Raw genomic sequence first — 57,671 nt, 5'->3', positions numbered from 1 at the left:
AAAAGGTTTTATATAAAGAAACTCATCCTTAATTTTATGAAACACCTTTTGATTTTCTTTCACTTTTACAAAACCTATATCGCTTGGTCTTTTATCATTACTCTTTTACTTGGTTTTGTTGATTCGCATTATATTCCTGCTGTTTTAACTAAATTATTTCTAACTGTTTTTGCCTGGTATCTTACTAACGAAACTGCAAGTAAACGCAAATTAACTTTCTATAAAAATTTAGGATTCTCAATACAATCGCTCTTTATTTCTATGTTTGTTTTAGACAGCCTGCTTACGGTATTCATTCTTTTTTTATTTAAGCTACTTTAATTACAGAATATGATACTTGAAGTAGACAACATAGAATTGAATTTTAAAAACAAGCGCATCTTAAGCGGTATTTACCTAAAGGCCGAAACAGGTAAAGTAATAGCTATATTAGGCAGTAATGGATGTGGTAAAAGTAGCTTACTAGACATTATTTTTGGCAATTTAAAACCTAAGTATAAATTAATTAGAATAGACAATAAACCTATTCTAAAACCACTGTACAAAACCGGATTTATAAAATACCTGCCGCAATATCATTTTATTCCAAATGGTATGGTTGTTAAATCTGCTTTTAACATGTTTGGTGTAAGTTGGGATGAATTTGCATCAAGCTTTAATGCTTTTAAAACTTACAAATCCTATAGCATGGGTAAGCTTTCTGGAGGCGAACGTCGTGTTATAGAAACTTATTTGGCACTAAAATCTAAAAGCCTAATCACTATTTTAGATGAACCTTTTTCGCATTTGGCACCAATACATATTGAAGCTATTAAAACTTTAATTGAAGAAGAAAAAAGAAATAAAATAGTTATTGTATCTGACCATATGTACCAACACATTATTGATAGTGCAGACAAGATCTATTTGCTAAAAAATGCAACTACAAAAGAAATTAAAAATTTAAAGGAATTAGAAAGTTACAGGTATCTCAATGAAAATGTACTGAAATAAAAGTAGAATGATTAACTACCAGCAATTATACTCTCTAAATCTACCACAACACCAACACCAAGTAACTGTTTCCATTGAATTTTTGGACCTTCTACGACTATTTCTTCGTTAGTAACTTCATTGGTCTCTATCTCAGACTTAATATCATGATCATATCTTAAATGAGATCCTAATGTAGCTTGAACAAATTTATTAACCTTCATATCTAAGTTAACTTCCCAATCTACGTCGACATTACCAAAGTTTACCAGATAGTCTGTATATAGTCTTAAGCGTGAATTTAGTTTTATATTATCAAAAACCTCATCTTCAAACTGTCCTGTAAGTAAGACACCAAACTCCTGACGCGTGTTTTCACCTTTTTTTATAATATTACCTTCCATATCGTATATCGCAGGATCTACACCAAAAGCACCTTGATTAGCCAACTCTTCATCTAGTACAAAAGTTGTTTTTAAAGTTAATGGTGATGCATATACAGAAAACCGCTCTATATGTCTACCATACTCCATACCTGCTCCTAAAAACACATAACCTGGCGCCATGAATCTTGAAATAGGGTTTTCATCATCTGGACTACTGTATCCGTTTGCAAACTGAGTATTAAAACTAAACCTTGCTGAGTAAAACCAATTACTCTCCAAACTTTTTTCTAATCCAAAATTAGAAACAACTTCTATAACGTCTTCTGTTTTAAACAGTGATTGCTTTTCTTGCTTATTTAAACCGTAGCGCAGATTAAGTGAAGAATTCCAAAAGTAAGTTTCTTCTTTGTATTTAGCCGAAGCTTTCCCGCTTATAATAGCAGATATAGAGTTTGTACCGCCTGCATTCCAATTAGAAAAAGAAACCTGATTAAGAAAAAAACCCACTTCCTTTTCAGTATTCCAACCTAAACTTAACTTTGATTGTGGCTTTCTTAAAAACAAAGAATCTGGTTGTGCTGAAACACATAAACTAAATAAAAACGTAAAACCTAAAACATACTTTTTTATATTCTGCATATGGCTGATGGCTTAATAATTAAAGGTTCCGTATTCACTTTTTATAGTTAACTTCTTTTCTTCAGAAGCTTCTACTCTTCCTATAATTTGAGCATTAACATTAAACGATTTTGAAATTGCTATAATATCTTCTGCAATCTCTGGCTTAACGTACAACTCCATACGATGACCACAATTAAAAACTTGATACATCTCTTTCCAATCTGTATTAGATTGCTCTTGTATTAGCTTGAATAACGGAGGAATTTTGAACATATTATCTTTTACAATATGTAGCTTATCTACAAAGTGGAGGATTTTGGTTTGTGCTCCTCCACTGCAATGCACCATACCGTGAACAGTATCACTATTATATTTGTTAAGAATACTCTTAATGATTGGTGCGTAAGTTCTGGTTGGTGACAACACCAATTTACCTGCATCTATTGGCGAATCTTCAACAGGATCTGTAAGCTTAGTATCACCAGAATACACTAAATCTTCTGGTACTGAAGAATCAAAACTTTCAGGATATTTTTCTGCTAAATATTTTGAAAAAACATCATGTCTTGCTGATGTTAACCCATTACTACCCATTCCTCCATTATACTCAGTCTCGTAAGTGGACTGACCAAAAGATTCTAAACCAACAATAACATCTCCTTCAGAAATATTAGCATTGTCTATTACGTCAGAACGCTTCATACGAGCAGTTACAGTAGAGTCTACTATGATTGTTCTTACCAAGTCACCTACATCAGCCGTTTCACCACCTGTTGAATGTATTGTAACTCCAAAGCTTTTAAGATCTTCAATTAACTCTTCTGTACCATTGATAATTGCAGAAATTACTTCTCCGGGAATTAGATTCTTGTTTCTTCCTATGGTAGAAGACAGCATAATATTGTCAGTTGCACCTACACAAAGTAGGTCATCTATATTCATAATCAATGCGTCTTGGGCAATACCTTTCCAAACAGATATGTCTCCTGTTTCTTTCCAGTACATGTAAGCTAAAGAAGATTTTGTACCAGCACCATCTGCATGCATAATTAAGCAGTACTCTTCATCATTTGTTAAATAATCTGGAACTATTTTACAAAAGGCTTTAGGAAAAAGCCCTTTATCTATATTTTTTATAGCATTGTGTACATCTTCTTTTGAGGCAGAAACACCTCTTTGGGCATATCTTTTACTGACAGAATTACTCATTGAAACTGTTAATGATTCTTAGTACTGCAAAAGTAAGAATAGAAATTAATTATTTGATTAAATTAGAATTTATTACCGTTTCTATATTCTCTAATATTTCCTTTTTTCTTTTTTTGCCACCAAAATATAAGTTTACACCCAGACCAACTCTTAGGAAAGACTCATCTTTATCTGGCATAACTAAACCCTCTAACTCATTAGAAAGCACAAAATTGTAATCTCCATATAGCTTTACGCCCAATCCATCCATAACTAAATACTCTAACCCTAAACCGCATTGAACTTTGGTGTGGGATTCTTCAAAAGAGTTTGACGCATTATAGCCGTAACCTCCAAATATGAATGGAGAAAATTCGTTATATGGGCTTACTAAATATTCAAGATTGAAATCAAAAGACATAAAACCTTCATTTACCGTGTCGCTAAGGGCGATATTATATTTATTAAATGATAAGTTGATATTAAGATTACTAATAACAAAATATCTGTAACCTAATCTAAAATAAACATCAAGTTCTGAATCTGGATAATCACCAAGAATCATGGTAGTACCTACAGCCGCATCTACAGCATGAGTACCTCTTAATTCTAGAAAATCTAATTCTTTATAAAGTTCTTTGTTACTTATTTCTGTTTTCTCTTCTTGATCAACCTCTTCTTGAGCGGCTACAACATATAGGTTTAGAAAAATAAAAATGAATGTTAGGATTTGATTTTTATTTGCAATAATCATAAAGGCTTAATTAATAAATAAACTTAAGACACATAAGTATCTGAGGCTGCACAATATAGAAAAATATTTCACATACAGTCAAAAAATAAAAGACCAAGTGTAATAAAAAAGGATAAAACCATAAATATGGTTTTATCCTTTATAAATTTTAATGGCTTACAAGCCTTGTTATTGTTTTAATTTTAAGATTCTGTCAGTAGCGTTGGCTGTATGTTAACAACCTCATCATTTACAACATCTTTGATATCTTCAGAGTTGTCTTGAGTAAGAATTAAGGTCGCACCCACTAGAATAGCTACACTTAATAGTAACTTCTTCATTTTTACAAATATTGATTAATAGCACTACAAACATACTAAATAAACACATTGTAAAAATGGTGAAAACTAGTTTTTTTACAACAATTCATAGGGTTTTCGACAATGCGACATTTGTTATCGACAAACGACACAAAATGTATTTTTTACACCTAGTTTTATACGTATAAATACGTACAAAAAAATTTTGAAACTACTATTTTGTGAATAATAACTCTCTATACTTTGTTAGTGGCCACAGCTCATCATCTATCATTAACTCTAACTTATCACAGTGATATCTAATATCATCAAAAAGTGGTTTTACTTTATTGCAATACCCTTGAGCTTTCTTTTCAATATTGCTTTGAGAATTTACACTTTTACGTTCATCAATCATCTTAGTTACCAATGAGTTTATAGCTTCTATGTGCTTAGATATCTGCTCTATAATATTTAATTGTTCTGTGGCAAAATCTTTAAACCCATCACCATAAATAACTTTAAGTCCTTTTACATTCTCTATAAGTATGTTTTGGTATCTTACGGCAGTTGGCACTACATGGTTACGAGCAATATCGCCTAGAACTCTACTCTCAATCTGAACGTGTAGAATATACTCTTCCATTTCAATTTCGTAACGTGCTTTGGACTCTACTTCATTCATAACACCAAGGTTTTCAAATAACGCTACAGTTGATTTCGACACCTTAACTTTAAGTGCTTCCGGTGTTGTTTTGTTATTACTTAGACCGCGCTTTTTAGCTTCCTTTTCCCAAGCTTCACTATAACCATTACCTTCAAAAAGAATAGCCTTTGATGTCTTAATATATTCTCTTAGAACATTAAAAATAGCATCATCCTTTTTCATTGATTTTTTATCAATTAAAACATCTACCTCTTCCTTAAAATCAATTAATTGCTTGGCAACAATGGTATTTAAAACCGTCATTGGGTTTGCACAATTAGCCTTAGAACCTACTGCTCTAAATTCAAATTTATTACCTGTAAAGGCAAAAGGAGAAGTTCTATTTCTATCTGTATTGTCTAAAAGTATTTCAGGAATTTTACCAACAACATTAAGCTTTAAGTCTGTTTTCTCTTGAGGAGACAACTTTCCTTTTGTTACAGTTTCTAGTTCTTCTAAAACTTTAGTTAACTGAGCTCCAATAAAAACAGAAATTATTGCAGGCGGAGCTTCATTAGCACCCAAACGATGATCGTTACTCGCAGATGCAATAGCTGCTCTTAATAATTCTTCGTGAGTTTGAACAGCCTTTATTGTATTTATAAAAAAAGTTAAAAATTGTAGGTTACTCATTGGAGTTTTACCAGGCGATAAAAGATTAATACCTGTATCAGTACTAAGACTCCAATTATTATGCTTTCCTGACCCATTAACTCCTGCAAATGGTTTTTCGTGCATAAGTACAGTAAAATTGTGACGTTTAGCAACTTTTTGCATAACATCCATTAATAAGGAGTTGTGATCTACTGCAAGATTAGCTTCTTCAAAAATTGGAGCTAACTCAAATTGATTTGGAGCCACTTCATTATGTCTTGTCTTCACAGGAATACCCAGTAACATACTTTCATTCTCTAAATCTCGCATGTAGGCCATCGCTCTCGACGGAATAGTCCCAAAGTAATGATCGTCTAATTGTTGTCCTTTAGCAGGCGAATGTCCTAATAAGGTCCTTCCTGTAAGTACAATATCTGGTCTTGATGTTGCTAATGCATTATCAATTAAAAAGTATTCTTGCTCCCAACCCAATGAAGCACTTACTTTCTTTACATTTTTATCAAAATACTTACAAACCGCTACTGCCGCCTTATCAACAGCGTGCAATGCTCTTAATAATGGAGTTTTATAATCTAAAGCTTCACCTGTGTAAGACACAAAAACTGTAGGTATACACAAAGTAGTGCCATAAACAAAGGCTGGTGATGTAGGATCCCAAGCTGTGTAGCCTCTGGCTTCAAAAGTGTTTCTTATGCCTCCATTAGGAAAACTAGAGGCATCTGGCTCTTGTTGCACTAATTGACTACCTCCAAATCTTTCAATAGCAATTCCATCTCCTATTGTTTCAAAGAAAGCATCATGCTTCTCTGCCGTCGCACCTGTTAATGGCTGAAACCAATGTGTATAATGTGTAGCTCCTTTAGATATTGCCCATTCTTTCATTCCTGTAGAAATGTGGTCTGCTAAAACTCTATCTATTTTGGTACCTTTAGATGCAGCCTCCATAATACTTGATAAGGCTTCTTTAGTTAAATATTGACGCATAGCAACCTCGTTAAAAACATTAGCGCCAAATACTTCTGAGCGTCGTTTTGACTCTTCAATTTTTAAAGGTTTTCTTTTTAATGATTCTTTTACAGCAAAAAATCTCAATGTTGACATATTAGTAAAATTTTGGCTCAAAAATACGAAATTATCAAAATTACCAATCCACACCCCTTAAAATTTAGGGCTTATTAACAACTATTAATAACATTTTACCTAAAACACCCTATTTTTTTTGATAGCATTGAAAAAAATAATAATATTTGTAGCATCAAATAATAAATCTTAAACTGATGAGTAAATCTAAATTAGAGTACATATGGCTAGATGGTTATAAGCCTACTCAAAACATGAGAAGTAAAACTAAAGTTGAAGACGATTTTAGTGGAAAATTAGAAGACTGCCCTATCTGGTCTTTTGACGGCTCGTCTACAAGACAAGCTTCAGGAGGTGATTCTGACTGTTTATTAAAGCCAGTTGCTATTTATCCAGACCCTACAAGAAAAAACGGGTACTTAGTAATGACTGAAGTTTTGAATGCTGATGGTACTCCTCATGAATCTAATGGTAGAGCAACGATTGATGATGATGATAATGATTTTTGGTTTGGTTTTGAGCAAGAATACTTTATCATGGATAAGAAAACTCAATTACCTTTAGGCTTCCCTGTTGGTGGTTATCCTGCGCCTCAAGGTCTTTACTACTGTTCTGTAGGTGGAAGAAATACTCACGGAAGAGCTTTCGTGGAAGAGCATGCTGATTTATGTATTGCTGCGGGATTAAATTTTGAAGGTATTAACCAAGAGGTTGCTTCTGGTCAGTGGGAATTTCAATTGTTTGCTAAAGGTGCAAAAAAGGCTGGTGACGAAATTTGGGTAGCACGATATCTATTAGATAGATTAACTGAAAAATACGGTTACTATATAGATTATCACCCTAAGCCATTAGGCAAAGACATGGACTGGAATGGTTCTGGTATGCACGCTAACTTCTCTAACGAAATATTAAGAACTTGTGGTGATAAAGCGACTTACGAAAAAATCTGTGAAGCATTTAGACCTGTTGTTAAAGAACATATAGAAGTATATGGAGAGTTTAACGATCAACGTTTAACTGGTGACCATGAAACACAATCTATCGACGAGTTTAGCTATGGAGTCTCTGACAGAGGTGCTTCTATTCGTATTCCTATTATTACTGTAGAAAAAGGTTGGAAAGGCTGGTTAGAAGATCGTCGTCCGGCTTCTAATGCAGATCCTTACAAAGTTGCAGGTAGAATTGTAAAGACAGTAAAAAGTGCTGAAGTTTAATCAACAGCATTAATTTATAAATAAAAAAAAGCTCATAATAATTATGAGCTTTTTTTGTGTCTTATTTTAAAGCCAAAAAGATAAAAATCATATAAGCACCAAATAACAACATACCTTTATAGCGTCCAATAATAAATCGTTTTGGAATAAGCATTAGTGGCACTAATATTGCCGCAAACGCTATCATCCAAAAAATATTGGTCGATAATATCTCTGGTGTTTCAGGATTTACTGCAATAGGTTTTATTATAGATGTTAAACCCAATACAGAAGCAATATTAAAAATATTAGAACCAATTAAATTTCCTAAAGAAATAGCCTTTTCTCGTTTTAAAGCCGCTATAACAGATGCTGCCAATTCTGGCACACTAGTACCAATTGCAATAACCGTTACAGAAATTGCATAATCACTTATACCAACCGCTTTTGCAAGATCTTTTGCGCCTTCTACAAGCCACTCTGACCCAAAATATAAGCCTGCAGCACCAATAATCAACCAAGCTACAATCTTAAAATTAGACACCTCAGCTAAAGCGTCATCAACCTCATCTAAATTTGCTTTTATCGTTTTTCTAGAGCTCCTAATGAGTATAACCAAAAATACAATTAAGGCTATAAAAAGAATTGCTCCTTCTAAAGCAGAGAGCAATTCATCATTCTTCAAAAAATAATATAACGCAAAGGATACCAACATCATCATTGGCCAATTGAGCCGGTAAAAATCTCGATCTACAGCTAGCGGAGAAATAATTGCTGTTATCCCTAAAACCAAACCTATGTTAGCAATATTAGATCCTATAACGTTACCCAATGCAATATCTGTAATACCGTCAAATGCTGCTTGTAAGCTCACTAAAAGCTCTGGTGCTGATGTTGCAAAAGACACCACTGTCATACCTATAACAAGCTTAGATATTTTTAGCTTAAAGGACAAACCTACAGAAGCTCTAACCAAAAAATCACCACCAACAACCAACAAAGCTAAGCCAGCTATAACAAGAAATACACTCATCTACAACCCAAATATTTAATTCATATTTTTTAAGAATTGCGAAGATAGTATTTCATTTTCAAAGCAAACAAAAACTAAATTTTTCGTTAAATAACTATTTTTATAGTTGATTAACTATAAAAATAGTTATATTTGATTTTTAGAATAATGATTTAATATTTCCAAAATGCAAAAACTCACTAACAAAGAAGAAGAAATAATGCACATATTGTGGAAGCTAGAAAAAGCTTTTGTAAAAGATGTATTAGCAGAAATAGAAACAGACAAACCACACTACAACACTTTATCTACCATAATTAGAAACCTGGAAGAAAAAGGGTACGTGAGTTATAATGCCTACGGAAAAACACATCAATACTACCCTATTGTTTCTAAGGAAGATTACAAAAAACGTTTTATGAATACCGCTATTGAAAACTACTTTAACAGTTCTTATAAAAACGTGGTGTCCTTTTTTGCTAAAGAAGAAAAAATTAGTGTTGACGAGCTAAAGGAGATTATTGCAATCATAGAAAACAAAAAGTAACCATGGAATATCTATTAAAAGCATCAGCTGTAATTTGTGTATTCTATATATGCTATCAGCTGTTATTAAAACGAGAAACTTTTTTTAACCATAACCGTTGGTTTTTAATTATTGGTTTGATAATAGCATTAGTGTTTCCTCTTGTTGTCATTCCTATTTATATTCCTGTAGAAACAGTAGCTTCACCAGAAACTACGTTTCAAACAAATAATGTAGCTATCACCTCACTAAGCAATATTATTACAAAAAAGCAATTTGAATGGTCATCATTGTTACCAATTATTTATGCCATAGGTTTTGGCATTTTATTTCTCCAGTTTTTATTTCAGTTTGGGTCTTTAATATGGTTACTAATCAAAAATCCCAAAAACAAAGAAGGTATATATACCTATGTAACCGTTAATCATAAAATATCACCATTCTCATTCTTCAAATGGATTGTTTTTAACCCTAAAGACTTTAACAACGAAGAATTAGAACTCATATTAATGCACGAAAAAGTACACGTTAACCAAATGCATTCTTTAGACGTTCTTTTTTCTCAACTAGCATGCGTAATCTTTTGGTTCAACCCACTTATATGGTTCTACAAAAAAGAAGTGCATCAAAATCTGGAATATATCGCAGATTGTGAAACGCAAGCTACTACAAAGAATGAAAAAGCTTATCAGCATTTACTACTAAAAACCAGTATACACAACACTAATATTTCATTATCAAATAATTTCTATAATTCACAAATCAAAAAACGAATCATTATGTTACACACATCTAAATCTCACCGTAAAAAACAATGGAGGTACTTATTAATTCTTCCACTTTTGGCAGGTTTATTAATGAGTATGAACACTGAAAAAGTGTATATAAACAATACCACCACAACTGAAAGCACAAATGAAACGCTCGAATTTTTAGTCACTAAAAACACAACAGACACAGAATTAAAAGCCATGTCTAAAGCGATTGAAGACAAAGGAGGAACACTTGTATTTAGCCAAATAAAACGAAACTCTAATGATGAGCTTATTGATATTTTTGTAAAATTCTACAATCGTAGCTATGGAGGGGGAAATACAGAAACTCCAATTGAAGATTTTATTATTTACAAAGAGTTTTTTGATGACTATGCTGGCTATGTAGGCAGTCCTCAAAATGCTACTTTTCATTTTGATATTGACAAAAAACAAAATGAATCTGACTATAGAGCACTACAAAAAAGAGCTATTTCTAAAATGAAATCTCTTGGTATGCAACATGAAGAACTTTCAACTAAAAAAGAAGAAAAACAAAAATCTGCAAAGTCTGAAAAACAAAAAGTAAAACAAGAGTCAATTGCTTCAGAAAAAGAGTTTATCATAACAACAATAAATAAATCCACCACAGATACTGAACTAGAAAGCATAAAAGAAAAGCTCAAACAAGAAGGTGTTACCTTAAAAATAAAAGGGATTAAACGCAACAAAAAAGGCGAAATTAGAGCTATAAAAATTGAAGCTAAATCCAACAACTCAAGCACTAAATATCAAATAAGCTCTGATGACGAAGCCATAGAACCAATACACATTGCTTTAGACAAAGAGCACAACACTATTACTATTGGCAACGAAGATCGCAAAACAAAAAAGCATTCTTACATCATAAAAACTGAAGATGGAGGTAAGCACAAAATTCAAAAAACAGGAAGCAGTAATAATGTGTTTGTAATTAGCGAAGAGAAAGTTAACCAAGTTAAAGCAGATACCATGTATGTTGTGGTAGATAAAAACAAAAGTGCAAAAACTATAGAAGTCATTTCTGAAGATGATGACGAAGTTGAGGTTATTTTAGAAGAAAAAAGAGGAAACAATGTATGGATAAGTAATGACGACATAAAAAAAGAAGAGGATATAATTATTATTCAACATGCATATGATGATGAAAATATGTCTATTTCAACATCTAGTGGAAAAGACCCTTTATACATTATAGACGACAAGGAAGTCTCCAAAGATAAACTTGCGACCATAAAACCAAACAACATTGAATCTGTAATGGTTCTTAAAGATGAGTCTGCTATTAAAAAATATGGTGAAAAGGCCAAAAATGGTGTAATTATTATAAAAACCAAAAAGGATTAAAGTTTCATCAATCAATCAAAACGGAAAAAGCCAAACATTAATATTGAGTTTGGCTTTTTTATTTTGTCCTTAATCAAAAAATCCTCCATAGTCTTCACCATCATCTTCATATGGGTTATCATGTGTAAATGTATCAGGAAAAAAATGGGGTAATCTAAATATTAAAAACCCTATAATGACTACTATTATTAATATTACTATCTTGAACATGTAAATTCTAAAAGGTATTAAGTCTGTGCCTCCTTAATAGATATTATCATTTAACTAAAACACCTATTATTTTATAATTATCTTTTTGGTTAAAGAGCCTTCGCTGTTAGTTAGCTTTACCAAATACAAACCAGAAGCTAAATCTATATCTACATAACTATCTACAGCGTTATATTGTTTTAATCGTTTTCCTTCCACAGAGTACACCTCAACATTTACTGCATTGCTTGCATTCATGTACAATCTTCCAGATGTTGGATTTGGATACAGCGAAACACCTTGTAATTTATTTTCATCTAAACTAAGCGACTGATCCCAAATATCTCCAACGTTATTTCCCCAAATATACTCCACCAACTCAGGTTGATCTATAAACGGATTTCTATTAAACTGCCATGTATAAACTACGTTGTTTCTGTTCATTTCAAAATCGTCTGGCGGATCATTTCTGTGCCAATCTAATAAGGTGGCTAAATCACCTAATTGTCCCGTTACTGTTGGAAATCCATTTACTACTTCAAGTCCATTATATCTAATTTCCATATACAATACACTTCGTGCCACATCACCTCTAAAACTACCTAATGTTCCGCTTGGCCCAATATATTGTCCATAATGTTGATTACCACGTGTACTATTCTCAACAGCGTCAGCTGCGCGCAATGCATGAGCGTCAGAATTTCCGTGACGCAAAGAGTCTGCCTCTGTTGTCCAAAACACGTCTACTCCATCAGCAATTTCATCTTCTTCTATATCATCAAAACCACCTCTTGAACGTGGAAAAGTATGCTCTCTATTCCATTTACCTGCATTACTACTACCTGTTTGTATATCTAATTTAGCTCTACCTTGTTCGGTATAAAGCAACCACACCTGATTGCTATTTGCAGGATTTTGATCCGCTTCCATTAAAATATCAATAACATCTGCATAGGTTTGTGCTCTTACCACATTCGGGTCAGCAATAATATCTTGTAACGCTTGTCTCAGAGCCGTATCGGCCAAACCATCTAAACTATCATAGTAACCATCTGGTTGTGTACTTTGAACAATTCCTGTGGTAGGGTTAATAGGTGTTCCCCAAGCTGCAACCGTAAAGTCATTATCCACTACTCTAACTTCTACAAAGTTATTACCAGGAACTATTGGCTCTTCTAAATCTGAAAACTGAATTCTTAAAACCTCATCACCTTCATCATCAGAATCGTCTGTTAGCGTTATGGTTGTAGATATTGAATTGGTTCCGCTTAAAATTGTAAGGTTTATATTCCCAGTATAATCTGAAGTATTAAACCCATAATTAGTAAGACTAATCGTAAAGTTTAAATCTGAAGTAACATTGGTTTCTGCAGTAAATGTAATATCAAAAGATGAACCTTCATCATATTGTGCTTCTGCAACTGAAATCTGAATAGGATTTATTTCTATCCCAGAGCCATCATTTTCTCGTCTTGGTGTTGGTGTAGCAGTTGAATAAGATTCTACTCCCATACCATCCACAAAGCGTTGTATAGACCTCTGTGTAGAATTGGTACCATTATCATTATACTGCATTGTTTCTCCTAATAATCCCATCAAAACAGTATCATCCGAATCGTTAGTATCATAAACCAAAGCATCTATTAGATTGGTTTGAGTAGCTAAAGTACCTTCAGGAAAATCATTAACAGAAGCCTGATAGATACCAACAGCATCTGCTCCATTCTGGATAACATTTTCTGATATTAATAATTGCGGAAATGGATATACACCTGTACTCCCAATTACTAATAAACCATTATTATCGGTTTGGTAACCATCTAAATCAATTACCATATAGCTCGAATCGCCACCACTAGAAGACCCATTAAAGAACACCAAAATATAACCGTCAGTTGAAAAATTTGGTGTCTGTGATTTTAACTCTATAAATTCTGCTGTATCTGTACTTGGAGAATCCGGATCTAATTCATTAATAATTAACACTTGACTCCAAGCATTATGAAATAGGAATAACACCAATACAATTAAAAAACGTTTCATATTCTAATTTTTTTCAAAGATACGTGTAAAAAAATCTATTGATGTTAATTAAAAATTATTTACAAAAACGAACTGAATAATACTATGATAATTATCAATTATGAATTACGCAAAAAAGATGAAAAGTTAAAATTTGAACTTTTTTAGGATAAAAAGCCTCTACGATTTTAAAAAAGCTCTCAAAAACCCTCTACAAACATATAATTCTATAATAATAAAACGTGTTTTTAATTACAAAAAGAAACTTTAACAAAGACAAGTCACATTATTTAGTAACATATTTTATTTTTTTAGTTATAAATGTAAATGCAAATTCGCCGATTTTCACAAAATCGTTTGGAAGACTAATGTTTATCGATATATATTGAAAACTCAATCAAGAATTTAAAACAATAATTAACCTCTAAACCAAAAAAATATGATGACTTTAGCAAAACTGATTATCGATATAATTTTTTCGATATTCTAAATTCAACCAATCAAAAAATAATCAATCAAAAAACAAGTAAAACTTAGTTCTAGAATAAGTTTTACTATTTTTATCGCTTACACAACATGCAAAAGGCATAATCACCCATTTGTAAAATCAATAAACATGAAGACATCTATCTTTAAGATTATTGCAAAGATTAACAAAGCGATACTTCCAAGTTATTCTAAAAGACAATTAGACCTTAGTAAAGCAACTAAATTACAGCTTGCTATAATTGGTTGGCGTGTGTACGTCACTAAAAATGCTTTAGACTAAAAAAGACTGCCTCTTGGGCAGCCTTTTAAAAAACTCAATTTAATCTATCGCATTAGCGGTAAATTCTCTTTTTCAACATTAGTTTCTTGTTACAGAACCCATTAGGGTTTCCACAGGACCATCTCCCATATCTATAACCGTATGATCCATGGCATTTGCTGGTACCATATGAGCTAAGGGTTTTAAAGTAAATGGTGCAGTACTATTATCTGGATATGGCTCTACAGAAATAACAACAGTTCTTCCTTTTAAATCTGTTGGAAATGTTAATCCAGCTGGAGCATTTTGTAAATAATCCTCACCTGGATAGCCTGGACCACTTCCTGCATCTCCTTTAAATATAGATGTTGTTGCGTTATCGTCAGCAGCCTCAGCACTTGTAAATGTTCCTGTACTTATTGGTGTACCATCAAACACAACCCAACCTTCGTATTTCCATCCATCTGCCAAAGTTGGTAGGTTTAGTCCAGGCACAAGATTTGGTGCGTTTGTATTATCTAAAAACCAAACACCACTAGATTCGTTTGTATCGTCCATATCAGTAGGTGTTGCTAAGATATATTTGCCTGTTGAAGCTCCAAGTGAAGAAACCGCACTTCCTGAACCAACAACAATATTATCTGAGTTAACATTGGCTACATTGCCAGAAAAATCACCAGCTAATAATTTTGTAGCTGCTGGTGCAGGATCTGGATCTACTGCTGGCTCAATGGAAAGCACAAATGTTGTTGCGTTTTCAAGTTGTTCTGTGTTAACAGGAAATGTTTGCGGAAATGCAACACTACTAAAAGTACCTGTACTTACAGGCTGGCCATCTACAATAATCCAACCTTCATAAACATAATCACTTCCTAATGCTTCTAAACCTTGTAGGTTTAATGTTAAATCTGACGTTGTTGACGTGTTATTATCGTCATCACTGCTACAGGATACAGCAAATACACTCAATGCTAGTAGTCCTAAAAATGTTTTTTTAATCATCGCTTGTTATTTTTAAAATATTATATAGCAAAACTAGAGCTCATCTTTGACCTAAAATGTTAGGTAGCTAACAGTTATAATATTTTTCTTGATAAAGCTGACTAAAATCATTAAAAATCAACGACCTAGTTAGTAACTTATAGAACAAATTTTATAGCCATGATTAAAAGTTTAGAACAAAAAAGGTGCTCCGAGATTTTAAAAAACAATTATATAGGTTACTTATCTTACATAAGTGGAAATAGACCTTACACGGTTCCTATTACCTACTATTACAATGATGAAGAAGATTATATCATCTGTTATTCTGGTAATGGACACAAGGTTAAATCTATGCGAAAGCAAACCTCAATTTGTATGACCGTTGCAGAAATTTTTAGCAATAATAAATGGCAATCTGTAATGGCGCATGGTGAATATGCCGAAATTGATGGAGGTACAGCAAAGCTATATTTACATGAGTTTTCATTAGGCATTAAAAACCTTGTTCTAAAAAAAGAGCACAAAGATTTAGACTATATAAGTCAATTTTCTAGTAAAATTTATAATATGGAAACACCTATTGTCTTCTTATTGAAAATTGACGACATTACTGGCAAGATGAAATCTTAGAGCAAGATTCTATTTTATCACTAATATAACTCTTATTAATTAGATTGAGTTCAATAACTTATCAATTATAAACTCGACGCCTTCTTCTGAATTACTCATAGTTTCATAACGCGCTACGGATTTTACATTAGGATGCGCATTTGCCATAGCAAAACTATACTCTGCTAATTTCAACATTTGTAAATCATTATTATAATCGCCAAAGGCCAAAGTCTCTTTTTCAGAAACCCCTAAATTATCTTGAAGAATTTTTAAGGCATAAGCCTTATTGGCATCAATATGTGAAATATCTAACCAGTTCTGGCCAGAAACAATGACTTGATAGTCTCTTTTTAATGAATCTAAACTTGGATAAATAAAATCTTCAGAAGAATCAAAATGATACACTGCTATTTTAAGAAATTCATCCTCCAAGACGTCTGTTAAATCATCTACAATTTCATATACTGAATAGTAGTTGCTGAGGTGCTCTATAAATTTAGAATTATTAGTCTCTACGTAAGCAGCTTTTCTTCCACACAAAACAATGTAAGAATCTCTGACAGTTCGAAGCAATTCAACACATTTTACTACATCTTCATTAGTAAGTTGCAATAACACTTTGGTTTGGTTTTGGTATTGCATTATACCACCATTTTCTCCAATAATGCTAATATCGTTTTTAATGCAATCTAACTTGCTTAGAATACTTTGGTATTGTCTTCCACTAGCTGCTGCAAAGTGAATATTTCTTTTTTGTAGTTCTTTAAATTGCTCAAAAAAACGAGTGCTTACCTCATTCTTTTCATTAAGAAGCGTGCCATCCATATCGGAAACCACAAGCTTAACTCTAGATAAATCCATTTTATAACTTTAAGTAGCAAAAATACAGGAATGAATGTAATTTTAATGTAAATTTTTAGTGTTCAAACTTACATCTATGGTCTTTGTTGAAAAATTATAACGGTTATCTTTACTTTTTATTCTATCCAGCAGAAGTTTGGCAGATGCTCTTCCCATTTCCTTTGCATTTTGATTAATCACAGTTAAGGTGGCATCATACTTAGATTGCATATCATTACAAAACCCAGCAATGGATATGTTACAATCTTCCTTTTTTAACTTATTAGTTACTAATATAGCGTGTAAAACGCTTTTTTCATTTAAGCAAAAAATTCCATCTACGCTCGGATCTTCCTTTAGTAGATTACTGAGTTTATCTTTTAATCCGATAGATCTCTCGTCTGTAATAAGCGTATATTTCACCTTAGACTTATACATATTTGCCGCTTTTATAAACCCCTTCTTCCTAAGCGTTAAATGTGATAGTGTTTTTGTCTTTGAGGTGATAACTATATGTTTACAATGTCTTTGGGTTATTAAGTATTGTGTCGCATCAAAAGCTGCCTTATAATCGTCGGTGATGACCTTATCACAATCAATTTCTTCACAAATCCTATCAAATGTTACTATTGGTGTCCCATTATCAATAAGAGTTTTAATATGTTCAAAATCTTTCTTCTGTACGGCCTCTCTCGATACACATAAAATTAGTCCATCAACAAATCCACTAGACATAACAGAAAGGTTCTTGGTTTCCTTCTCAATAAAATCATTGGATATTGCGGTGATTAACTTATAGCCTTTTTCAGATAAATAAGCTTCCACACCTACAAGAACTTTAGCATAGAACGGATTTAAAACATTCGGTAAAATTAAACCTATAGTGTTTGTCGTTCCCCTTCTAAAACTTGATGCTAATGAATTTGGTACATAGTTGCTCTGCTTTGCATACTCTAAAACTCTTTTTTTGGTTTTATCACCAATTTCATGACTGCCAGAAAGCGCTTTTGAAACTGTTGAAATTGAAAGATTCAGCGCTTTAGACATCGTTGACAACGTGGTTCTACTAGACGGCATTTTTGCGTATTTTTTTTAAAGATAAAAATTATTACTTTTATAAGTGTATAAAAAACACTTATTTATGAAAAATCATGTCTTTGCTCTTATCCTAATTTGTACTTCCCTTCTTCAATCTTGCAATGAAAAATCAAATATTGGATTATTTACTAATCCTAGCGAAACCATAAAAGTCAATTTTGGATTAAATAACAATAAAGCGCCTTTTTACAAAGTCTCATACAATAACAAAATTGTCTTAGACTCGTCGATATTAGGAATAGAAAGAAAGGACGAAAGTTTTTACAACAACCTTGAAATCATTACTATTTCTGAACCTAAACTAGTTAAGGACCATTACACAATGCATCAAGGCAAGCAGAAAAACATTGAATATGAAGCCAATCAGTATATCGTTGAATTGCAAAATGAAAATGAAAAACGCATCAATATTATATTCAATATCTCTGATGATGGTGTAGCTTTTAAATACAAATTTCCTGAAGCTTCCGATTCTATATTTAAAATAGAAGACGAAAAAACCACTTACAACTTTACATCAAACACCAAAGCTTGGTTACAGCCAATGTCTAGAGCTAAAACTGGTTGGGAACAGGTACATCCATCTTATGAAGAGCATTATATTTCAAATATTTCGGTTGATGAAAAATCACCTATTGGTGAGGGTTGGGTATATCCTGCGCTATTCAAGGCAAATGATACTTGGTTAGTTGTTTCAGAAACCGGACTCAAAGCCAACTATTGTGGCACACGTTTAATGTACAATGAAGAAGATGAAGCATTAAAGGTAACATTCCCTCAAAAAGAAGAAATTTTTCCTAATGGCGAACTAAAGCCTGAGTCCAAAACACCTTGGGAAACACCTTGGCGGATAATTACCATTGGTGACCTTAAAACCGTTACCGAAAGCACTCTGGGAACAGATTTAGCCAATAAAGCCATAGAAATGGGCACCTCTTTTATTGAAAGTGGCTTAGCCTCTTGGAGTTGGGCACTACTTAAAGACGATTCTGTAAATTATGAAACTACAAAAGAATTCATTGATTATGCATCAGATATGCATTGGAAATATTGCTTAATCGATGTGAATTGGGATACGACTATTGGCGATGAAAAAATGAAAGCACTAGCCGATTATGCCAACTCTAAAAATGTAAAATTGATTGTTTGGTATAATTCATCAGGTTCTTGGAACACGACACCTTATCATCCAAAAAGTAAACTTTTAACGCAAGAGGGAAGAGAAACAGAGTTTAAACGAATGAACGATTTGGGCATTTCTGGTGTTAAAATAGACTTCTTTGGTGGCGACGGACAATCAATGATTGCTTACTATCACGATATTTTAAAAGATGCAGCCAAAAATAAATTATTGGTCAATTTTCACGGTGCCACATTACCTCGTGGATGGCAACGCACCTATCCTCATTTAATGACTGTTGAAGCCATTAAAGGCGAAGAATTCATTACTTTTGATCAAGAAAATGCAGATCTACAAGCTAGTCATTGTGCTATGCTTCCATTTACCAGAAACATTTTTGATCCAATGGATTTTACACCAATGGTGCTTGATAGTATTCCTGGTATACAACGAAAAACAACCAAAAGTTTTGAGCTGGCACTTCCGATTTTGTTCTTATCAGGCATTCAACATATTGCTGAAACACCAGCTGGTATGGAAAAGCAACCTGATTTTATTATTGAATTTTTAAAAGACATTCCAACAAATTGGGACGAGTCTAAATTTATATCAGGTTTTCCTGGTAAGGATGTGGTTATGGCAAGACGAAAAGGTGACAACTGGTTTGTTGTAGGTATTAATGGCGAAGATCAATCTAAAACGCTTGATTTAGACCTTTCTTTCATTAAAAACAGTAAAGGAATTTTATATACTGAAAAGGACAATGAGTTCTACAGAGAAACGATTAATAGCGATAGCTTAACAAAGATTCAGTTAAAACGAAATGATGGCTTTGTTGTTAAGTTTTAGTCTAAAAAAAATCGGGATAAATTATAGTCCCGATTTTTTCATCAATCAATTTTAAAAGTTAGTTACTCACCATTAAAAAATATCATTACAGCTACAACTACGGCAACAATTAAAAGAGAAACTGCAACGTCTACCCAATTGTAACTGCTCTTATTCTTAGATTTTTCCTCTTCAGAAATAGTTCCAAAGGTTAAATTATCTGTTTTCTCTTTAGCTGGTTTTCCTGTTACTAAACTCACAACTACAATTAGTATCATACAGAATAAGAAGAACCACGATGCAAATGATAAAAAGTTCATATCGCCAAACTTATACAAGATGCTATCTGTGCTAAATGAATCTTTAACTAATTCTAAAATAATTCTTATTGCACCAACTATGAGGCCAACTACTAAAGTGACGTAAGCACCAGTTCCGTTGATACGTTTTGAGAAAATACCCAATAAGAATACAGCTGTGATTGGTGGTGCAATATACGATTGTACGCTTTGTAGATATTCATACAATACACCAGAAATATTAGCCATAACAGGAATCCAAGCCATACCGATAACAACAATTATTGCAGTAGCGATTTGACCTGTTCTTACCAACTTCTTCTCAGGTGTGTTTGGTCGTAATTTCTTGTATATATCAATAGTGAACAGTGTCGAACACGAGTTAAACACAGAAGCCAGAGAGCTCATTAAAGCAGCCAATAAACCTGCTGCAACCAAACCACGTAAGCCTGATGGCAGTAAATTACTCATCAACACAGGAAATGCTTGATCAGCCGTTTCCCATTGTAATTCTCCACGCATTTTTAAAGCCAAGGCAATGATTCCAGGCACCAAGAATAAGAATACTGGCAATAATTTTAAAAAGGCGCCAAAAATAGTTCCTCGTCTTCCCTCTTTTATGTTCTTTGCTGTTAACACACGTTGTACAATATATTGATCTGTACACCAATACCAAATACCTGTTATAGTACTAGCGATCAACAATGGCAACCAAGGAAAATTTGGATCGTCCATAGAACGCCACATATTAAGATATTCTGGTGTTACGGTTTGTGTCATACTTTCCCAACCACCAACTTTATCTAAACCTATAATTGTCAATGCTGCTGCTCCAACAACTAATAAAACAGCTTGTAAAGTTTCGGTATAAACCACAGCTCGCATTCCACCTAAAACCGTATAAATACCTGTTAGAATAACAGTTGCCAAGGCACCTGTCCAAAAATCGATACCTAATAAAGCAGAGACTACTATTCCACCTGCATAAATAGTTACCGAAATTTTTGTCAATACATAAGCTACAATTGAGAAGATGGAAAGTATCCAGCGCGAACGTGCATCAAAACGTTTTTCCAAGAATTCTGGCATTGTAAACACACCACTTCTGGCGTAAAACGGAAGGAAAATCCAGCCTAACATTAATACCACCCAAGCCTGGATTTCGTAAATCAACATTGGTAACTTGTCTCCTGCTCCTGCACCTGCTAAACCAACAACGTGTTCAGACCCAATATTAGAAGCAAATATGGAAGCACCAACTACAAACCAACCTACATTTTTACCTGCGAGAAAGTAATCTTCAGTATTGTCGTTTTTCTTTCTAATGACCCAAACAGCAATACCTGCTAAAATCAGAAAGTAAAAGACAATAGCAATCCAGTCGTATAAATCCAGCGTTTGCATAGTTAGTTAGTTTAGTTAGTTATTTTACCGAAAACTTGAATGTTGTTTTAGTTGAATAGGTTTCTCCTGGTTGTAATACTGTTGATGGAAATTCAGCCTGATTTGGCGAATCTGGATAGTGTTGCGTTTCTAAACAAAATCCTGTTCGGTGCGCATAAGTGCCACCATTTGGCATTGGTAACGTACCATCTAAAAAGTTTCCTGTATAAAATTGAATAGCAGGTTCTTCAGAAAAAATCTCCATTAAACGTCCACTAGTTTCATCATAAGCCGAAGCTACCAAGCGCATATCTCCTTTTTCTCCATTTAAAACCCAACAATGGTCGTAACCCTTACCACGTTTTAATTGTTCGTTATCAACATTAATCTCTTGCCCTATTTTTTTAGAAGTATTAAAGTTGAAAGGTGTGCCTTCAACTTTTCTTATTTCTCCTGTCGGAATCAACGTTTCATCCACAGGCAAATAAGCATCTGCTGCAATTACTACATCGTGATTTAATATATCTTTTGAAAAATCTCCTGTTAAATTAAAATAAGCGTGTTGGGTTAAATTAACAACTGTGGCTTTATCTGTTGTAGCCTTGTAAGACACTTCAACTTCATTATCATTTGTTAAGGTATAAACCACTTCAACACCTAAATTCCCTGGATAACCTTCTTCGCCATCTTTACTTTTGTAGGATAATTTTAAAGCGGAACCATTGTCGCTTTCCATAGGTTCTGCAGTCCAAACAACTCTATCAAATCCATTAACACCACCGTGTAAATGGTTTTTACCATCGTTTGTTGCCAAGCTATATTCATTTCCTTCTAAAGTGAATTTTCCATTAGCAATTCGGTTGCCATAACGACCTATTAATGCACCAAAAAATGGGTTGTCTTTTTCATAATCTTTAATGTTATCAAAATTAAGCACCACATTTTCTAGCTTGCCATCTTTGTTAGGCACTTTTAAGGATGTAATTCTTCCGCCATAAGTAATAACGCTTAACTCTACACCATTGGCGTTTTTTAAACTGTACTGTTCTATTGCTGTACCATCTTCGGTTTTACCAAATTCTGATTTTTCTATCTTCAATGTATTATCTATCACAGTTTCTGTTTTTTCTTCTGTTGATTTGTCTTTTTTCTCGTCTTTACATTGCATTAATGTACTTGCAAAAGCAAGCATTAAAATAGACAATAAAATTTGTTTTAGCGTTTTCATTTCAGTCAGTTTATTGAAACATATAGTAAGCTTCGTTAGCTCTAATAGATTCCTTGAAGTTTCTAATTGTGGTGTCTTCATCTATGACCAAAGATTCAATACCTGCCATCTCTGCAAAATCTTCTAATTGCTCTACGGACAGATTTTCACTATAACAAGTATGATGTGCTCCACCACCTAAAATCCAAGCTGTACAGGCGGTTTTAAAATCTGGCAAAGGTTTCCACATAATTCTCGCTACAGGTAATTTTGGTAGTTCCTCTTTAACTTCTTCTCCAACGGTTTTGTTAACCAATAATCTAAAACGGCTACCAAAATCCATTAAGGCTGCTACTAAAGAATCGCCTGCTTTACCATTAAACACCAAACGTACTGGGTCTTCTTTACCACCAATACCTAAAGGATGAACTTCACACGATGGTTTGTTTGCTGCCAAAACTGGGTCAACCTCTAACATATGTGAGCCCAAAATTCTTGGTTTTTCTGGGTCTAGATGATAAGTATAATCTTCCATAAAGGCATTACCACCATCTAAACCAGAACCCATAACTTTCATTGCTCTTACCAAGGCAGCAGTTTTCCAATCGCCTTCGCCCGCAAAACCGTAACCTTTTTGCATTAAGCGTTGTACTGCAATTCCTGGCAATTGTTTCATTCCGTGTAAATCTTCAAACGTATCTGAAAATCCTTTAAAACCACCATCTACCAAGAATTTCTCCAAGCCTAATTCAATACGAGCAGATTCAATTAATGATGAACGTTTGTCGCCACCTTCTAGCAGATTATCTGCCATATTGTAAGACTTTTCATATTCTTTAACCAAAGCATCAATTTCAGCATCTGTTATAGAATTAATCACTTCAACCAAATCTCCAACAGCATAGGTATTTACTGAAAATCCGAATTTAGTTTCAGCTTCAACCTTATCTCCATCAGTCACTGCCACAAAACGCATATTATCTCCAAAACGCGCGAATTTTGCTCCTTGCCAATCATCCCAAGCTGCAGCAACACGTGTCCAATCTCCTATACTTTTTTGTACTGAATTTTCAGACCAATGCCCAACAACTACTTTTCTGTTTTTACGCAGTCTACTAACCATAAAACCAAACTCTCTGTCTCCGTGGGCTGCTTGATTTAAGTTCATAAAATCCATATCAATAGAATTCCAAGGAATATCTCTGTTGAATTGCGTATGCAAATGACACAATGGTTTTTGAAGTGCAGTTAAACCTCTTATCCACATTTTTGCTGGCGAAAACGTATGCATCCACGTGATGACACCAATGCAATTTTCTTCTTGATTTGCCGCAGTTAACGTGTCGTATATTTCTTCTGTAGATTTAACTGTTGGCTTGTAAACTACTTTTACAGGAATACCTTCTGAAGCATCTAAAGCCTTTACAATTTCAGCCGAATTTTTGGCAACTTGTTCCAAAGTTTCCGGACCGTACAAATGCTGGCTTCCTGTTACAAACCAAACTTCTTTATTTGAAATATCTATCATTTTAATCTATGTATTTATTGACCGTAATACGCGTTTTTTCCGTGCTTACGCTCATAATGCTTTTTTATTAATGAATCTTTTAATCGTGGTGCATCAGGATTAATCTGAAGTGTTAAGTAAGCCATTTCAGCCACCACTTCTAGCACCTTGCTATTGTAAACTGCTTTTGCAGCATTTTTTCCCCAAGTAAATGGACCGTGATTTCCTATTAAAACCATCTCCACTTCTTGATGTGATAGGTTTTTATTTTTGAAACAGTCTAAAATTTGAATTCCAGTATTGTGCTCATAATTGCCTTCAATAAGCTCGTCGCTCATTGGCGGTGCACAAGGAATATCAGCTGTTAAATGGTCTGCGTGTGTTGTTCCAAAAATTGGAACGTCTTTTTGTGCTTGAGCCCAAGCGCAAGAAAATTTGGCGTGTGTATGTGCTACACCTCCAATATCATCCCAGTTTTTGTATAAATATGAATGTGTTTTAGTGTCTGACGATGGACGCATTGTACCTTCAACCACGTTATTATCGTAATCTAAAATCACAATATCTTCAGGCTTTAAGGTCTCGTAAGGCACTCCACTTGGCTTAATAGCAAACACGCCATTGGCTCTATCTACAGCACTAACATTGCCAAAGGTGTACACTACCAAATCCAATGCATTTAACTGCATATTGGCCTCGTAACATTCTTCTTTAAGTGACTTATACTTGGAACTCATACTTTTTTGTTTTGATGGAATTTTCAACAAATTCTCCTAATACTTTGTAGGCATCCATTAGCTTTTCGTAGGTTTCTACATAATCCGCTTGCGGGAAATATTCTGCTTCAAAATCGCTACCCATTACTTTGCTTGCCTCAATAACATTTTCGTAAATACCAGCAGCAACTGCAGCATAAATTGCAGCACCTAATGCAGGCGCTTGGTCAGATTCTGCCACTTTAATTGGCATATTTAAGGTGTTTGCCAAGGTTTGCATTATAAAAGGCGACTTACGAGCTACACCACCAATGCCAATAACAGTATCAATCTCAACACCTTCATCTTGAAAACGGTCCACAATCATTTTTGCTCCAAAGCAAATGGCATTGACCAAAGCCTTAAAAATATGTGGTGCTTTTGTGCCCAATGAAATACCTGAAATTGCTGCTTTCAATTCTTGATTAGCATCTGGTGTACGTCTGCCATTAACCCAATCTAAAGCGATTGGAACAGCTTCAGTTACTGGAATTTTTTCAGCTTGCGCTGCTAATGTTCTTATAAATTTTGCTTCAACTTCTTCCTTAAGTTGCTTTTTAATATCGTCTGAAAGTAAATTGGAAGTCATTACCAAATTATCAATTGGCCAATCCAATACACTTTTAAACCAAGCCAACACATCGCCAAAAGCCGACTGACCAGCTTCTAGACCAATCATTCCAGGAATTACAGAACCGTCTACCTGTCCGCAAATGCCATTTACACAATTAGCACCAATAACTTCTTCATCAGCGACCATAATGTCGCACGTTGAAGTTCCCATTACACGAACTAATGCATTTTTATCAACCTTTGCACCAACAGCACCTGAATGCGCATCAAAAGTACCGACTGCAATAACAGTCTTTGTAGTTAAGCCTAATTTATTTGCCCATTCTTCATTGAGATGACCTGCAACTTCATCTGAAGTATAAGTGTCTTCGTATAAATTTCCTCTTAATTCAGCTAAATAAGGATGTAGTTGTGATAAGAATTCTTCTGAAGGTAAACCATTCCAGCTTTTGTGCCACATTGCTTTATGACCTGCTGCACAACGACTTCGTTTAAAGGTTTTTAAATCTTTATCATCAGCCAACAAATACGTCATATAATCGCAATGCTCCATCCAGGTATAGGCAGCTTCTCTTACTGCGCTATCTTGTCTTGCGATATGTAAAATCTTTGCCCAAAACCATTCCGAAGAATAAATACCACCTTCAAACCTGGTAAAATCTTCTCCTCCCCAACTTTTGGCTAATTCATTAATTTCATTGGCTTCCTTTACCGAAGTATGGTCTTTCCAAAGCACCATTAAAGCATTTGGATTGTCTTTAAAACCATCTACCAAGGCCAAAGGCACACCATCTTTATTTAAAGGCAAAGGCGAAGAACCTGTAGTATCTATACAAATACTCACAACAGATTCTGGCGATACTCCACTTTGAGAAATTACAGAAGTTATGGTGTATTCTAAACCTTCAATATGATCTAATGGATGCTGTCTGAATTGGTTAGTCCCGGCATTGCAATACTTTTGCTCTTTCCATCTTGGATACCAAAATACCTCGGAAGCCAATTCGGCTCCGTTGTGTGTATCTATTAAAACCGCTCTAACAGAATCTGAACCATAGTCTAGACCTATAACGTATGTTTTCATAAATATTAATCTTTTGTAATAGGCAACCAAACTTTCATTTTTCCTACACCACGGTTTGACCATGCATAATAGGGAATAGCTTTAAATTTTTGGTTTGAAATGGTATTGATACCTTTTAAAATATCTTCATTTTGAACCTTGAATTCTTCATTTTCTGAGATGGAAATCTCATTAAAACTTAGATTATCAATTTCTTCTACTGCGTACACCAGTGGTCCATATTCCAGAGACCGTTTCCCTTTGTCTTCTTCTACTTTATCATTAGCTTTTACTATTCTTACTTCCATAGGAAAGTAGATTTCCACACTATCACTGTTGCTCCATTCTCTTGTTACTTCAAAATAACCATTGTTTATTTTGGCATCTACTTTGTTGCCGTTAATAATCAATTCTGGTTGGTTGTCCATTTTGTTTACGTAGGCATATAAGTCGCTAGGTGTTACTTTATTTCTACTCCATCCTGGAATTCTAAATTTTATCGTGGTTTCCGATTTTGCATCAACTGTCATTTTAACCGTTCCGTCCCAAGGATAAGATGTTTGTTGCGTCACTTTTATTTCTTTATCATCATTTAGATTGATAGTGGCTGTGTTTGATGCATATAAATTAACGTAAACCGTATTGTTTCCTTTTGAATACATAAGTCCTGGAATAGACGGAACAAATCGAATAACATTTGTAGGACAACAAGAGCAATCAAACCAAGCTTGACGCGTACAAGAGCCACGATTAAACTTATATTCTCCATCCGATTCCAGCGCATTTGGATAGAAGAAGTTAATGCCATCTAAGGATAAACCAGAAATTAATCCATTGTAGAGCGTACGCTCAATTACATCAAAATATTTTGTGTCTCCATACAGGTTATGCAACTTATGATTCCAGTACACACTACCAATAGCCGCACACGTTTCACTATAAGCAGTAAGATTTGGTAACTCATAGTTTTCTCCGAAGCTTTCTCCATCGTGTCTTGCTCCCAGCCCTCCCGTAATGTACATTTTTTTTGATACCATATTATCCCAAAGGTCATTAACAGCAGCCTCATACGAACTGTCGTCCTGAAGTGCAGCAATATCTGTCATAGCCGCATACATATAAACTGCCCTTACAGCATGACCAACAACCTCATCTTGCTGTACAACAGGTATATGGTCTTGGGAATAAGAACCAAATAATTCGTGGTTTTCAGAATTACCTCTATTATCCAAAAAATACTTAGCAAGTTTAATATAGTCTTCTTTTCCTGTTATTTGATAAAGTTTTATTAAGCCTGTCTCTATGATCTGATGTCCAGGTACAGTATGTATTTTTCCTTCTTCACTCCCAAATGTCTCAACCATTAAATCTGCGTTCTTTAAAGCAATATTTAAAAAATTCTTTTTACCAGTTGCCTTAAAATGAATAGCAGCTGCTTCATAAAGATGGCCAGCATTATACAGCTCGTGACTTGCTGCCAAGGACTCCCATCGTTTGCCTTCTTTGACCTCAACCCATGGTGCTGGTGGTTTAGCAGGATTGATGGTTCTCCAAGTTGTTAAATAGCCGTCTTTTTCTTGACCAACCTTTATAATATCTATTAATGAATCTAGAACTTTTTCTAACGTAGCATTTTTTGCGCTAATCAAAGAATTTGATGCACCTTCTATAATCTTATATACATCTGTGTCGTCAAAGGGCATTTCGCCTTTTACTTCGCCTTCTCTATCTCCTCCCGCAACTAAGAAATTATCTAGCCTACCTTCTTCTTCACATTTAGCAATAGCGTATTCTATGGTTTTTTCCTGTACCCGCTTTATAATCGGCAACCAAAACTCGTCGGATAATTTTACGTGTTGTATATCCACGGGTTCTATTGTATAACCTTTTTCAGTTTTATATTTTTCTTTTTGACCGTCAACTTTTGGTTCTTGTTTACAATTGAAACAAATAAAGACAAGACTGAAAAAGATGCTTATTTTGAGTTTTTTGAAAATCATCATTCCATTTACTAATTAGCCTCAAAAACAACCACAGAAAATGCAGGAATATCTAACGTTATTTGATTCTTTTTAGATTTATAATCTTTGAATTCTTTTGGTGAAATTTTATTGGGATTCTCAAATGTATTATAATCTTGAATCTTTTCTGAAGACAGTATTGTAGCGGATCTTGGCTTTAAGTTGTCCACATTTATGGTAACTTCATAATCCTTTTTAATATCAATATTTACCAAGGAAATATATGTTCTACCATTGTTGTCTTTTGATGCTGAGACAGAAATAGCAGGAACGTTTCCATAATCTGGATTGTTTTCAATCTTAGTTGGCAATAAAAGTGCATCTTGATGTACCTTATACATATTCATTACATGATACGTTGGAGTCAATATCATTTTTTCGCCTTCGGTTAAAATTACTGCCTGAAGAACATTTACCGTTTGAGCCAAGTTAGCCATATGAACGCGGTCTGCATGATTATTGAAAATATTAAGTGTTAAACCTGCAATCATAGCATCGCGCATGGTGTTTTGCTGATATAAAAACGCATTATTTGTGTTTGGCATTACATTGTACCAACCTCCCCATTCATCAACTATAAGGCCTACTTTTTTTTCAGGATCGTATTTATCCATAACCTCACTGTTCTTTGTTATGAATTCTTCCATAAACCAAGCACGCTGCATAGTTTTAAAGTATTCCTCTTCTGTGAAATCAAATGAAGAGCCTTTATTTTCCCAATTAAAAACAGAATAATGATGAACGGATAAACCTTCAATTGATTTCAGCGGAATGTTCTTCATAACTGTTTCCGTCCAGTCATAATCGTCCCAGCCTGGACCTACCGCAATTCGGTATAACCCTTCTGTATTGGAATAGCTAGTCATCGCCCTGGCGTACCGCTTGTAAAGATTGGAATAGTAATCTGCAGTCATATCTCCACCACAATCCCAAGACTCGTTTCCAATGCCCCAATATTTTACGTTCCAAGGTTTGGCTCTACCATTTTCAGCCCTTAAATCCGTTAAGTTGCTAGAACCGTTTGCATTGTTAACATACTGCTCCCATTCCACAGCTTCTTCTATTGTACCAGAATTCATGTTAACAGCTAAATAGGGCTCGGCTCCGATTTGCTCACATAAATTCAAGAATTCATGAGTACCAAAACCATTATCTTCTCTTACATTGCCCCAAGAATAATTTTCTATGTGCTTACGTTGGTCTTTGGGCCCAATAGCATCCTTCCAATGGTAGGTGTCTGCGAAGCAACCACCTGGCCATCTCAGGTTTGGGATTTGAAGTTCTTTTAGCGCTTCAATAATATCGTTTCTAACGCCACTTGTGTTTGGTATCTTGCTATCATCGCCAACGTAAAGACCTCCATAAATACATCTACCGAGATGTTCGGCAAAGTGGCCATAAATATGTTTACTAATTGTATCTGTGGGTTGTTCCGAGTCAATTTCTACAATGATATTTTGACTAAAAGCAGATGCCAAAATCAAAGAAAACAGTATTGAGAATGTACTTTTCATTTTACAAGTGTATTTTTTACATTTAGTAAATATAAACAAAAAATGAATATCTTTATAAAAATTTAAACTATTGAACGCCTATAATCCACAAGACAAAGTTCTACTAGCTGTAGACTGCATTATTTTTGGTTTTGACAACGAAGATTTAAAAGTACTTTTTGTAAAAAGAGATTTTGAACCGGAAAAGGGTAATTGGTCCTTAATTGGTGGTTTTCTAAAAAAGGAGGAGACTTTAAATGATGCCGCTAATCGTATTCTCCATAATTTAACTGGAGTAAATGATATCTATATGGAACAATTTTATACATGGAGTAATATTGACCGTGACCCAGTAGAAAGAACAATCTCAACATCATACTATGCCATTATAAACATTCAGGAGTACAATGAAAAACTCACTGAACACCATAATGCAAAGTGGTTTAGCTTAACTGAAGCACCACACTTGATTTTTGATCATAATGAAATGTTGGCCAAGGCTACTAGACGTTTACGCCGAAGAACATCAATCAGCCCAATTGGTTTTGGACTATTGCCTGAAAAGTTCACGATGCGTCAGCTTCAAAAGCTATATGAATCTATTTTAGACAAGAAATTGGATAAAAGAAACTTTGTTAATAAAATAAAGTCAATGGATATATTAATAAAGTTAAATGAAAAAGATATGACCTCTTCTACCAAGGGATCATATCTCTATATTTTCGATCAGGAAAAGTATGATGCAAAACAGACTAATGATTTCTATCTGAAATTATAGTCCATTAATTAACACCTTTATTGATTTCCTTTTTTGTAATCTTCTAAAAACTTAGCCAGACCATTATCGGTTAAAGGGTGTTTTAGTAGCCCTTCGATAGAACTTAAAGGTCCCGTCATAACATCCGCTCCAAGTTTTGCACAATCAATAACATGCATTGTATGACGTACTGACGCTGCTAATATTTCTGTACCAAAACTATAATTATCATAAATATGTCTTATTTCTGCAATAAGATTTAACCCATCTGTAGAAATATCATCTAACCTACCAATAAAAGGACTTACATAGGTTGCACCAGCCTTAGCAGCTAATAATGCTTGACCTGGAGAAAACACCAAAGTCACATTGGTTCTTATGCCTTTATCGCTAAAATATTTACATGCTTTAACACCATCTTTTATCATTGGCAATTTTACCACAATCTGCTCATGTAACTCGGCTAATGCTTCACCTTCTTTTACCATACCCTCAAAATCTGTTGAAATGACCTCTGCACTAACATCACCATCTACAATATTACAGATATCCACATAGTGTTTCATTATATTATCATGGCCAGTAATACCTTCCTTTGCCATTAAAGACGGGTTTGTTGTTACACCATCTAAAATTCCCATATCCTGAGCTTCTCTTATCTGCCCTAAATTTGCTGTATCTATAAAAAACTTCATTCTTTTATTTATTTAATAGTTCTTTTACTTGATTGAAAACATTTTCTCCCGTGAACCCAAACTTATTATCTAATACACTCGCAGGTGCTGAATACCCAAAGTGATCTAACCCAAATATTTTACCGTTTCTTCCTACTAAACCTTCTAGATTAACAGGTAATCCGGCTGTTAAACCAAAAGAAATTACATCAGATGGAATGACTTCTTCTTGATAAGATTTTGATTGTTGCCTAAACAATCCTTCAGACGGTACAGAGACTACTTTTGATTTTATACTTAGTTTTTCTTCTAAAAGTTTAGCACCTTCCATCAGCGTCGAAACTTCAGAGCCATTTGCTATTAAAACCACATCCGGATTCTCAACATCTTTAACCACATAACCACCTTTTGATGTATGTGATGCATCTTTATATCTAGATTCGCCGTTTGTTGGTAAATCTTTTATTCCTTGTCTAGAAAGTATTAAACCTGTTGGTGTGTTTTTGTTTTCTAAAGCTAATTTCCATGATGCTACGGTTTCAGCAGAATCAGCTGGTCTTAAAGCTAAGAAGCTTGAGTGTCCGCTATGATTTTTAAGCTTTTCTAACAACCTTATCTGAGCTTCTTGTTCTACAGGTTGGTGTGTTGGCCCATCTTCACCAACTCTAAATGCGTCATGAGTCCAAACGTATTTAACAGGTAATTCCTGAATAGCACTCAGACGTATAGCTGGTTTCATATAATCCGAAAACACGAAGAATGTTGCCACCACAGGAATTACACCTCCATGCAAAGCCATTCCGTTTGCCATTGCGGCCATAGTTAATTCTGCTACACCTGATTGTAAAAATGCACCAGAAAAATCTCCTTTTTGTAAAGATTTAGTATGCTTTAGGAATCCATCCGTTTTATCACTATTAGATAAATCTGCAGAAGAGACAATCATGTTTTCAACATGTTGTGCTAAATAACCTAATACTGCAGAAGATGCTGCACGTGTTGCTAAACCTTCTTTGTATTCAATAGATTCAAAATCTAATTCTGGTAAATCTTCTGAAAAGAAACTATCTAATTTCTTAGCTAAGTCTGGGTAAGAATTTTTCCAATCTTCAATTTCCTTCTTTTTTGCTGCAGCCTTCTCTTTCTTATCTTCTATGAGTTCTAAATAGAATTTCTCTACATCCTCATACTTGGCAAAAGAATCTTCAACATTTGCTCCTAAATTTTTTAAAGTAGCTTCATAATCAGCTCCAGTATCTCCAATTGGTTTTCCGTGCAATTCACAGTGTCCTTCATAACTTTCACCATCCGCAGTAACACAACCTTTCCCCATTATCGTTTTACCTATGATTAAAGTCGGTCTCTTTTCTTCTTCATTGGCTTGTTTTAAAGCACTTCTAATTTCATCATGGTTATGAGCATCTATTGTAATAACATTCCATCCCCAAGCCTCATACTTCATAGCTGTATCTTCACTAGTTACCTCATCTGTCATCGTAGATAATTGCACATCGTTAGCATCGTAGAACATTATAAAATTGTTTAAACCTAAATGACCTGCAATTCTTCCGGCACCTTGCGAAATTTCTTCTTGAATACCTCCGTCCGAAATAAATCCATATATTTTATGATTCATCCAATCTCCAAAACGAGCACTTAGAAACTTTGCCGCAATTGCAGCTCCAACACCCATTACATGACCTTGACCTAAGGGTCCAGATGTGTTTTCTACACCTCGTTTTACATCAACTTCTGGATGTCCTGGAGTTACCGAATTCCATTGTCTGAAATTTTTGATATCATCTTTTGAATAATTATTGAACAAATAATATTGAGCATAAAGCAACGTAGAAAGGTGACCTGCATCCATAAAGAAACGATCTCTAAATTCCCATGACATATCCGATGGATCAAAATTTAAAAACTCAGAGTAAAGAATATGCATAAAGTCTGCACCACCCATTGGTCCTCCCGGATGTCCAGAATTTGCTTTTTCTACCATTGAGATACATAAAGCCCTTATATTATTTACTGCTAACTGGTCTATTTTTTTGTTCATATCAAATGAGTTTTTTTATTTATAATTAAAGTAACGATGAAAACATTTAAACTACACTTATAAGTGTTATTCACACACTTACAAATGTAAATAAATATTACTCACAAAGCTAAAATGTTCTTATTTTAATCAAGCACACGTTAAATGGGTTTGATTCTGTCGAAGAGTGTTTTTAAATATTTAAGCTAAAATTTTAATTTGAGAGAAAGATAATACTTAATTCTAATATGAAATAGCCCGACTTAGTGAATTTTCTAATTTTGGATTTCTTAAAACATCAAAAAAAATGACAAATTCCATAAATGATCTGTAGAGTACTTCTCAGAAAAAGAAAATATAAACGAAGATGAAAAACTGATTAAACTAACTAATCTTTACGTAAAAGCAGATCATTTTACAGCAACCTCCACAACACTAAACTAATTGCCTAAATGTAAAAAGCGGAGAACCTATCTTTTACGATTAATTCTCCGCTGTAGTGACCACGGCAGGATTCAAACCTGCAACCTTCTGAGCCGTAATCAGATGCGCTATTCAGTTGCGCCACGTGGCCTATTTAAGGGCTGCAAATATATAACTTTTATTAAAAAATCACCAAACTATTTATTTGAAAATCTAAATGATTATTTTTGAAACATGATTTCAAAAGACATTTTAGAACCGTTTTCATATTTGTTTGATGAAGAAATTCTCAAGAACATATCTCAAGTCGCAGATATCAAAACCTTCAAAAAGAACGATATCATTATTGATATTGGTCAAGAACTGAAATATGTCCCACTTTTAATAAGAGGTAATATTAAAGTATTAAGGGAAGACAATGAAGGTAGTGAATTATTACTTTATGTTCTAGAATCTGGCGATACTTGTGCAATGTCTCTAACATGCTGTATGGCTAAATCTGTGAGTAAGATAAGAGCTATTGCAGATGAGGATACTACTGTTATTATGATACCAATAGATACGATGAGAAGTTGGTTTGACACCAACGATAGCTGGAGAAGTTTTATTTTACAGAGTTATCAAATACGTTTTGATGAAATGCTAGAAACTATAGACACATTGGCATTTATGAAAATGGATGAAAGACTATTTAAATATCTTACAGACAAGGTAAAACTTTCTGCTTCTACAGATTTAGAAATTACTCATCAGGAAATAGCAGAAGATTTGCATACCTCTAGAGTTGTAGTTTCAAGATTATTGAAACAGCTTGAAAAACAAGAACGGATAACTCTTGGAAGAAATAAAATTCATGTTATAGATTTTTAATCTATTCAAAAAAATCCCTTAATAATTTAAATTTTAAAATTAAATGGAACTAATTAAAGAACCTTGGCCATGGTATGTCTCTGGTCCATGTATAGCTATTACAATGTTTTTACTGCTTTATTTTGGCAGAACTTTTGGCATGTCTTCTAATTTAAGAACCATGTGTGCTATTGGTGGAGCTGGAAAATATTCTGAATTTTTTAGGTTTGATTGGAAAAGCCATAGATGGAATCTCATTGTTGTTTTAGGTGCTGTTACAGGTGGATTTATTGCGCATTTTTTTCTTTCAAACCCTATAGATATGAATCTCAGTGCTGAGACTGTTAAAGATCTAAATGAGCTTGGTTTTAAAAATGCAGGAAACAGTCTTTTACCACCGGAATTGTTTGCTTGGGAAAATGTGTTAACTCTTAAAGGTATTACCATACTAATTGTTGGAGGCTTCTTAGTTGGCTTTGGTACACGCTACGCTGGCGGTTGCACCTCAGGACATGCCATTACAGGTTTAAGCAGCCTACAACTACCATCCTTAGTTGCCGTTATTGGTTTTTTTATTGGTGGTTTAATAATGATTCATTTAATATTCCCAATACTATTTTAAGATGAAGAATTTTTTAAAGTTTTTTTTAGTTGGAATATTCTTCGGAATTGTATTAGTTAAGTCTGAAGCCGTTTCCTGGTATCGTATTTATGAAATGTTTAAGTTTCAATCCTTCCACATGTACGGTATTATTGGCACTGCTGTTTTTACAGGTATTATTTTATTGTTAATTGCAAAAAAGAAACACCTTAAAACTACCCAGGGCACCTATTTGCGAGTTCCTTTAAAAGACAAAGGACTTATTAGATACATAGCTGGTGGAAGTATTTTTGGACTAGGTTGGGCACTTTGCGGAGCTTGCCCAGGACCAATGTATATTTTGGTAGGAACAGGTGTTTTTTCTATACTAATTGTAATAGCTGCCACACTAGTGGGCACATTTGTATACGGACTTTTAAAGCGTAAGCTTCCGCATTAGTCTGCGACCTATGTAACAAATAGTACATTAAGATTTTTTTGCTTTTATAATTTAGCGTAAATTTATAAGAGTAAGAAGGTTTTACACAGACTTCACTTCTGTTTAAATAAAAAATTACAACTAATGAAAATTGAACAATTATATACAGGATGTTTGGCTCAAGGTGCCTATTATATTGAATCTAAAGGAGAAGTTGCAATCATAGATCCATTAAGAGAAACCCAACAATATATAGATAAAGCAAAGTCTAATAATGCCAAAATTAAGTATGTTTTAGAAACGCATTTTCATGCAGATTTTGTTTCAGGTCATGTAGATTTGGCTGAAAAAACAGGTGCTACTATCGTTTTTGGACCAGGTGCACAAACAGAATACAATATTCATTCTGCTACTGATGGCGAAGAACTTAAACTTGGTGAGCTTACTATAAAAGTATTACACACACCAGGTCACACACTTGAGTCTGTAACGTATTTGCTTAAAGATAAAAACGGAAAAGACCATGCTATTTTTTCTGGAGACACCCTTTTTCTAGGTGATGTTGGCCGACCTGATTTGGCCATAAAATCAGATCTTACAGAACGAGATTTAGCTGGCATGTTATATGATTCATTAAGAACAAAAATTATGCCTTTGGCTGATGATGTTATCGTATATCCTGCTCATGGAGCTGGTTCTGCTTGTGGTAAAAATCTAAGCAAAGAAACCGTTGGTGTTTTAGGCGATCAAAAGAAAACAAACTATGCTTTGCGTGCAGATATGACCAAAGAAGAGTTTGTTGAAGAAGTGCTTGATGGTATTGCACCACCTCCACAATATTTTGCTAAGAATGCCATGATGAATAAAATGGGCTATAATGCTTTTGATGACATTCTTAAAACTGGAAACAATCCATTATCTCCTGAAGAGTTTGAAGCATTGGCTAATCATGAATCTGCTCTTGTTTTAGATGTAAGACCACAGTCTGAATTTATCAAAGGACATATACCTAACTCTATTTTTATTGGATTAAACGGACAATTTGCCCCTTGGGTTGGTGCTTTAATCACAGATATAAAACAGCCTATCTTATTAGTTGTCCCAGAAGGAAAATCTGAAGAAGCTGTTACCAGATTATCTCGAGTTGGTTACGACAATACCTTAGGTTATCTTGAAGGTGGTATAGACGCATGGAAGGCTTCAGGAAAAGAAATAGACTCCTTAGAATCTATCTCTGCTGAAGAATTTGAAAAGAGAGCAAACTCATCAGAATTAAATGTTTTAGATGTACGTAAAGATGGTGAATATAAAAGCATGCATTTAGAAAATGCTCAGCATTTTGCACTAGATTATATTAACAATCAAATGGATCAAATAGACAAGGACAAAACCTATTATGTACATTGTGCAGGTGGTTATCGTTCTGTTATCGCAGCTTCTATCCTAAAAGCAAGAGGTTATCATAATTTGGTAGACATTGCTGGCGGATTTGGTGCTATTAAGAAAACAAACTTACCTACTACCGATTTTGTTTGTCCATCAACACTTTAAAACTCTTTTATTATGAAAAAGAACATGGGAAGTTTAGACAAAGGCATTAGAATTGTAATTGCAATTGGCATAGCCTTATTGTATTATTTTAATGTAATTGAAGGTACACTGGCTTATGTTTTAATGGCATTGGCTATTGTTTTCTTACTGACAAGTTTTATTAGTTTCTGTCCGCTTTATTTACCTTTTGGATGGAATACCTGTAAACGCAAATAATTACAAAATGAAGAATACGACTGTACAAGTACAAAATCTAAAATGTGGAGGTTGTGCTAATACTATACTAACGCAATTATCTAAACTAGACGGCATAACTGATGTTTCAGTTAACAATGACACAGACGAAGTAAGTTTTAATTACAATTCAGAAAAAGAATTTGAAACTGTAAAAACAAAACTTTCAGACCTTGGTTACCCAATTGTTGGCGAGCAAAACTCACTTCCTAAAAAGGCTAAATCTTTTGTGAGTTGCGCGGTTGGAAGAATTACAAAATAAAAAAATCCCTCGATTGAGGGATTTCTTTTTTATACTATTTCTGCACTAAGTCCTGCTTGTAAAAGCTTGGAACATCGTGGCTTTAAATCTTCGTAAGCACCTGTTTTTACAGTACACTTTCCTTTATAATGTACAATAATAGAACATTGTTCTGCTTGTTCTGGTGTGTGATCGCATGCGTAGATTAGTGTATCTATTACATGATCAAAGGTATTCACATCGTCATTAAATAAAACAATCTCATTTTGTTTCAGTACTTCTTCTTCGAGGAGTAATTCTTCAGATAATTTTTCTTTCGTCATAACTACAAACGGATTTGAGGATTTCTCGTTTTAATTACACTAATTTATGAATTTTAACGATACCCAATCACCTCTTTTTAGGGTTTCTTTCAATTTTAACATGTGTTTATTACATAGATCTTCAAGCATTGTAATGTCTTCTTCGTAAAAACCACTCAGATACAACTCTCCATTAGCATTCAAACACTTAGCATAACTTGGTATATCTGCTAATAGAATATTTCTGTTAATATTAGCTATAATTGTGTCGTAGTGTTTATTCTCTAAAAGCTTTACATCTCCTTCGTATACCGAAATATGTTCGCAATCATTTCGCTCTACATTCTCTAAACTATTGAGGTAACACCAATTATCTATATCTATAGCATCTAGTTTTGTAGCACCTACTTTCTCTGCTAAAATGGCCAAAACACCAGTACCACAACCCATATCTAAAACTGATTTATTTTTAAAATCATTTTTTAAAATATGCTGAATCATCATGTGTGTGGTTTCATGATGACCTGTACCAAAACTCATTTTTGGCTCTATAATGAGGTCAAATTTTGTATCTGGTTTATCATGAAATGGAGCACGTACAGTTACCAAATCGTCTACAACTATTGGATTGAAATTCTTTTCCCATTCAGCATTCCAATTGGTTTGTTCTATTTCATCAAACTCATAGGTAATCTTAAATTCATCAGAATTAAGAATCTCAATTTCATCTAAAATAAATGCATTCCAATCGTCTTTTTGAATGTATGCAGTAACACCTTCAGAATCTTCTACAAAACTTTCAAAACCAGCATAACCTAGCTCAGCAATTAAAATTTCTGTAGCAGGTTGAAGTGGTTCTACCTTAAACTCGTAGCCTATGTAAATTGGGTTTGTCATTTAAAATGCATTCACAATTGCAAAGAAGTCTTCAGCCTTAAGCGAAGCACCACCAATAAGTCCACCATCTACATCTGGTTTAGAAAAAATTTCTTGAGCATTATTTGGCTTTACACTTCCTCCATATAAGATAGACACAGAATCTGCAACTTCAGTACCATATTTTGCTGCTAATGTTTTTCTAATAAACGCATGCATATCTTGTGCCTGTTCTGGTGTTGCTGTCTCACCTGTACCAATTGCCCAAACTGGCTCGTATGCTAAAACAATATGCTTAAAAGCATCTGCTTCTAAATGGAATAATGCGTTTTTAATTTGATTTTCTACAACAGTTTCTTCTTTTCCTGACTTACGATCTGCTAATTCTTCGCCAAAACAAAAAATAACTCGCATTTCGTTTTCTAATGCTGCATCAACCTTTTTCGCTAAGGTTTCATCGGTTTCATTAAAGTAGGCTCTGCGTTCACTATGGCCTAATATAACAGTATTTACACCTATACTTTTTAACATTGAAGCACTCACCTCACCTGTATAAGCTCCACTTTCTGCGAAGTGCATATTTTGTGCTATAACTTCTACATCGTAATCTTTAGTGGATTGAAAGGCCTGCCATAGGTTGGTGAATGTTGGCGCTATCATCACCTCTGCATCTGAAGTTTTTACTTGCTTTTTCATAGCATTAATTAAAACTTCAGTTTGCGATAAATCATTATTCATTTTCCAGTTACCAGCAACAATATGTTTTCTCATGATTTTTTTAAAATTGATTCAACTTAATTTGAAGTATACAAAAATAAGACTTTAAAGAAGAAAGCCGATTGATAATTGTCAGTTAATTGTTAAGATAACTTTACTCTTGGATCTAGCCAAGCATAAATAATATCAACAAGTATATTGATGGTTATAAAGACAATTGCAATAATTAAAACCGATCCCATTATTACTGGTAAATCTAGAGTATTTAATGCATTAACTATTTCTTTTCCTAAACCATTCCAACCAAAAATATACTCTACAAAAACAGCTCCTGCAAGCATAGAAGCAAACCATCCTGAAATTGCTGTAACCACTGGATTTAATGCATTTTTTACAGCATGATTTTTTATCACCTTAAACTCGCTTAATCCTTTTGCTCTTGCGGTTCTTATGTAATCTTGACTCATTACATCTAATAGCGAGTTACGCATGAGTTGAATAACGACAGCCAACGGACGAATACCCAAAACAATGGCAGGAAGTATTAAATTTTTCCATTTTATGGTCATTTTTTCACCAAAATCATCTAATTCGTAAAGGCTTCCTGTCATTTCTAAATTGGTGTATTTGTGCAAAACAAAACCAAACAACCATGCAAACAGAATTGCGCTAAAAAAAGATGGTACACTCATACCAAACGTACTTAGCACTTGTATGGTTTTATCTATCCATGTATCTCTATATAATGCTGAAATTATTCCTAAGATAATACCAAGAATTATGGCTATTGCAATAGCTGAAACGGCCAAAACAAAGGTATTGGGAATAGTTTCACCAATAACATCTGTTACTTTTTTGCCTTGCTTAGTGAAGGATTCTCTTAAGTAAGGGGTTTTTACAACCGTTGTAGTATTTCCGATTGTAAATAACCTTGCTGCATTATACTTATTAGTGCTTAAAAACGTATAATCTTCTGTGTTATTAGAGTGAAATGACACTGGAGATAAGTCATTTAAATAGTACAAAAACTGTGTTCCGATTGGTTTATCAAAACCATATTTTTTCTTAACAGCCTTTACTTGATCATCGGATTGATTTTGACCCAACATCATCTTTGCTGGATCACCTGGAAGAATGGTAAATAAAAAGAAAATAACAGTAACTACACCTAATAAGGTGATGAATGCGTAGAATAGTTTATTTACGAAGTATCTTATCAAATTAAAGCTCTATATCTTCAATATCATTCCAATGTGCTTTATTTACAACTGTTCCTTTTTCCAAAATAACGATACCTGGATTTGCGCGGACAATTGTTTTAACCACCTTTTCATCACATAAGTAGAAATCAAAATTAAGATTATAATCTTGTTTCACTTTTTGTTTTTCAGCTTCGCCAGAAGAGGTTAAACCAATTACAGTATATCCTTTTTTAATAGCTTGGTCTGTAAAGGCTTTTAATTTAGCAACTCCATCTGACTCGGCAGTTGTTATATTGTACATTGCAACCATTACCAGCTTATCTTTTTCCATAAAATAAGTCGTTAGATTTTCATCTTCAGACTCAATAGAAAAATCTTGGATTGGTGGCACATAACCTTCATCTATTGTCTTTGTTTCAACACCAACATATTCGCCTTCTACAGTTGGATAGCTTCCGTTGGTCACAAACTCTTTTTCTTCACCATTAACGTTAAATGTCCATGTATATTCTAAAACTGGTTTTGCTGCATTTTCTGGAATTTCCATTTGCTTTGGTAAGTTCTTTCCAATTGCATAAGCTCTAAAATCGATAGCTGGTAAATGCATTAACACATGGTAACCAAACCATAAAGACACAATAAAACTGAGTAGTGCAATAACTGTAGTCGGTAATTTAGTAAATAATGGTTTTATATGTCTTAAACCTGCTACCAAAATCAATATTAACACTAATAAAATGACATCTTTAGTAAAGCTTTCCCAAGGTGTTAATTTTAACGCATCACCAAAACAACCACAGTCTTTTACCTTATCAAAATATGCTGAATAAAAAGTTAAAAATGTGAAGAAAACTATCATGGCCAACAAACTGTAAACTGTAAATTTCGGTTTGTAACCAATGAGTAAAAACACACCTAAAACAACCTCAAAAACTACAACAAAAACAGAAAGCAATAAGGCGTAAGGAATCATGAATTCCATGTTTAGTACATCTGCTCCAAAATACTCTTGCAGTTTATAGGAGAACCCTAAAGGGTCGTTCAGTTTAATAAACCCAGAGATTATAAATAAAACTCCAACAAATATTCTGCTAATGTGTGTGATGTATTTCATGTTTTTTTCATTCCTATGTTAGTAGGAATTTATTTTAAATTATTAAGGCTTCGATTGCGCTCTGCCAGACACTCATTTATTTATTTATTCTCCCTCTCCCAAATGAATCATGGCAAAAACAGCATAATTTATCATGTCTTGATAATTAGCATCTATACCTTCGCTTACAATGGTTTTGCCTGCGTTGTCTTCAATCTGCTTTACGCGTAATAGTTTTTGTAAAATTAAATCGGTTAACGAGCTTACACGCATATCTCTCCAAGCTTCACCATAATCGTGATTTTTGTTCATCATTAATTCTTTGGTTAGTGCCACTTTTTCATCATAGAATTTTGTTGCTTCTTCCGTGCCCATATCTGGCTGCTCTACAACACCTTTTTCTAACTGAATTAATGCCATAACACAGTAGTTAATGATACCTATAAACTCACTTACTTCTCCTTCATCAACCTTTCTTACATCGTTTTCTTGTAACCCTCTAATACGCTGCGCTTTTATAAAAATCTGATCGGTAAGCGATGGCAATCTTAATATTCTCCATGCACTTCCGTAATCGCTCATTTTATTTACAAAAAGTGTTCTGCACTTTTCTATAACAGCATCGTATTGTTTTGATGTATCTTGCATATAATTCCGTAAAAATTTCTGTAAATTTCGCTTATTTAGTTTAAAGTTCAAAGTTCTGTATCCATTCATTTATTTCGGACTTAAAAGTTTATGAATATGTTAACTTTGCCTTTTTTAAAATGAAATTTTACAACTCTAGCATGACCATAAACTGCAAAGGCAAACTCATTGACATCTCTACTCCCAAAGTAATGGGAATCCTTAACGTAACACCAGATTCCTTCTATGATGGTGGACAATACAAAGATGAATCTTCCATTTTAAAACAGGTTGAAACCATGCTGAAGGAAGGTGCTACTTTTATAGATATTGGTGGTTATAGTTCGCGTCCTGGTGCAGATTACGTAAATGAAGCTGAAGAATTAAATCGTGTGGTGCCTGTTGTACAACTTATTCTGAAGCATTATCCTGAAACCCTAATTTCTATTGACACGTTTAGAAGTGAAGTTGCTAAAAAAAGTATTGAAGCTGGCTCGGCAATTATTAATGATATTTCGGCTAGTCATTTAGATAAAAACATGATTACAACCGTTGGACAACTTGGTGTGCCTTACATAATGATGCACATGAAAGGCAATCCTAAAACCATGCAACAGCAAACTGATTATGACGATTTAATTAAAGACATTAACAGCTATTTTGCAGAACGTATTGCAAAGGCGCATGCTGCAAAAATCAACGATATAATTATAGATCCTGGCTTTGGTTTTGCTAAAACAACAGAACAAAATTACGAGCTACTTAACAATATGGAGTTATTGCAAATAGTTGACAAACCTATTTTAGCAGGCGTATCTAGAAAGTCTATGATTTACAAAACACTAAATACAACTTCTGAAAACGCACTTAATGGCACAACCGCTTTGCACATGGTTGCATTGCAAAAAGGAGCAAAAATCTTACGAGTGCATGATGTAAAAGAAGCCGTGGAGTGTGTAACTTTATTTAATCAATTAAAGCAGAAATAAATGAAAAAGCTTTTATACCTCTTATTGGCAACTGCATTTTTAAGCTGCAACAACGAACGTGTACTACAATTACCAGAAATTGAAAGTGCAGAAATTATTGAAGTTTTAGACGTTTCACCGGCCTACATTTTTTATGATGAAACACAACCTGACTCAACGCTCTTTAATAGAAAAAATCTTATAGGCACTACAAATTGGTTGGTTAATGTAGATAAGCGCTTAACGTTAAAACAAGCTATTCCTCATATTCAATATCTACAAGATAAACGTAAAAAAGCTTCTATGCACAAGAATGAAGCCGCAAAGAATTACTTTACTTGTAATGATAAAAGTATTAGGAGTTTAGGATTTTTTGAATTTACAGATGTGAATTATACAACTGATGTAGAATTAGATGAAAATCAGAATACAGGCAATCATCGGACACTTCTAATTCATTTTTTTAATGATGACAATTTTACATTAAATGAGTTTATGGGCGACGAACAAGTAAAGAGCGATAAAGTTAATCTTAAGCAGCATTTTAACTTTAAGTATTTCTTTCCATATAGTAGAACAAATGAAAAAATTTCAGTCATATTATCATTTGATAAGAAAATGAGTTTTCAGAAATATATATCGATTAGAGAAAAAATGAATTACTTCATAAACCGAAAAAATGTAATTGTGAATGAAGAATTCATTTATTAACATAAATTATTAAATTAGCAAAAAGCACTAACCTTGGAAAACCTTCAACTTTGGGAATTTAGATTTATAGACTTTGTAGATGTTTTCCTTGTGGCTATTCTACTCTATTACATCTACAAGCTTGTAAAAGGTACTGTGGCTATCAATATTTTTATTGGTATTCTTATTATTTATTTTGCCTGGCGACTTACAGACTACCTGCAAATGCAGATGCTTTACAGCATTTTTGATGGTTTTATGAAGGTTGGTATTATTGCACTTATTGTAGTTTTTCAGCCCGAAATCCGAAAGTTTTTATTGCTCGTTGGATCAACAAATATTGGTGGTAAAAAGGGAATTTTCAAAAATTTTAAATTCTTAAAAAACGACGACCAAACCTCTACAGATGTCGATGCAATTATAACGGCTTGCAACAAAATGGGAGCTACAAACACTGGAGCATTAATCGTTATTGAACGTAACAACAACCTCGACTTTTTAACTAATACTGGTGATGAGATGAATATTTTAGTATCTCAACCTATTATTGAAAGTATCTTTTTTAAAAACAGTCCGTTGCACGATGGTGCTATTATTATTGATAAAAATGTGGTAAAAGCCACACGTGTTATATTACCAGTTAACAACGAAAAAAACATACCTGAGCGTTTTGGGTTAAGACATAGAGCTGCCATTGGTATCACCGAAAAAACAGATGCACTTGCCATTGCTGTGAGCGAAGAAACAGGGCAAATATCCTATATTAAAAATGGTGAATTTGTGATGTTTAAAGACACAGATGATCTTGTAAAAAAGATTAAAGAAGACTTAAACTAAATGAACTGTAAAAATTGTAATAACGCCCTTAAGGATACTCAGAAGTATTGCGATGAATGCGGTGCAAAGATTATACAGAATCGCTTAACACCTCGAGTAATAGCTGCACAGGTAAACGAACAGTTTTTATCTATTGATAACAAGTTTTTAAAAACATTTATTGATCTTTTTAAAAAACCTGAAGATGTAATTACAGGTTATATAAATGGTACACGAAAAAGATATATTGATGTCTTACAATACTTTGCTGTTTCTTTAACTCTAGCTGGTATACAGGTATTTCTAATGACAACATTTTTTAAAGATGCTTTTGAATTTAGCTCTGAAGTATCAGGAAATGCGCAAAATATAGCCAATCAAGAAAGTAATCCTTTTGGAGGTGTTGTTTATGATATGCTTACCAAATATCAAGGATTAGTTTATATTTTAACTGTACCACTTTCTGCCGTGGGTTCATGGTTGGCTTATTTTATAAATGGAGAGCGAAAATACAACTATACTGAACATCTTATTTTGAACCTCTATTATTCTGCTCAGATAATCATTATCACTGCCGTTTTCAGTATTTTATTTTTATTATTCGGTTTAAACTATTTAATTGTTTCAACAATACTTACACTGCCTATCTTCATTTATTTATTTTATGTACTAAAGCGCGTTTTTAAGGAAAACTTTTTAAATACTTTAGCTAAGTTCATTCTCACTATGTTTATTTATATGTCTTCATTACTAATTTTGATGATACTAATTGCACTTGTATTAGCTGTAATTACAATAGCACAAAAATGAAATGTAAAAATTGCCATACCCAACTTAAAGAAACATACAACTATTGCAACAGCTGCGGTGGCAAAGTAATTAGAAAACGTTTAACCTTAAAGCATCTTTTTGAACATCTAAGCGAAACATTTTTTAATTACGACAATAAGTTATTAAGAACCATTATCTCTCTTTTCACAAAACCAGAAGCCGTAATTTGTAATTATGTAGATGGAGTTAGAAAACGCTATATTAATCCGATTAGTTTTTTGGGTTTATCCTTAACACTTGCTGGACTTTCAGTTTTTTTAATCAAAAAATTTTATCTAGAATATTTTGACTTAAAAGCCTGGATGATGAGTCTCGAAATTTTTTCTAATGAATACTCACAGCGTGCACTTGAAAGCTACTCTACAAGTGATAGCATGGAATATAGTTCCTTTATATTTTCTGCTATAATTCCTGTTTTTGGTATTATTTCTCGTATTGTTTTCTACAACAAAAAATATAATCTTACAGAGCATATTGTTATTTACATATACACGATGTCTTTGTATTCTATAATAAGTATACTTATTGGGCAAGCAATTCTGATTATAGCACCTACATACTATATATCATTTATATTTTTAAGCTATCCCGTAATACTTATTTATCATTGTTATGTATTAAAACGAATCTTTAAATTATCGTTTTCTGAATTACTTCTAAAGACGTTTTTGTTCTTAGTTATTTTCTTGCTTAGCTATATAATTATTGGTGTAATTTCTTTTGTTGTCGGCTTACTTTTAGGCTCATATGACATAAATAGCTTTAAGCCAAAAACATAATTTATATAGCTTCAGCTTTTAAAAACTGTACTTCATAAAGGTTTTTGTAATAACCATCTTTCTTCTTAAGTAAAGATTTGTGTGTTCCCATTTCTACAATCTGTCCTGCATCCATAACAATAATTTTATCTGCTTGTTGAATAGTCGCTAATCTGTGCGCAATAACAATTGAAGTTCTTCCTTTGGTAATTGTATCTGTAGCATCTTGTATTAATTGCTCAGAGTAAGAATCTACAGAGGAAGTCGCTTCGTCCAAAATTAAAATACTCGGATTTGTAACATAAGCTCTTAAAAACGAAATCAGTTGACGCTGACCAGAAGAGAGCATTACACCACGTTCTTTTACATTATAGTGATATCCACCAGGAAGACTTGTTATAAAATCGTGTATACCAATAGCTTTTGCCGCAGTGACAACATCGTCTTCTGTAATATATTCATTATTAAGCGTGATGTTATTGAGAATGGTATCCGCAAATAAAAATACGTCTTGCAATACGATTGCAATCTGATTACGTAACGAACTTAAAGTCATATCCTTTATGTCTGTACCATCAATTCTAATATGACCCGAATTTATTTCATAAAAACGATTCAATAAGTTGATGATTGTAGATTTCCCAGCTCCTGTAGCACCCACTATAGCGACAGTTTCTCCAGCCTCTACATTAAAAGAAATGCCTTTTAAAACTTCTTCATCTTTTACATATGAGAATCTTACATTATCAAACTCTATCTCACCTTTAAAATGATTGGCTTCAATTGTACCAAAATCATCTATATTAGAGGTTGTATCTAATACTCTAAACACACGATCAGCAGCTACCATTCCCATTTGTAGCGTATTAAATTTGTTGGCAATTTGATACAATGGTCTAAAAAGCATTGGTATAAACATTGTAAATGAAATCAAATCACCCAAGGTTGTAGTTGCCCCTTGGTTTATAGCTGTAAACCCACCAACTAAAATCACCAAGGCCATAGTAAGCGAAGACACAAACTCTGCTACTGGAAAGAAAATAGAATTATACCAAACAGTTTTTAACCAGCCTTTTTTATGACGTTCGTTTATTTCTTTAAATTTTTTATATTCGGTTGCTTCTCTTGTGAACAATTGCAAAATTTTCATTCCTGTAACGCGCTCTTGCACAAAAGAATTAAGGTTAGAGACTTCTGTTCGCACATCTTCAAAAGCTCTCTTCATATACTTCTGAAAAATCTTAGTAGCAACTATAATAATTGGCATCGTTGCAAAAACGATCAAACTCAATTTTAAGTTGATAAATGCCATAAAAATCGCCACAACCAACATTTTTAGAATATCACTAAAAATCATGAACAAACCTTGCCCAAAAATATCTGCAATACGCTCCATGTCTGTTACAGCTCTGGTAATAAGGACACCTACAGACGACTTATCAAAATACGTCATTTTAAACTTTAGAATATGCTTAAAAAGTTTAACACGAATATCTTTCACCACTGATTGACCCAACCAGCTTGCATAATATATAAATAGTAGCTGAGACACAACCTCCAAAACAAGAAGCACAAGCATAATGCCCATGTAAAACACAAAACCTCCATACTCTTTATTAGCTATTTTTATGTCTATGGCATCCTTTAAAATCCTTGGTCTTAACGCACCAAAAACAGCCAAACCAATAACGCAAATTAAGGAGATTACAAATACTGTTTTGTAAGGTTTTATATAATGTAGTAATCGCTTAAAAAGCGATGTATCGAATATTTTCTTTTTATTTTTTTCTGCCATCGTAAGCCAAAATTAGCTCTATAAATGCTTATTAAATTTTAATCGTTTCTGGATATTCAATATTTACCAAATATAATCCATGTGCAGGAACTGAAAATCCTGCCTTGCCTCTATCCTTTGATACAATTATTTGGTGTAAATCTTCAGGTTTTAATTTTCCTAAACCAATGTTTATCATAGTACCAACAACAGCTCTAACCATATTTCGTAAAAACCGATTGGCTTTTATGGTGAACAAAAGTTCATCATCATTTTGAGTCCAAAACGCTTCCATAATATTACAATTATAAGTTTTTACATCTGTATTACTCTTAGAAAAGCATTGAAAGTCTTTATACTCAAATAAAATTTTACAAGCTTGGTTCATTGCATCAACATCTAAAGGTAAATGCATTTGATATGAATAATCGTAATCAAATACATTTTTTATTGTTGAAACCTTGTAATGATATGTTCTACTCAAAGCATCAAATCTTGCATGTGCATTAGGTGTAACTCTAAAAATATCATGAATAGCTATATCTTTGGGTAAAAAAGAATTCAACTTATAAGTAAGATCTTTTTCTTTAAAATCTCCATCAAAATTGAAATGAGCATACATTTGCGATGCGTGCACACCTGCATCAGTTCTTCCTGCACCAACGATATTGATAGTTTCTTTTAAAATAGTACTTAACGCTTTTTCTATAACTTCTTGTACCGAAATGGCGTTTGGCTGATTTTGCCAACCATGATAGGCTTTACCATTATATGATAACTCTAAAAAATATCTCAAAAGATTGGCTATTTTTGCTTTTTAAAGTCACAAAGATACATAGAATCGGTAGTTAAAATCACAATATTATCTTAATGCAAAAGATACTGCTCTTATCAGACACACATAGTTACATTGATGACACTATTATTAAATATGTGAAGCAAGCCGATGAAGTTTGGCATGCTGGTGATATCGGAGATTTAAAAGTAACCGATGAAATAAAAAAACATAAGCCTTTAAAAGCCGTTTACGGTAATATTGATGACACAAAAGCAAGAGCCGAATTTCCTTTAAATCTACGTTTTAAATGTGAAGAAATTGATGTTTGGATAACACATATTGGTGGTTATCCTTCAAAATATAACGGTCGGGTTAGAGAAACACTTCAGAATAATCCTCCAGATTTATTTATTTGTGGCCACTCTCATATTTTAAAAGTAATTCCAGATAAAAAATTAAACCTACTACACATGAATCCAGGTGCTATTGGCAAGCATGGATTTCACCATAAAAGAACAATGTTGCGATTTAATATTGATGGTAAACAAATAAAAGATCTCGAAGTTATAGAATTTGAAAGGTAAAAATGAAAAACCCAGACGGCAGCGTCTGGGTTTTTCGCACTAATACTACTAAGATTTTAGGTTCTATCGTAATCTATCTACAGATTTTACAAGATCTTCATCCTTTTTAATAGCCTTGTTTGCCAAGACTAAACACACAATAGAAAAAATAGGAAGAAGAATCCCAATACCTTTCTCAGAAACATTCGTTTCTCCAGATATATTTAGAGATTGATATACAAAGATTCCTAGTAAAATAAAGTTTAATATTATATTAACTCGTCCCATTACAAATTGAGACTTTCTATTTTTAAAACTAAAAATCGAAATTAAAGATAATAAAGCAGATGCTAAAAACAAGCCCAAATACAAATAATTATCTGTTGCAAAAACTTTCACATCTTCAGTGTTAGTCCACAATTGAAACACAAATATTAGTCCAGCAGAAATAACTACAGATAAAAATAAATAAAGTGTTTGTATGCGCTGAATCATATCTTCAATTAAAAATTGCTCGGCAAAATTAGTAGTTTATTTTTTAAAAAGATAGAAATTGTTTTAAAATAAAATTGTATTATTGCAATAGAATGTGGCAACGTACTGAGTTGCATCATTCTATCTTCCAAATTAATTTCACTTTTTTTCTTTTTATTTCATTTAGAAAATATTGAATTAATAATATCAAATTGTAATACATTATATAACATACGAATGTTTGAAATTTCACAGTTAAAAGCTAAAAAGCTTCCTGAATTACAGGATATAGCTAAACAACTAAATGTACCTAAGTATCGCTCACTAAAAAAGCTAGACTTGGTATATCAAATCTTAGATTATCAAGCTGCAAACCCAGAAGCAGTAAAAGCAAAGGTTGAAACAGACTCTAACCAAAAACCAGAGCAAAAACAAAATAAGCCTCAACAAAAAAGAGCTAGAGTACAGAGAAAACCAAAAGAAACTAACGATCAAAAATCTTTGGAGTTTTCAGATAAAAAAGAGGACGCTAAGCCAAAAGAACAAAAATCGAATAAGTCTAACAACGAAAAGCAAAATCAGCAACGTCAAGACAATAAGTCTAACGATCGTAAAGAAGACAATAGACGTTCTAACAACAACAATCAGAAAAACGATAATAGACAAAACCGAAATAACAATAATAACAATCAGAAAAACAATGGTAATAAGGATAACAGAAACCGTTATCGTGAGCCAGATTTTGAGTTTGATGCTATTATTGAAAGTGAAGGAGTCTTAGATATAATGCAAGATGGTTATGGATTCTTAAGATCATCTGACTATAACTACTTAACCTCACCTGACGATATTTATGTATCGCAATCTCAAATACGTTTATTCGGACTTAAAAAAGGTGATACTGTTCTTGGTCATGTAAGACCACCTAAAGAAGGTGAAAAGTATTTCCCTCTTATTAAGGTAAGTAAAATCAATGGTCAGGATCCTAATGTAGTAAGAGATCGTGTTGCTTTTGAACACTTAACTCCTCTTTTCCCTAAAGAGAAATTTAATATTGCAGAAAAACAAAGCACTATTTCTACGAGAATAATGGATTTATTTTCTCCAATAGGAAAAGGGCAACGTGGTATGATTGTATCACAACCTAAAACTGGTAAAACTATGTTACTCAAGGATGTGGCTAATGCAATAGCTGCTAATCATCCTGAAGTATATCAAATGATATTACTTATTGATGAAAGACCTGAGGAAGTAACAGACATGCAACGTAATGTACGTGGTGAAGTTATTGCTTCTACTTTTGATAAGGAAGCTCACGAGCACGTAAAAATTGCAGATATTGTTTTAGAAAAGGCAAAACGATTAGTAGAGTGTGGACATGATGTTGTCATCTTATTAGATTCAATTACACGTTTAGCAAGAGCTTATAATACTGTTCAACCTGCTTCAGGTAAAATCTTATCTGGTGGTGTTGATGCTAATGCATTACATAGACCTAAGCGTTTCTTTGGAGCTGCTCGTAATATTGAAAATGGAGGTTCTTTAACAATCATAGCTACAGCATTAACAGAAACAGGATCTAAAATGGATGAAGTTATCTTTGAAGAATTCAAAGGTACTGGTAATATGGAATTACAGTTAGATCGTAAGATTTCTAACCGTCGTATTTTCCCTGCTATAGATCTTACTTCTTCTAGTACAAGACGAGATGATTTATTATTAGACGATAATACGATTCAAAGAATGTGGGTAATGCGCAAATATCTTGCAGACATGAATCCTGTGGAAGCAATGGAGTTTATAAATGATCGTTTTAAACAAACTAGAAACAATGAAGAATTCCTAATCTCTATGAATGGGTAAGGAAAAAATCAAAGAATTATAATGATGTAAAAAGCCTTGAAATAAAACTTCAGGGCTTTTTTATGTTTAAGCATCAAATGAATAATATAGAAAATAAAAAAAAGGCTTTCGAAACCGAAAGCCTTTTAAATATTCTTAGTAGTTTCCGCAATTATAACGCAGCAACATGTTTAGTCAATTGTGATTTTAAATTACCAGCTTTGTTAGTATGAATAATATTCTTTTTAGCTAGTTTATCAATCATGCTAATAACAGATGGCAACATTGTTTGTGCTTCTTTAGCATCACTAACTTCACGTAACTTTTTAATAGCATTACGAGTAGTCTTGTGCTGATATCTGTTAAGCACTCTTTTCTTTTCGTTACTTCTAATTCTTTTTAAAGCTGACTTATGATTTGCCATTTTATTTTTTCTTATTAAAAATTGTAGCCCGTAGGGGAATCGAACCCCTCTTACCAGGATGAAAACCTGGCGTCCTAGCCGATAGACGAACGGGCCATTTGGTTATTATCATTCTTTAATGAACCTACAATGTTTCCATTGCGGATGCAAAAATACAACTATTTTTAAATGTTGCAACAACAAATTAATTTTTTTTGAAAAAATTTTAATAAGCCTTTGCAAAAAGCACTCGTTGCGTGCTAGGATTACCAGTAAAAACGCACTTTCCAGCTTCTTTTTTATTATCTAAAGGTATACATCTAATAGTGGCTTTTGTTAACTCCTTTATTTTTTGTTCTGTATCTGCTGTACCATCCCAATGTGCAGAAATAAACCCTGTTTTGGTTTCTAATACCTTTTTAAACTCTTCAAAATCATTAACCTCTGTAATATGAGAATCTCTAAAAATTAAAGCTCTATTGAATAAGCTCTCTTGTATTTCCTCAAGTAAATCTTCAACAACCACATTAATTCTATCCAAAATTACTGTCTCTTTAGTAAAAGTATCTCTTCGAGCTAATTCTACAGTTTCATTTTCCAAATCTTTAGGTCCAATAGCAATTCTAAGTGGAACGCCTTGTAATTCATGTTGCGCAAATTTAGCACCAGGACGCAACGTATCTCTACCATCAAATTTAACTCTAATATTTAACTCTCTTAAATCACTAGTAATTTGATCAGCAACTTTCTTTATAGCCTCAAATTGTTCATCATTCTTATAAATAGGAACAATTACTACTTGGTAAGGTGCTAGATTTGGAGGTAACACCAATCCTTTATCATCACTATGTGTCATAATTAAAGCTCCCATTAATCTTGTAGAAACTCCCCACGATGTTGCCCACACATAATCTTGCTTACCTTCTTTATTTGTAAACTTTACATCAAATGCTTCAGCGAAATTTTGTCCTAAAAAATGTGATGTACCAGCTTGTAAAGCTTTTCCGTCTTGCATTAATGCTTCTATACAATAAGTATCTTCAGCACCTGCAAAACGTTCACTCTCTGTTTTTACACCTTGAATAACTGGAATAGCCATAAAATTCTCAGCAAATTGAGCATAGACATTATTCATTTGTACAGTCTCTGCTATTGCTTCTTCTTTTGTTGCATGTGCTGTGTGCCCTTCTTGCCATAAAAACTCAGCTGTTCTAAGGAATAACCTTGTTCTCATCTCCCATCGCACAACATTTGCCCATTGGTTTACTAAAATTGGTAAATCTCTATAACTTTGAATCCATCCTTTATAGGTATTCCAAATTATCGCTTCACTTGTAGGCCTTACAACAAGCTCCTCCTCTAGTTTGGCATTAGGATCTACTCTAAGCTTACCCGGATTATCAGGATCGTTCTGAAGTCTATAATGAGTTACTACAGCACATTCTTTTGCAAAACCCTCTGCATTTTTCTCTTCAGCTTCAAATAAACTTTTTGGAACAAATAAAGGAAAATAAGCATTTTGATGTCCAGTTTCTTTAAACATTCTATCTAATTCTGCCTGCATCCTTTCCCAAATTGCATAACCATAAGGTTTGATAACCATACATCCACGTACGGCAGAATTTTCAGCTAAATCGGCTTTTACAACCAATTCATTATACCATTTTGAATAATCTTCAGCTCTAGTAGTAAGATTTTTACTCATTTTCTGTGTTTTGGCACAAATATTGTGACTATGTTAAATAAAAAAATAGTTGGGCAAAACTAACTATTTTTGCTATGTTCAACAATAAAATATAACAGATATGCAATTTAAAATCATTACTAAGCACAAATTGCCATTTTTTGTTGCACTCGGTTTAATGACCGTGTTAACTTCATGTGGTTCTTTTCAATATGTAGGCTATGATAACGACGGAATTTACTCCTCTGAAGACTATAACACAACAGATGTTGAACAACCTGTAGCTACAACCTCCTCAAATGATTCTGAATACTATAAAAATTATTTTGCTGACACTTCCGCTCAATTAGAAGCGGTTATCGAAGATAATGAGATTTTTACTGATATAGATTCTTATGAAGGGAATTACTTAGAAAAAGCTCAAGATACTATAGAAGAAAGACCTGTTTATGGTGGTTGGGGACAAAATAATGAAAGTATAACTATTAACATTATAGACAATGGTTGGTATGGATGGAATGATCCATGGCTTTGGAACGTTGGTTGGGGTTATGGTTGGAATAACTGGGGTTGGGGACGACCTTGGAGATGGAATTACGGTTGGAATTATGGCTATGGTTGGAACAACTGGGGCTGGAACGCTGGTTGGGGTTATGGCTGGAATAATTGGGGCTGGGGACCTGGATGGGGTTATGGCTGGAACAATTGGGGCTGGAATGGTTACTACAGAGGTAATCGATATGCTTACAATGCAGGAAGAAGAGGTTCAGTAATTAATAATAGCTATTTAAACAGAGCCAGCAGAAGCTCATCGGCATTGTCAAGAAGAAATTATTCTACAAGCAGATTATCTCGCAGCGCAACACGATCAAGCGCAAGCAGATCTAACTCAGCAATACGAACATCGAGAAACGGTACTGTAAGAAACTCTTCTAGCAGTAGAATATCAAGACCAAATACTAATAGATCATCAAGAGCTATAAGATCAACAAGAAGTTCAAGATCTTCTTCTGGCACGATTAGATCAAGCAGGAGTTCAAGATCCTCTTCGGGTACGATTAGGTCTAGTAGAAGTTCGAGATCTTCTTCGGGTTCAGTTAGATCATCTAGAAGCTCTTCTTCAAGATCTTCAGGTAGTGTACGCTCTTCTGGTAGTTCTAGATCTTCTTCAAGTGGATCAAGGTCGGGAGGTAGTAGTAGCAGACGAGGTAGAGGTTAATTAGCAATACTCTCTTATAGCAAAATTCTTTTAAAAAATTACTTATGAAAAAATTACTTATGCTTTGCATAGGCTTAGCAAGCTCAACTTATATTTTAGCCCAAGACGTTACCGATGCAGTTAGATACTCTATGGATGAAATTCAAGGAACAGCTCGTTTTAGATCCATGAGTGGTGCTTTTGGCGCACTAGGCGGAGACATGTCTGCCGTAAATATAAATCCGGCTGGATCTGCAATATTTAATAATAGTCATGCTTCAGTTTCTATTGGTGTTTTCAGTAAAAATGATGATATCAATTATTTTAATGGATTTACAACATCGTCTAATTCAAATTTTGATTTAAATCAACTTGGTGCAACATTAGTTTTTATTAATAGAAATGAAAGTTCACCTTGGAAAAAATTCACATTAAGTGCTGCTTATGATAGATCAGCTGACTTTGATGATGATTGGATGGCTAGAGGTATAAATCCCAATAACTCTATTGGAAGTTACTTTTTGGGATATGCTAATGGAGTCAACGGACAAGGCTTAAGGTTAGACGAAATTTCTGCACTTCCAGGAGAAACAATATCTCAAGCATATTCTGAAATTGGTTCTTTCTATGGGTATGAAAATCAGCAAGCTTTTTTAGGGTATGAGAGTTATATTATTGATCCGGTTGAAGATACAGATGAAAACACAGCCTACACTTCTAACATTAATGGGACTGATTTTGACCAAGAATATTATTATGCTAGTAGAGGCTACAATGGCAAACTAGCTTTCAACTTCGCCACTAGTTATGAAGACAAAATATTTTTAGGCATAAATCTTAATACGCATTTCATTAATTATGAAAGAAGCACATTTTTGAGTGAAATTAATTCTAACGAAAACTCAACTATAACTAGTGTTGATTTCGAAAACAATCTTTTAACTACCGGAAGTGGTTTTTCTTTCCAATTAGGAGGAATTGCTAAGGTTACCGAAGAATTTAGAGTTGGCTTATCATACAACTCACCTACTTGGTATAGAATATCTGAAGAAACATCTCAATATTTAGCAACAGATAGTCCTGAAGGTAGTGCTATTGTAAATCCTAATGTCATAAATATTTTTCCTGAATATAGATTACAAACACCTTCTAAAGTTACAGGAAGCCTAGCTTATGTCTTTGGAAAGCAAGGTTTACTAAGTTTTGATTATTCTATTAAAGATTATAGTGGATCTAAATTCAGACCAACTTCCGATATTGTTTTTTCTGAAATAAACAATAGTATTAGCAATGCTTTAGACACAGCAAATTCGTATAGAGTTGGTGGAGAATATAGATACAAACAATTGAGTTTTAGAGGTGGTTATCGCTTTGAAGAAAGTCCTTATAAAAATGATTCATTCTATGGAGATTTAACTGGCTACTCGTTAGGGCTTGGTTATAACTTTGGGAGTTTTAATCTAGATATGGCTTTTAGCCAAGCTGAAAGAGACACAAATTACCAACTTTACAATGTTGGGCTTACTGATTCAGTAGAGTTTCAATCAAAATTTACAGATGTTATTTTAACTCTAGGATTTAAAATTTAGTCGTACTTCATAAAAGACTAACACTCTTATAGAATAGGAAAACACTCAATAGCTGTTAGCTATTGAGTGTTTTTGTTTATAACAATATTCTTTATTAAATCTATTTGACTGAATACAAAACAAAGTGTATTCAGTTTTAATCTATCTGATAACTCCAAGCTAGACTTTAATCTGCATCCAATCCATTTAAACCCCTAAATCATATCTAAAATGAATCAATACAACCACAAAATATTAAAAACCACAATAACAAGCATTAGTAATAACTAAACATCTATAAACAAATTATTACAACAAAAACTGATGCATATAAAAAAGCCTGAACTTAATGTTCAGGCTTTTCTCTATAATTATCTCATACTTATCGTCGAAGTGTGAAGTGAGCTTTGAACTCTTTAATTTGGTTGGTAAAGGGTTCTTCGTATTCTACTGTAAACCAGTAGTCGCTCGATGGCATATTGTTACCGTTGAACGTTCCGTCCCATCCCT

At 33.6% G+C, this 57,671-nt stretch carries 54 protein-coding genes and 2 tRNA genes; 23 read left to right on the top strand and 33 right to left on the bottom strand.

Annotated elements, in window-relative coordinates; genetic code table 11:
* The first annotated feature begins 330 nt into the window (after nt 1–330).
* Nucleotides 331–993, top strand: coding sequence for an ABC transporter ATP-binding protein (locus V1468_RS15935; protein ID WP_331811203.1), 663 nt, complete (start codon nt 331–333; stop codon nt 991–993).
* An 11-nt stretch (nt 994–1,004) separates the two neighbouring features.
* Here the strand turns inward: V1468_RS15935 and V1468_RS15930 are convergent, their stop codons facing one another.
* The 5 genes from V1468_RS15930 to V1468_RS15910 form a co-directional block, all read right to left on the bottom strand.
* Complete coding sequence (locus V1468_RS15930; protein ID WP_331811202.1) at nt 1,005–1,997, bottom strand: DUF3078 domain-containing protein; 993 nt, start codon at nt 1,995–1,997, stop codon at nt 1,005–1,007.
* A 12-nt stretch (nt 1,998–2,009) separates the two neighbouring features.
* Nucleotides 2,010–3,188 (bottom strand): AIR synthase related protein, encoded by a 1,179-nt coding sequence (locus tag V1468_RS15925; RefSeq protein ID WP_331811201.1) that lies wholly within the window; start codon nt 3,186–3,188, stop codon nt 2,010–2,012.
* A gap of 49 nt (nt 3,189–3,237) precedes the next feature.
* Nucleotides 3,238–3,921 (bottom strand): Curli production assembly/transport component CsgG, encoded by a 684-nt coding sequence (locus V1468_RS15920; RefSeq protein ID WP_331811200.1) that lies wholly within the window; start codon nt 3,919–3,921, stop codon nt 3,238–3,240.
* 182 nt (nt 3,922–4,103) lie between these two features.
* Entirely contained in the window at nt 4,104–4,241 is a 138-nt protein-coding gene (locus V1468_RS15915; protein ID WP_331811199.1) for a hypothetical protein, read from the bottom strand.
* A gap of 193 nt (nt 4,242–4,434) precedes the next feature.
* Entirely contained in the window at nt 4,435–6,621 is a 2,187-nt protein-coding gene (locus V1468_RS15910) for a glutamine synthetase III family protein (protein ID WP_331811198.1), read from the bottom strand.
* 176 nt (nt 6,622–6,797) lie between these two features.
* Here V1468_RS15910 and V1468_RS15905 point away from each other — a divergent pair, with 176 nt between their 5' ends.
* The gene (locus tag V1468_RS15905) at nt 6,798–7,814 is read left to right on the top strand and encodes a glutamine synthetase beta-grasp domain-containing protein (protein WP_331811197.1); all 1,017 of its coding nucleotides are present in this window, start codon (nt 6,798–6,800) and stop codon (nt 7,812–7,814) included.
* 61 nt (nt 7,815–7,875) lie between these two features.
* Here V1468_RS15905 and V1468_RS15900 read toward each other — a convergent pair whose 3' ends face one another.
* Complete coding sequence (locus tag V1468_RS15900; protein WP_331811196.1) at nt 7,876–8,826, bottom strand: calcium/sodium antiporter; 951 nt, start codon at nt 8,824–8,826, stop codon at nt 7,876–7,878.
* Between the two features lie 166 nt (nt 8,827–8,992).
* On the opposite strand from V1468_RS15900, the gene V1468_RS15895 reads away from it, so the two are divergent.
* Both V1468_RS15895 and V1468_RS15890 read left to right on the top strand, forming a co-directional pair.
* Nucleotides 8,993–9,352, top strand: a complete 360-nt coding sequence (locus V1468_RS15895) for a BlaI/MecI/CopY family transcriptional regulator (RefSeq protein ID WP_278005874.1) — start codon at nt 8,993–8,995, stop codon at nt 9,350–9,352.
* Between the two features lie 2 nt (nt 9,353–9,354).
* On the top strand, nt 9,355–11,469 hold the full coding sequence (locus V1468_RS15890) for a M56 family metallopeptidase (protein ID WP_331811195.1): 2,115 nt from the start codon (nt 9,355–9,357) through the stop codon (nt 11,467–11,469).
* Nucleotides 11,470–11,745: 276 nt separating this feature from the next.
* Here V1468_RS15890 and V1468_RS15885 read toward each other — a convergent pair whose 3' ends face one another.
* On the bottom strand, nt 11,746–13,701 hold the full coding sequence (locus V1468_RS15885; RefSeq protein WP_331811194.1) for an endonuclease: 1,956 nt from the start codon (nt 13,699–13,701) through the stop codon (nt 11,746–11,748).
* Nucleotides 13,702–14,296: 595 nt separating this feature from the next.
* Here V1468_RS15885 and V1468_RS15880 point away from each other — a divergent pair.
* On the top strand, nt 14,297–14,449 hold the full coding sequence (locus tag V1468_RS15880) for an SsrA-binding protein (RefSeq protein ID WP_331811193.1): 153 nt from the start codon (nt 14,297–14,299) through the stop codon (nt 14,447–14,449).
* A 78-nt stretch (nt 14,450–14,527) separates the two neighbouring features.
* Here the strand turns inward: V1468_RS15880 and V1468_RS15875 are convergent, their stop codons facing one another.
* Complete coding sequence (locus V1468_RS15875; protein ID WP_331811192.1) at nt 14,528–15,430, bottom strand: anti-sigma factor; 903 nt, start codon at nt 15,428–15,430, stop codon at nt 14,528–14,530.
* Between the two features lie 159 nt (nt 15,431–15,589).
* On the opposite strand from V1468_RS15875, the gene V1468_RS15870 reads away from it, so the two are divergent.
* The gene (locus tag V1468_RS15870) at nt 15,590–16,042 is read left to right on the top strand and encodes a pyridoxamine 5'-phosphate oxidase family protein (protein WP_331811191.1); all 453 of its coding nucleotides are present in this window, start codon (nt 15,590–15,592) and stop codon (nt 16,040–16,042) included.
* Between the two features lie 39 nt (nt 16,043–16,081).
* On the opposite strand, the gene V1468_RS15865 is transcribed toward V1468_RS15870, so the two are convergent.
* Entirely contained in the window at nt 16,082–16,885 is an 804-nt protein-coding gene (locus V1468_RS15865) for an HAD family hydrolase (protein ID WP_331811190.1), read from the bottom strand.
* A gap of 42 nt (nt 16,886–16,927) precedes the next feature.
* Complete coding sequence (locus V1468_RS15860) at nt 16,928–17,941, bottom strand: LacI family DNA-binding transcriptional regulator (RefSeq protein WP_331811189.1); 1,014 nt, start codon at nt 17,939–17,941, stop codon at nt 16,928–16,930.
* A gap of 64 nt (nt 17,942–18,005) precedes the next feature.
* On the opposite strand from V1468_RS15860, the gene V1468_RS15855 reads away from it, so the two are divergent.
* Nucleotides 18,006–19,931: a glycoside hydrolase family 97 protein gene (locus tag V1468_RS15855; RefSeq protein ID WP_331811188.1), complete on the top strand. Its 1,926-nt coding sequence runs from the start codon at nt 18,006–18,008 to the stop codon at nt 19,929–19,931.
* Between the two features lie 62 nt (nt 19,932–19,993).
* Here the strand turns inward: V1468_RS15855 and V1468_RS15850 are convergent, their stop codons facing one another.
* From V1468_RS15850 to V1468_RS15820, 7 genes are read right to left on the bottom strand one after another with little or no spacing between them, the layout of a single operon-like run.
* Nucleotides 19,994–21,613 carry a sodium:solute symporter gene (locus tag V1468_RS15850; protein ID WP_331811187.1) on the bottom strand — a complete coding sequence of 540 codons (1,620 nt, stop codon included), beginning with the start codon at nt 21,611–21,613 and terminating at the stop codon, nt 19,994–19,996.
* A gap of 19 nt (nt 21,614–21,632) precedes the next feature.
* On the bottom strand, nt 21,633–22,820 hold the full coding sequence (locus tag V1468_RS15845; RefSeq protein ID WP_331811186.1) for an aldose epimerase family protein: 1,188 nt from the start codon (nt 22,818–22,820) through the stop codon (nt 21,633–21,635).
* Between the two features lie 10 nt (nt 22,821–22,830).
* On the bottom strand, nt 22,831–24,327 hold the full coding sequence (gene araA / locus V1468_RS15840) for an L-arabinose isomerase (RefSeq protein ID WP_331811185.1): 1,497 nt from the start codon (nt 24,325–24,327) through the stop codon (nt 22,831–22,833).
* A gap of 14 nt (nt 24,328–24,341) precedes the next feature.
* Nucleotides 24,342–25,043 (bottom strand): L-ribulose-5-phosphate 4-epimerase, encoded by a 702-nt coding sequence (locus V1468_RS15835; RefSeq protein WP_331811184.1) that lies wholly within the window; start codon nt 25,041–25,043, stop codon nt 24,342–24,344.
* Entirely contained in the window at nt 25,027–26,718 is a 1,692-nt protein-coding gene (locus V1468_RS15830; RefSeq protein ID WP_331811183.1) for a ribulokinase, read from the bottom strand. The genes V1468_RS15835 and V1468_RS15830 overlap by 17 nt, the downstream gene beginning before the upstream one ends.
* Before the next feature lie 5 nt (nt 26,719–26,723).
* Nucleotides 26,724–28,700, bottom strand: a complete 1,977-nt coding sequence (locus tag V1468_RS15825) for a glycoside hydrolase family 127 protein (RefSeq protein ID WP_331811182.1) — start codon at nt 28,698–28,700, stop codon at nt 26,724–26,726.
* 8 nt (nt 28,701–28,708) lie between these two features.
* Nucleotides 28,709–30,232: an alpha-N-arabinofuranosidase gene (locus V1468_RS15820; protein ID WP_331811181.1), complete on the bottom strand. Its 1,524-nt coding sequence runs from the start codon at nt 30,230–30,232 to the stop codon at nt 28,709–28,711.
* 70 nt (nt 30,233–30,302) lie between these two features.
* On the opposite strand from V1468_RS15820, the gene V1468_RS15815 reads away from it, so the two are divergent.
* Nucleotides 30,303–30,989 carry an NUDIX hydrolase gene (locus tag V1468_RS15815; RefSeq protein WP_331811180.1) on the top strand — a complete coding sequence of 229 codons (687 nt, stop codon included), beginning with the start codon at nt 30,303–30,305 and terminating at the stop codon, nt 30,987–30,989.
* Between the two features lie 17 nt (nt 30,990–31,006).
* Here V1468_RS15815 and fsa read toward each other — a convergent pair whose 3' ends face one another.
* The 3 genes from fsa to V1468_RS15800 all read right to left on the bottom strand — a co-directional run bounded on the left by fsa (nt 31,007) and on the right by V1468_RS15800 (nt 34,254).
* Nucleotides 31,007–31,663, bottom strand: coding sequence for a fructose-6-phosphate aldolase (fsa, locus tag V1468_RS15810; RefSeq protein ID WP_331811179.1), 657 nt, complete (start codon nt 31,661–31,663; stop codon nt 31,007–31,009).
* Nucleotides 31,664–31,667: 4 nt separating this feature from the next.
* The gene (locus V1468_RS15805) at nt 31,668–33,701 is read right to left on the bottom strand and encodes a transketolase family protein (protein ID WP_331811178.1); all 2,034 of its coding nucleotides are present in this window, start codon (nt 33,699–33,701) and stop codon (nt 31,668–31,670) included.
* Between the two features lie 479 nt (nt 33,702–34,180).
* Nucleotides 34,181–34,254: transfer RNA gene (locus V1468_RS15800), tRNA-Arg, on the bottom strand.
* A gap of 83 nt (nt 34,255–34,337) precedes the next feature.
* On the opposite strand from V1468_RS15800, the gene V1468_RS15795 reads away from it, so the two are divergent.
* The 6 genes from V1468_RS15795 (at nt 34,338) to V1468_RS15770 (ending at nt 38,018) form a co-directional block, all read left to right on the top strand.
* Nucleotides 34,338–34,973 (top strand): Crp/Fnr family transcriptional regulator, encoded by a 636-nt coding sequence (locus V1468_RS15795; protein WP_331811177.1) that lies wholly within the window; start codon nt 34,338–34,340, stop codon nt 34,971–34,973.
* 43 nt (nt 34,974–35,016) lie between these two features.
* Nucleotides 35,017–35,574 (top strand): YeeE/YedE family protein, encoded by a 558-nt coding sequence (locus V1468_RS15790; RefSeq protein ID WP_331811176.1) that lies wholly within the window; start codon nt 35,017–35,019, stop codon nt 35,572–35,574.
* A gap of 1 nt (nt 35,575) precedes the next feature.
* The gene (locus V1468_RS15785; RefSeq protein WP_331811175.1) at nt 35,576–35,992 is read left to right on the top strand and encodes a DUF6691 family protein; all 417 of its coding nucleotides are present in this window, start codon (nt 35,576–35,578) and stop codon (nt 35,990–35,992) included.
* Between the two features lie 123 nt (nt 35,993–36,115).
* Entirely contained in the window at nt 36,116–37,522 is a 1,407-nt protein-coding gene (locus tag V1468_RS15780) for an MBL fold metallo-hydrolase (RefSeq protein WP_331811174.1), read from the top strand.
* A 12-nt stretch (nt 37,523–37,534) separates the two neighbouring features.
* Nucleotides 37,535–37,738, top strand: coding sequence for a YgaP family membrane protein (locus tag V1468_RS15775; protein ID WP_331811173.1), 204 nt, complete (start codon nt 37,535–37,537; stop codon nt 37,736–37,738).
* A gap of 7 nt (nt 37,739–37,745) precedes the next feature.
* Nucleotides 37,746–38,018, top strand: a complete 273-nt coding sequence (locus V1468_RS15770; RefSeq protein WP_331811172.1) for a heavy-metal-associated domain-containing protein — start codon at nt 37,746–37,748, stop codon at nt 38,016–38,018.
* Nucleotides 38,019–38,047: 29 nt separating this feature from the next.
* Here V1468_RS15770 and V1468_RS15765 read toward each other — a convergent pair whose 3' ends face one another.
* From V1468_RS15765 to V1468_RS15740, 6 genes are all read right to left on the bottom strand, one after another.
* Nucleotides 38,048–38,320 carry an ATP-dependent Clp protease adaptor ClpS gene (locus V1468_RS15765; protein WP_138433690.1) on the bottom strand — a complete coding sequence of 91 codons (273 nt, stop codon included), beginning with the start codon at nt 38,318–38,320 and terminating at the stop codon, nt 38,048–38,050.
* 39 nt (nt 38,321–38,359) lie between these two features.
* Nucleotides 38,360–39,196 carry a 50S ribosomal protein L11 methyltransferase gene (gene prmA, locus V1468_RS15760; RefSeq protein WP_331811171.1) on the bottom strand — a complete coding sequence of 279 codons (837 nt, stop codon included), beginning with the start codon at nt 39,194–39,196 and terminating at the stop codon, nt 38,360–38,362.
* On the bottom strand, nt 39,197–39,946 hold the full coding sequence (gene tpiA / locus V1468_RS15755) for a triose-phosphate isomerase (RefSeq protein ID WP_331811170.1): 750 nt from the start codon (nt 39,944–39,946) through the stop codon (nt 39,197–39,199).
* A gap of 89 nt (nt 39,947–40,035) precedes the next feature.
* Nucleotides 40,036–41,112 (bottom strand): ABC transporter permease, encoded by a 1,077-nt coding sequence (locus tag V1468_RS15750; protein WP_331811169.1) that lies wholly within the window; start codon nt 41,110–41,112, stop codon nt 40,036–40,038.
* Between the two features lies 1 nt (nt 41,113).
* Nucleotides 41,114–42,208 carry a BT_3928 family protein gene (locus tag V1468_RS15745; protein ID WP_331811168.1) on the bottom strand — a complete coding sequence of 365 codons (1,095 nt, stop codon included), beginning with the start codon at nt 42,206–42,208 and terminating at the stop codon, nt 41,114–41,116.
* A gap of 84 nt (nt 42,209–42,292) precedes the next feature.
* Complete coding sequence (locus V1468_RS15740) at nt 42,293–42,835, bottom strand: DUF1599 domain-containing protein (protein WP_331811167.1); 543 nt, start codon at nt 42,833–42,835, stop codon at nt 42,293–42,295.
* A 140-nt stretch (nt 42,836–42,975) separates the two neighbouring features.
* Between V1468_RS15740 and folP the strand changes: the two genes are divergently transcribed.
* From folP to V1468_RS15715, 5 genes are read left to right on the top strand one after another with little or no spacing between them, the layout of a single operon-like run.
* Nucleotides 42,976–43,803 (top strand): dihydropteroate synthase, encoded by an 828-nt coding sequence (gene folP, locus V1468_RS15735; RefSeq protein ID WP_331811266.1) that lies wholly within the window; start codon nt 42,976–42,978, stop codon nt 43,801–43,803.
* Entirely contained in the window at nt 43,804–44,493 is a 690-nt protein-coding gene (locus tag V1468_RS15730; RefSeq protein WP_331811166.1) for a hypothetical protein, read from the top strand.
* Nucleotides 44,494–44,526: 33 nt separating this feature from the next.
* A complete protein-coding gene (cdaA, locus tag V1468_RS15725) occupies nt 44,527–45,309 on the top strand; it encodes a diadenylate cyclase CdaA (protein ID WP_331811165.1) in 783 nt (260 codons plus the stop codon).
* Nucleotides 45,310–46,098 (top strand): DUF3667 domain-containing protein, encoded by a 789-nt coding sequence (locus tag V1468_RS15720; RefSeq protein WP_331811164.1) that lies wholly within the window; start codon nt 45,310–45,312, stop codon nt 46,096–46,098.
* On the top strand, nt 46,095–46,898 hold the full coding sequence (locus V1468_RS15715) for a DUF3667 domain-containing protein (RefSeq protein WP_331811163.1): 804 nt from the start codon (nt 46,095–46,097) through the stop codon (nt 46,896–46,898). Before V1468_RS15720 ends, V1468_RS15715 begins: the two co-directional genes overlap by 4 nt.
* A gap of 1 nt (nt 46,899) precedes the next feature.
* Here the strand turns inward: V1468_RS15715 and V1468_RS15710 are convergent, their stop codons facing one another.
* Complete coding sequence (locus tag V1468_RS15710) at nt 46,900–48,672, bottom strand: ABC transporter ATP-binding protein (RefSeq protein ID WP_331811162.1); 1,773 nt, start codon at nt 48,670–48,672, stop codon at nt 46,900–46,902.
* A 31-nt stretch (nt 48,673–48,703) separates the two neighbouring features.
* On the bottom strand, nt 48,704–49,447 hold the full coding sequence (gene truA, locus V1468_RS15705; protein WP_331811161.1) for a tRNA pseudouridine(38-40) synthase TruA: 744 nt from the start codon (nt 49,445–49,447) through the stop codon (nt 48,704–48,706).
* Between the two features lie 74 nt (nt 49,448–49,521).
* Between truA and V1468_RS15700 the strand changes: the two genes are divergently transcribed.
* A complete protein-coding gene (locus tag V1468_RS15700; RefSeq protein ID WP_331811160.1) occupies nt 49,522–50,013 on the top strand; it encodes a metallophosphoesterase family protein in 492 nt (163 codons plus the stop codon).
* Nucleotides 50,014–50,076: 63 nt separating this feature from the next.
* Here the strand turns inward: V1468_RS15700 and V1468_RS15695 are convergent, their stop codons facing one another.
* Nucleotides 50,077–50,487: a DUF4293 domain-containing protein gene (locus V1468_RS15695; RefSeq protein WP_331811159.1), complete on the bottom strand. Its 411-nt coding sequence runs from the start codon at nt 50,485–50,487 to the stop codon at nt 50,077–50,079.
* A gap of 216 nt (nt 50,488–50,703) precedes the next feature.
* Here V1468_RS15695 and rho point away from each other — a divergent pair, with 216 nt between their 5' ends.
* Nucleotides 50,704–52,329 (top strand): transcription termination factor Rho, encoded by a 1,626-nt coding sequence (gene rho / locus V1468_RS15690; protein WP_331811158.1) that lies wholly within the window; start codon nt 50,704–50,706, stop codon nt 52,327–52,329.
* A gap of 151 nt (nt 52,330–52,480) precedes the next feature.
* Here rho and rpsT read toward each other — a convergent pair whose 3' ends face one another.
* The 3 genes from rpsT to proS form a co-directional block, all read right to left on the bottom strand.
* On the bottom strand, nt 52,481–52,732 hold the full coding sequence (gene rpsT / locus V1468_RS15685) for a 30S ribosomal protein S20 (RefSeq protein WP_243471172.1): 252 nt from the start codon (nt 52,730–52,732) through the stop codon (nt 52,481–52,483).
* Between the two features lie 24 nt (nt 52,733–52,756).
* Nucleotides 52,757–52,828, bottom strand: a tRNA-Glu gene (locus V1468_RS15680).
* 109 nt (nt 52,829–52,937) lie between these two features.
* Complete coding sequence (gene proS, locus V1468_RS15675; protein WP_331811157.1) at nt 52,938–54,416, bottom strand: proline--tRNA ligase; 1,479 nt, start codon at nt 54,414–54,416, stop codon at nt 52,938–52,940.
* 100 nt (nt 54,417–54,516) lie between these two features.
* Here proS and V1468_RS15670 point away from each other — a divergent pair, with 100 nt between their 5' ends.
* Together V1468_RS15670 and V1468_RS15665 are read left to right on the top strand one after the other, a co-directional pair.
* Nucleotides 54,517–55,614: a hypothetical protein gene (locus V1468_RS15670; protein ID WP_331811156.1), complete on the top strand. Its 1,098-nt coding sequence runs from the start codon at nt 54,517–54,519 to the stop codon at nt 55,612–55,614.
* Between the two features lie 44 nt (nt 55,615–55,658).
* On the top strand, nt 55,659–57,182 hold the full coding sequence (locus V1468_RS15665) for an OmpP1/FadL family transporter (protein WP_331811155.1): 1,524 nt from the start codon (nt 55,659–55,661) through the stop codon (nt 57,180–57,182).
* A 361-nt stretch (nt 57,183–57,543) separates the two neighbouring features.
* Here the strand turns inward: V1468_RS15665 and V1468_RS15660 are convergent.
* Nucleotides 57,544–57,671, bottom strand: a 128-nt coding sequence (locus V1468_RS15660) for a T9SS type B sorting domain-containing protein (RefSeq protein ID WP_331811265.1), incomplete at its 5' end; no start/stop codon positions are given.

The organism is Winogradskyella poriferorum, from assembly GCF_036553625.1.
Taxonomy (GTDB): domain Bacteria; phylum Bacteroidota; class Bacteroidia; order Flavobacteriales; family Flavobacteriaceae; genus Winogradskyella; species Winogradskyella poriferorum.
Note: the sequence above shows the minus strand (reverse complement) of the source record. Positions and strands in the feature narration are given on the sequence as shown.

Bases quoted from the DNA above. Each gene is read 5' to 3' on its own strand.
- V1468_RS15935 (WP_331811203.1), top strand. From the start codon at position 331: ATGATACTTGAAGTAGACAACATAGAATTGAATTTTAAAAACAAGCGC.
- V1468_RS15930 (WP_331811202.1), bottom strand. From the start codon at position 1,997: ATGCAGAATATAAAAAAGTATGTTTTAGGTTTTACGTTTTTATTTAGT.
- V1468_RS15925 (WP_331811201.1), bottom strand. From the start codon at position 3,188: ATGAGTAATTCTGTCAGTAAAAGATATGCCCAAAGAGGTGTTTCTGCC.
- V1468_RS15920 (WP_331811200.1), bottom strand. From the start codon at position 3,921: ATGATTATTGCAAATAAAAATCAAATCCTAACATTCATTTTTATTTTT.
- V1468_RS15915 (WP_331811199.1), bottom strand. From the start codon at position 4,241: ATGAAGAAGTTACTATTAAGTGTAGCTATTCTAGTGGGTGCGACCTTA.
- V1468_RS15910 (WP_331811198.1), bottom strand. From the start codon at position 6,621: ATGTCAACATTGAGATTTTTTGCTGTAAAAGAATCATTAAAAAGAAAA.
- V1468_RS15905 (WP_331811197.1), top strand. From the start codon at position 6,798: ATGAGTAAATCTAAATTAGAGTACATATGGCTAGATGGTTATAAGCCT.
- V1468_RS15900 (WP_331811196.1), bottom strand. From the start codon at position 8,826: ATGAGTGTATTTCTTGTTATAGCTGGCTTAGCTTTGTTGGTTGTTGGT.
- V1468_RS15895 (WP_278005874.1), top strand. From the start codon at position 8,993: ATGCAAAAACTCACTAACAAAGAAGAAGAAATAATGCACATATTGTGG.
- V1468_RS15890 (WP_331811195.1), top strand. From the start codon at position 9,355: ATGGAATATCTATTAAAAGCATCAGCTGTAATTTGTGTATTCTATATA.
- V1468_RS15885 (WP_331811194.1), bottom strand. From the start codon at position 13,701: ATGAAACGTTTTTTAATTGTATTGGTGTTATTCCTATTTCATAATGCT.
- V1468_RS15880 (WP_331811193.1), top strand. From the start codon at position 14,297: ATGAAGACATCTATCTTTAAGATTATTGCAAAGATTAACAAAGCGATA.
- V1468_RS15875 (WP_331811192.1), bottom strand. From the start codon at position 15,430: ATGATTAAAAAAACATTTTTAGGACTACTAGCATTGAGTGTATTTGCT.
- V1468_RS15870 (WP_331811191.1), top strand. From the start codon at position 15,590: ATGATTAAAAGTTTAGAACAAAAAAGGTGCTCCGAGATTTTAAAAAAC.
- V1468_RS15865 (WP_331811190.1), bottom strand. From the start codon at position 16,885: ATGGATTTATCTAGAGTTAAGCTTGTGGTTTCCGATATGGATGGCACG.
- V1468_RS15860 (WP_331811189.1), bottom strand. From the start codon at position 17,941: ATGCCGTCTAGTAGAACCACGTTGTCAACGATGTCTAAAGCGCTGAAT.
- V1468_RS15855 (WP_331811188.1), top strand. From the start codon at position 18,006: ATGAAAAATCATGTCTTTGCTCTTATCCTAATTTGTACTTCCCTTCTT.
- V1468_RS15850 (WP_331811187.1), bottom strand. From the start codon at position 21,613: ATGCAAACGCTGGATTTATACGACTGGATTGCTATTGTCTTTTACTTT.
- V1468_RS15845 (WP_331811186.1), bottom strand. From the start codon at position 22,820: ATGAAAACGCTAAAACAAATTTTATTGTCTATTTTAATGCTTGCTTTT.
- araA (WP_331811185.1), bottom strand. From the start codon at position 24,327: ATGATAGATATTTCAAATAAAGAAGTTTGGTTTGTAACAGGAAGCCAG.
- V1468_RS15835 (WP_331811184.1), bottom strand. From the start codon at position 25,043: ATGAGTTCCAAGTATAAGTCACTTAAAGAAGAATGTTACGAGGCCAAT.
- V1468_RS15830 (WP_331811183.1), bottom strand. From the start codon at position 26,718: ATGAAAACATACGTTATAGGTCTAGACTATGGTTCAGATTCTGTTAGA.
- V1468_RS15825 (WP_331811182.1), bottom strand. From the start codon at position 28,700: ATGATGATTTTCAAAAAACTCAAAATAAGCATCTTTTTCAGTCTTGTC.
- V1468_RS15820 (WP_331811181.1), bottom strand. From the start codon at position 30,232: ATGAAAAGTACATTCTCAATACTGTTTTCTTTGATTTTGGCATCTGCT.
- fsa (WP_331811179.1), bottom strand. From the start codon at position 31,663: ATGAAGTTTTTTATAGATACAGCAAATTTAGGGCAGATAAGAGAAGCT.
- V1468_RS15805 (WP_331811178.1), bottom strand. From the start codon at position 33,701: ATGAACAAAAAAATAGACCAGTTAGCAGTAAATAATATAAGGGCTTTA.
- V1468_RS15795 (WP_331811177.1), top strand. From the start codon at position 34,338: ATGATTTCAAAAGACATTTTAGAACCGTTTTCATATTTGTTTGATGAA.
- V1468_RS15790 (WP_331811176.1), top strand. From the start codon at position 35,017: ATGGAACTAATTAAAGAACCTTGGCCATGGTATGTCTCTGGTCCATGT.
- V1468_RS15785 (WP_331811175.1), top strand. From the start codon at position 35,576: ATGAAGAATTTTTTAAAGTTTTTTTTAGTTGGAATATTCTTCGGAATT.
- V1468_RS15780 (WP_331811174.1), top strand. From the start codon at position 36,116: ATGAAAATTGAACAATTATATACAGGATGTTTGGCTCAAGGTGCCTAT.
- V1468_RS15775 (WP_331811173.1), top strand. From the start codon at position 37,535: ATGAAAAAGAACATGGGAAGTTTAGACAAAGGCATTAGAATTGTAATT.
- V1468_RS15770 (WP_331811172.1), top strand. From the start codon at position 37,746: ATGAAGAATACGACTGTACAAGTACAAAATCTAAAATGTGGAGGTTGT.
- V1468_RS15765 (WP_138433690.1), bottom strand. From the start codon at position 38,320: ATGACGAAAGAAAAATTATCTGAAGAATTACTCCTCGAAGAAGAAGTA.
- prmA (WP_331811171.1), bottom strand. From the start codon at position 39,196: ATGACAAACCCAATTTACATAGGCTACGAGTTTAAGGTAGAACCACTT.
- tpiA (WP_331811170.1), bottom strand. From the start codon at position 39,946: ATGAGAAAACATATTGTTGCTGGTAACTGGAAAATGAATAATGATTTA.
- V1468_RS15745 (WP_331811168.1), bottom strand. From the start codon at position 42,208: ATGAAATACATCACACACATTAGCAGAATATTTGTTGGAGTTTTATTT.
- V1468_RS15740 (WP_331811167.1), bottom strand. From the start codon at position 42,835: ATGCAAGATACATCAAAACAATACGATGCTGTTATAGAAAAGTGCAGA.
- folP (WP_331811266.1), top strand. From the start codon at position 42,976: ATGACCATAAACTGCAAAGGCAAACTCATTGACATCTCTACTCCCAAA.
- V1468_RS15730 (WP_331811166.1), top strand. From the start codon at position 43,804: ATGAAAAAGCTTTTATACCTCTTATTGGCAACTGCATTTTTAAGCTGC.
- V1468_RS15720 (WP_331811164.1), top strand. From the start codon at position 45,310: ATGAACTGTAAAAATTGTAATAACGCCCTTAAGGATACTCAGAAGTAT.
- V1468_RS15715 (WP_331811163.1), top strand. From the start codon at position 46,095: ATGAAATGTAAAAATTGCCATACCCAACTTAAAGAAACATACAACTAT.
- V1468_RS15710 (WP_331811162.1), bottom strand. From the start codon at position 48,672: ATGGCAGAAAAAAATAAAAAGAAAATATTCGATACATCGCTTTTTAAG.
- V1468_RS15700 (WP_331811160.1), top strand. From the start codon at position 49,522: ATGCAAAAGATACTGCTCTTATCAGACACACATAGTTACATTGATGAC.
- V1468_RS15695 (WP_331811159.1), bottom strand. From the start codon at position 50,487: ATGATTCAGCGCATACAAACACTTTATTTATTTTTATCTGTAGTTATT.
- rho (WP_331811158.1), top strand. From the start codon at position 50,704: ATGTTTGAAATTTCACAGTTAAAAGCTAAAAAGCTTCCTGAATTACAG.
- rpsT (WP_243471172.1), bottom strand. From the start codon at position 52,732: ATGGCAAATCATAAGTCAGCTTTAAAAAGAATTAGAAGTAACGAAAAG.
- proS (WP_331811157.1), bottom strand. From the start codon at position 54,416: ATGAGTAAAAATCTTACTACTAGAGCTGAAGATTATTCAAAATGGTAT.
- V1468_RS15670 (WP_331811156.1), top strand. From the start codon at position 54,517: ATGCAATTTAAAATCATTACTAAGCACAAATTGCCATTTTTTGTTGCA.
- V1468_RS15665 (WP_331811155.1), top strand. From the start codon at position 55,659: ATGAAAAAATTACTTATGCTTTGCATAGGCTTAGCAAGCTCAACTTAT.